53 protein-coding genes, 1 tRNA gene and 4 pseudogenes (2 of these 58 cut by a window edge) are annotated in these 57,671 nt (G+C 41.2%); 22 read left to right on the top strand and 36 right to left on the bottom strand.

The window, feature by feature from the left end; all coding sequences use genetic code 11:
* Together IEY40_RS11565 and IEY40_RS11560 are read right to left on the bottom strand one after the other, a co-directional pair.
* Nucleotides 1-7, bottom strand: the beginning of a protein-coding gene (locus tag IEY40_RS11565) for a hypothetical protein (RefSeq protein ID WP_188956296.1). It extends 569 nt beyond the left edge of the window; only the first 7 of its 576 coding nucleotides appear in the window; its start codon is at nucleotides 5-7; the stop codon falls past the left edge of the window.
* Between the two features lie 10 nt (nucleotides 8-17).
* Nucleotides 18-839, bottom strand: a complete 822-nt coding sequence (locus IEY40_RS11560) for a cytochrome c3 family protein (RefSeq protein ID WP_188956295.1) — start codon at nucleotides 837-839, stop codon at nucleotides 18-20.
* Nucleotides 840-1,298: 459 nt separating this feature from the next.
* Here IEY40_RS11560 and IEY40_RS11555 point away from each other — a divergent pair, with 459 nt between their 5' ends.
* Nucleotides 1,299-2,099, top strand: coding sequence for a winged helix-turn-helix domain-containing protein (locus IEY40_RS11555; protein ID WP_188956293.1), 801 nt, complete (start codon nucleotides 1,299-1,301; stop codon nucleotides 2,097-2,099).
* Entirely contained in the window at nucleotides 2,100-2,618 is a 519-nt protein-coding gene (locus IEY40_RS11550; protein ID WP_188956291.1) for a hypothetical protein, read from the top strand.
* A gap of 117 nt (nucleotides 2,619-2,735) precedes the next feature.
* Here the strand turns inward: IEY40_RS11550 and IEY40_RS11545 are convergent, their stop codons facing one another.
* Nucleotides 2,736-3,377, bottom strand: coding sequence for an acetate uptake transporter (locus IEY40_RS11545; protein WP_188956289.1), 642 nt, complete (start codon nucleotides 3,375-3,377; stop codon nucleotides 2,736-2,738).
* A gap of 561 nt (nucleotides 3,378-3,938) precedes the next feature.
* Here IEY40_RS11545 and IEY40_RS11540 point away from each other — a divergent pair.
* On the top strand, nucleotides 3,939-4,445 hold the full coding sequence (locus tag IEY40_RS11540; RefSeq protein ID WP_188956287.1) for a glycine cleavage system transcriptional repressor: 507 nt from the start codon (nucleotides 3,939-3,941) through the stop codon (nucleotides 4,443-4,445).
* Nucleotides 4,446-4,499: 54 nt separating this feature from the next.
* Here the strand turns inward: IEY40_RS11540 and IEY40_RS11535 are convergent, their stop codons facing one another.
* Entirely contained in the window at nucleotides 4,500-5,651 is a 1,152-nt protein-coding gene (locus IEY40_RS11535) for a GGDEF domain-containing protein (RefSeq protein ID WP_188956284.1), read from the bottom strand.
* Nucleotides 5,652-5,863: 212 nt separating this feature from the next.
* Nucleotides 5,864-6,865 (bottom strand): phosphotransferase, encoded by a 1,002-nt coding sequence (locus tag IEY40_RS11530; RefSeq protein ID WP_188956282.1) that lies wholly within the window; start codon nucleotides 6,863-6,865, stop codon nucleotides 5,864-5,866.
* A gap of 506 nt (nucleotides 6,866-7,371) precedes the next feature.
* Between IEY40_RS11530 and IEY40_RS11525 the strand changes: the two genes are divergently transcribed.
* Nucleotides 7,372-8,907, top strand: a complete 1,536-nt coding sequence (locus tag IEY40_RS11525; RefSeq protein ID WP_229777082.1) for a peptidoglycan-binding domain-containing protein — start codon at nucleotides 7,372-7,374, stop codon at nucleotides 8,905-8,907.
* A 272-nt stretch (nucleotides 8,908-9,179) separates the two neighbouring features.
* Nucleotides 9,180-9,758: a porin family protein gene (locus IEY40_RS11520; protein WP_438811097.1), complete on the top strand. Its 579-nt coding sequence runs from the start codon at nucleotides 9,180-9,182 to the stop codon at nucleotides 9,756-9,758.
* A 69-nt stretch (nucleotides 9,759-9,827) separates the two neighbouring features.
* Here the strand turns inward: IEY40_RS11520 and IEY40_RS11515 are convergent, their stop codons facing one another.
* Complete coding sequence (locus IEY40_RS11515; RefSeq protein ID WP_188956280.1) at nucleotides 9,828-10,457, bottom strand: flavin reductase family protein; 630 nt, start codon at nucleotides 10,455-10,457, stop codon at nucleotides 9,828-9,830.
* Nucleotides 10,458-10,471: 14 nt separating this feature from the next.
* Nucleotides 10,472-11,218, bottom strand: coding sequence for a sulfite exporter TauE/SafE family protein (locus IEY40_RS11510; protein ID WP_188956278.1), 747 nt, complete (start codon nucleotides 11,216-11,218; stop codon nucleotides 10,472-10,474).
* A 607-nt stretch (nucleotides 11,219-11,825) separates the two neighbouring features.
* Here IEY40_RS11510 and IEY40_RS11505 point away from each other — a divergent pair.
* From IEY40_RS11505 to IEY40_RS11495, 3 genes are all read left to right on the top strand, one after another.
* Nucleotides 11,826-12,698, top strand: coding sequence for an alpha/beta fold hydrolase (locus IEY40_RS11505; protein ID WP_188956276.1), 873 nt, complete (start codon nucleotides 11,826-11,828; stop codon nucleotides 12,696-12,698).
* Nucleotides 12,699-12,784: 86 nt separating this feature from the next.
* A complete protein-coding gene (locus tag IEY40_RS11500; protein ID WP_188956274.1) occupies nucleotides 12,785-14,029 on the top strand; it encodes an alkaline phosphatase family protein in 1,245 nt (414 codons plus the stop codon).
* A 152-nt stretch (nucleotides 14,030-14,181) separates the two neighbouring features.
* Entirely contained in the window at nucleotides 14,182-14,778 is a 597-nt protein-coding gene (locus tag IEY40_RS11495) for a 2-hydroxychromene-2-carboxylate isomerase (RefSeq protein ID WP_188956272.1), read from the top strand.
* Between the two features lie 31 nt (nucleotides 14,779-14,809).
* Here IEY40_RS11495 and IEY40_RS11490 read toward each other — a convergent pair whose 3' ends face one another.
* The 3 genes from IEY40_RS11490 to IEY40_RS11480 form a co-directional block, all read right to left on the bottom strand.
* A complete protein-coding gene (locus tag IEY40_RS11490; protein WP_188956270.1) occupies nucleotides 14,810-16,378 on the bottom strand; it encodes a putative bifunctional diguanylate cyclase/phosphodiesterase in 1,569 nt (522 codons plus the stop codon).
* Nucleotides 16,379-16,565: 187 nt separating this feature from the next.
* Nucleotides 16,566-17,024 carry a DUF1499 domain-containing protein gene (locus IEY40_RS11485; RefSeq protein ID WP_188956268.1) on the bottom strand — a complete coding sequence of 153 codons (459 nt, stop codon included), beginning with the start codon at nucleotides 17,022-17,024 and terminating at the stop codon, nucleotides 16,566-16,568.
* 12 nt (nucleotides 17,025-17,036) lie between these two features.
* Complete coding sequence (locus IEY40_RS11480) at nucleotides 17,037-17,495, bottom strand: nuclear transport factor 2 family protein (protein ID WP_188956266.1); 459 nt, start codon at nucleotides 17,493-17,495, stop codon at nucleotides 17,037-17,039.
* 554 nt (nucleotides 17,496-18,049) lie between these two features.
* Between IEY40_RS11480 and IEY40_RS11475 the strand changes: the two genes are divergently transcribed.
* Entirely contained in the window at nucleotides 18,050-19,174 is a 1,125-nt protein-coding gene (locus IEY40_RS11475) for a glycoside hydrolase family 5 protein (RefSeq protein ID WP_188956264.1), read from the top strand.
* Between the two features lie 507 nt (nucleotides 19,175-19,681).
* Here IEY40_RS11475 and IEY40_RS11470 read toward each other — a convergent pair.
* The 11 genes and pseudogenes from IEY40_RS11470 to IEY40_RS11420 form a co-directional block, all read right to left on the bottom strand.
* Nucleotides 19,682-19,978 carry a hypothetical protein gene (locus tag IEY40_RS11470; RefSeq protein WP_188956262.1) on the bottom strand — a complete coding sequence of 99 codons (297 nt, stop codon included), beginning with the start codon at nucleotides 19,976-19,978 and terminating at the stop codon, nucleotides 19,682-19,684.
* 169 nt (nucleotides 19,979-20,147) lie between these two features.
* Nucleotides 20,148-20,360 (bottom strand): hypothetical protein, encoded by a 213-nt coding sequence (locus IEY40_RS11465; protein WP_188956260.1) that lies wholly within the window; start codon nucleotides 20,358-20,360, stop codon nucleotides 20,148-20,150.
* Nucleotides 20,357-20,728 (bottom strand): annotated as a pseudogene (locus IEY40_RS11460) (DDE-type integrase/transposase/recombinase); the annotation flags it as partial. The pseudogene IEY40_RS11460 and the gene IEY40_RS11465, both read right to left, overlap by 4 nt.
* Before the next feature lie 693 nt (nucleotides 20,729-21,421).
* Nucleotides 21,422-21,946 (bottom strand): hypothetical protein, encoded by a 525-nt coding sequence (locus IEY40_RS11455; protein WP_188956256.1) that lies wholly within the window; start codon nucleotides 21,944-21,946, stop codon nucleotides 21,422-21,424.
* Between the two features lie 640 nt (nucleotides 21,947-22,586).
* Nucleotides 22,587-23,252 (bottom strand): hypothetical protein, encoded by a 666-nt coding sequence (locus tag IEY40_RS11450; RefSeq protein ID WP_188956254.1) that lies wholly within the window; start codon nucleotides 23,250-23,252, stop codon nucleotides 22,587-22,589.
* Nucleotides 23,253-23,518: 266 nt separating this feature from the next.
* Nucleotides 23,519-23,761, bottom strand: a pseudogene (locus IEY40_RS11445) (transposase); the annotation flags it as partial.
* 302 nt (nucleotides 23,762-24,063) lie between these two features.
* Nucleotides 24,064-24,339, bottom strand: a complete 276-nt coding sequence (locus IEY40_RS11440; protein WP_188956252.1) for a hypothetical protein — start codon at nucleotides 24,337-24,339, stop codon at nucleotides 24,064-24,066.
* 1,005 nt (nucleotides 24,340-25,344) lie between these two features.
* Nucleotides 25,345-26,256 (bottom strand): 2OG-Fe(II) oxygenase family protein, encoded by a 912-nt coding sequence (locus IEY40_RS11435; protein ID WP_188956251.1) that lies wholly within the window; start codon nucleotides 26,254-26,256, stop codon nucleotides 25,345-25,347.
* 510 nt (nucleotides 26,257-26,766) lie between these two features.
* Nucleotides 26,767-27,069, bottom strand: a complete 303-nt coding sequence (locus IEY40_RS11430; protein ID WP_188956249.1) for a hypothetical protein — start codon at nucleotides 27,067-27,069, stop codon at nucleotides 26,767-26,769.
* Nucleotides 27,070-27,130: 61 nt separating this feature from the next.
* On the bottom strand, nucleotides 27,131-27,832 hold the full coding sequence (locus IEY40_RS11425; RefSeq protein ID WP_229777081.1) for a fibrobacter succinogenes major paralogous domain-containing protein: 702 nt from the start codon (nucleotides 27,830-27,832) through the stop codon (nucleotides 27,131-27,133).
* Nucleotides 27,833-27,926: 94 nt separating this feature from the next.
* Nucleotides 27,927-28,826, bottom strand: a complete 900-nt coding sequence (locus IEY40_RS11420) for an AraC family transcriptional regulator (protein WP_283108005.1) — start codon at nucleotides 28,824-28,826, stop codon at nucleotides 27,927-27,929.
* Nucleotides 28,827-29,001: 175 nt separating this feature from the next.
* Between IEY40_RS11420 and IEY40_RS11415 the strand changes: the two genes are divergently transcribed.
* Nucleotides 29,002-29,955: an SDR family oxidoreductase gene (locus IEY40_RS11415; protein WP_229777080.1), complete on the top strand. Its 954-nt coding sequence runs from the start codon at nucleotides 29,002-29,004 to the stop codon at nucleotides 29,953-29,955.
* Between the two features lie 284 nt (nucleotides 29,956-30,239).
* Here IEY40_RS11415 and IEY40_RS11410 read toward each other — a convergent pair.
* From IEY40_RS11410 to IEY40_RS11390, 5 genes and pseudogenes are all read right to left on the bottom strand, one after another.
* Nucleotides 30,240-30,463: pseudogene (locus IEY40_RS11410) on the bottom strand (transposase); the annotation flags it as partial.
* A gap of 390 nt (nucleotides 30,464-30,853) precedes the next feature.
* Nucleotides 30,854-31,591, bottom strand: coding sequence for a hypothetical protein (locus IEY40_RS11405; protein ID WP_165872441.1), 738 nt, complete (start codon nucleotides 31,589-31,591; stop codon nucleotides 30,854-30,856).
* Between the two features lie 975 nt (nucleotides 31,592-32,566).
* Complete coding sequence (locus IEY40_RS11400) at nucleotides 32,567-33,967, bottom strand: site-specific integrase (RefSeq protein WP_188956245.1); 1,401 nt, start codon at nucleotides 33,965-33,967, stop codon at nucleotides 32,567-32,569.
* Nucleotides 33,968-34,065: 98 nt separating this feature from the next.
* Nucleotides 34,066-34,155, bottom strand: a tRNA-Ser gene (locus IEY40_RS11395).
* A 209-nt stretch (nucleotides 34,156-34,364) separates the two neighbouring features.
* Nucleotides 34,365-36,521 carry a M3 family metallopeptidase gene (locus IEY40_RS11390; RefSeq protein ID WP_188956243.1) on the bottom strand — a complete coding sequence of 719 codons (2,157 nt, stop codon included), beginning with the start codon at nucleotides 36,519-36,521 and terminating at the stop codon, nucleotides 34,365-34,367.
* Nucleotides 36,522-36,807: 286 nt separating this feature from the next.
* Here IEY40_RS11390 and IEY40_RS11385 point away from each other — a divergent pair, with 286 nt between their 5' ends.
* Complete coding sequence (locus IEY40_RS11385; protein WP_188956241.1) at nucleotides 36,808-37,068, top strand: DUF5062 family protein; 261 nt, start codon at nucleotides 36,808-36,810, stop codon at nucleotides 37,066-37,068.
* Nucleotides 37,069-37,248: 180 nt separating this feature from the next.
* Here IEY40_RS11385 and IEY40_RS11380 read toward each other — a convergent pair whose 3' ends face one another.
* Nucleotides 37,249-37,935, bottom strand: coding sequence for a DUF3157 family protein (locus tag IEY40_RS11380; protein ID WP_188956239.1), 687 nt, complete (start codon nucleotides 37,933-37,935; stop codon nucleotides 37,249-37,251).
* Between the two features lie 303 nt (nucleotides 37,936-38,238).
* Between IEY40_RS11380 and hcp the strand changes: the two genes are divergently transcribed.
* Nucleotides 38,239-39,897 (top strand): hydroxylamine reductase, encoded by a 1,659-nt coding sequence (gene hcp / locus IEY40_RS11375; protein WP_188956237.1) that lies wholly within the window; start codon nucleotides 38,239-38,241, stop codon nucleotides 39,895-39,897.
* A 113-nt stretch (nucleotides 39,898-40,010) separates the two neighbouring features.
* Nucleotides 40,011-41,222: an FAD-binding oxidoreductase gene (locus IEY40_RS11370; protein WP_188956235.1), complete on the top strand. Its 1,212-nt coding sequence runs from the start codon at nucleotides 40,011-40,013 to the stop codon at nucleotides 41,220-41,222.
* Between the two features lie 79 nt (nucleotides 41,223-41,301).
* On the opposite strand, the gene IEY40_RS11365 is transcribed toward IEY40_RS11370, so the two are convergent.
* Nucleotides 41,302-41,826, bottom strand: a complete 525-nt coding sequence (locus tag IEY40_RS11365; protein WP_188956233.1) for a GNAT family N-acetyltransferase — start codon at nucleotides 41,824-41,826, stop codon at nucleotides 41,302-41,304.
* A gap of 114 nt (nucleotides 41,827-41,940) precedes the next feature.
* Here IEY40_RS11365 and IEY40_RS11360 point away from each other — a divergent pair, with 114 nt between their 5' ends.
* Both IEY40_RS11360 and IEY40_RS11355 read left to right on the top strand, forming a co-directional pair.
* Entirely contained in the window at nucleotides 41,941-43,287 is a 1,347-nt protein-coding gene (locus IEY40_RS11360) for a M20 metallopeptidase family protein (protein WP_188956231.1), read from the top strand.
* Between the two features lie 186 nt (nucleotides 43,288-43,473).
* Nucleotides 43,474-43,983 (top strand): peptidylprolyl isomerase, encoded by a 510-nt coding sequence (locus IEY40_RS11355; RefSeq protein ID WP_188956230.1) that lies wholly within the window; start codon nucleotides 43,474-43,476, stop codon nucleotides 43,981-43,983.
* 94 nt (nucleotides 43,984-44,077) lie between these two features.
* Here the strand turns inward: IEY40_RS11355 and IEY40_RS11350 are convergent, their stop codons facing one another.
* The gene (locus tag IEY40_RS11350; RefSeq protein WP_188956228.1) at nucleotides 44,078-45,286 is read right to left on the bottom strand and encodes a porin; all 1,209 of its coding nucleotides are present in this window, start codon (nucleotides 45,284-45,286) and stop codon (nucleotides 44,078-44,080) included.
* 365 nt (nucleotides 45,287-45,651) lie between these two features.
* Between IEY40_RS11350 and IEY40_RS11345 the strand changes: the two genes are divergently transcribed.
* The gene (locus IEY40_RS11345; RefSeq protein WP_188956226.1) at nucleotides 45,652-47,115 is read left to right on the top strand and encodes an MBL fold metallo-hydrolase RNA specificity domain-containing protein; all 1,464 of its coding nucleotides are present in this window, start codon (nucleotides 45,652-45,654) and stop codon (nucleotides 47,113-47,115) included.
* A gap of 45 nt (nucleotides 47,116-47,160) precedes the next feature.
* Here IEY40_RS11345 and IEY40_RS11340 read toward each other — a convergent pair whose 3' ends face one another.
* A complete protein-coding gene (locus IEY40_RS11340) occupies nucleotides 47,161-47,496 on the bottom strand; it encodes a winged helix-turn-helix transcriptional regulator (RefSeq protein WP_188956224.1) in 336 nt (111 codons plus the stop codon).
* A 105-nt stretch (nucleotides 47,497-47,601) separates the two neighbouring features.
* On the opposite strand from IEY40_RS11340, the gene IEY40_RS11335 reads away from it, so the two are divergent.
* From IEY40_RS11335 to IEY40_RS11320, 4 genes are all read left to right on the top strand, one after another.
* Nucleotides 47,602-48,369 carry an SDR family NAD(P)-dependent oxidoreductase gene (locus IEY40_RS11335; protein WP_188956222.1) on the top strand — a complete coding sequence of 256 codons (768 nt, stop codon included), beginning with the start codon at nucleotides 47,602-47,604 and terminating at the stop codon, nucleotides 48,367-48,369.
* A gap of 190 nt (nucleotides 48,370-48,559) precedes the next feature.
* Nucleotides 48,560-49,084: a DUF3087 domain-containing protein gene (locus IEY40_RS11330; protein ID WP_188956220.1), complete on the top strand. Its 525-nt coding sequence runs from the start codon at nucleotides 48,560-48,562 to the stop codon at nucleotides 49,082-49,084.
* A gap of 33 nt (nucleotides 49,085-49,117) precedes the next feature.
* Nucleotides 49,118-50,128, top strand: a complete 1,011-nt coding sequence (locus IEY40_RS11325; RefSeq protein ID WP_188956557.1) for an LLM class flavin-dependent oxidoreductase — start codon at nucleotides 49,118-49,120, stop codon at nucleotides 50,126-50,128.
* 136 nt (nucleotides 50,129-50,264) lie between these two features.
* Nucleotides 50,265-51,401 carry a tetratricopeptide repeat protein gene (locus IEY40_RS11320; protein ID WP_188956218.1) on the top strand — a complete coding sequence of 379 codons (1,137 nt, stop codon included), beginning with the start codon at nucleotides 50,265-50,267 and terminating at the stop codon, nucleotides 51,399-51,401.
* A 283-nt stretch (nucleotides 51,402-51,684) separates the two neighbouring features.
* Here IEY40_RS11320 and ohr read toward each other — a convergent pair whose 3' ends face one another.
* Complete coding sequence (gene ohr / locus IEY40_RS11315) at nucleotides 51,685-52,107, bottom strand: organic hydroperoxide reductase Ohr (RefSeq protein WP_188956216.1); 423 nt, start codon at nucleotides 52,105-52,107, stop codon at nucleotides 51,685-51,687.
* A 318-nt stretch (nucleotides 52,108-52,425) separates the two neighbouring features.
* Here ohr and IEY40_RS11310 point away from each other — a divergent pair, with 318 nt between their 5' ends.
* Entirely contained in the window at nucleotides 52,426-54,192 is a 1,767-nt protein-coding gene (locus IEY40_RS11310) for an alkaline phosphatase D family protein (protein WP_188956214.1), read from the top strand.
* 79 nt (nucleotides 54,193-54,271) lie between these two features.
* Here the strand turns inward: IEY40_RS11310 and IEY40_RS11305 are convergent, their stop codons facing one another.
* The 5 genes and pseudogenes from IEY40_RS11305 to arfB form a co-directional block, all read right to left on the bottom strand.
* Nucleotides 54,272-55,279 carry a class I SAM-dependent rRNA methyltransferase gene (locus IEY40_RS11305; protein WP_188956212.1) on the bottom strand — a complete coding sequence of 336 codons (1,008 nt, stop codon included), beginning with the start codon at nucleotides 55,277-55,279 and terminating at the stop codon, nucleotides 54,272-54,274.
* Nucleotides 55,280-55,368: 89 nt separating this feature from the next.
* Nucleotides 55,369-55,509, bottom strand: a pseudogene (locus tag IEY40_RS11300) (DUF3859 domain-containing protein); the annotation flags it as partial.
* A gap of 277 nt (nucleotides 55,510-55,786) precedes the next feature.
* Complete coding sequence (locus IEY40_RS11295) at nucleotides 55,787-56,179, bottom strand: DUF3859 domain-containing protein (RefSeq protein WP_188956210.1); 393 nt, start codon at nucleotides 56,177-56,179, stop codon at nucleotides 55,787-55,789.
* A 3-nt stretch (nucleotides 56,180-56,182) separates the two neighbouring features.
* Nucleotides 56,183-56,635 (bottom strand): type II 3-dehydroquinate dehydratase, encoded by a 453-nt coding sequence (gene aroQ, locus IEY40_RS11290; RefSeq protein ID WP_188956208.1) that lies wholly within the window; start codon nucleotides 56,633-56,635, stop codon nucleotides 56,183-56,185.
* Nucleotides 56,636-56,736: 101 nt separating this feature from the next.
* Complete coding sequence (gene arfB, locus IEY40_RS11285) at nucleotides 56,737-57,153, bottom strand: alternative ribosome rescue aminoacyl-tRNA hydrolase ArfB (protein WP_188956206.1); 417 nt, start codon at nucleotides 57,151-57,153, stop codon at nucleotides 56,737-56,739.
* Between the two features lie 263 nt (nucleotides 57,154-57,416).
* Here arfB and IEY40_RS11280 point away from each other — a divergent pair, with 263 nt between their 5' ends.
* Nucleotides 57,417-57,671, top strand: partial view of a SpoIIAA family protein gene (locus IEY40_RS11280; protein ID WP_188956204.1) — the 5' portion only. The gene runs 111 nt beyond the window's last position; the window shows 255 of its 366 coding nt (coding positions 1-255); it begins with the start codon at nucleotides 57,417-57,419; its stop codon lies off the right edge, out of view.

Here is a 57,671-nt window from a genome sequence, read left to right as displayed (position 1 = left end):
TCTTCATGATGCGCTCCTTAATTGAAATGCCCTGTATGACAAGTAGTACATTCCATATCTGTTTTCACGCTGGCAGCTGTGCCCATCGTTGAACTTACGCCATGGCATGACTGACAAGCCTGTGCTTCTACAGACGGTTTAGCGATGGCTAACGCTGAAATATCTTCTCCGCCGTAAGCACGGTTTAGTAAATCAACAATATAGTAAGCCATGCTGGCAGAGAGGCGTTTGCAGCGTTCGCCTTTTAATGCAAATTCTTTACCTGATGCGGCAGACCAATTACTGATTGATGAATGGCACAATGGGCTATTAGCAATAGAGGTTGCACCTACTTCAAGAGATTTAGCTTCAGTAGAACCAATACCAGCAATAAATTCTGCAGAAGATAATGGCAGATCTGTTGTTTCGTAGTAGCGGAACGAGGCGCCAATAATGGCAGTATTTTGACCGTTAATATCATCGAGAATATTAATTAACATTCCGGCAGCATTCAGGTTGCCACATAAGGTCCCTTGGCCGACAACGCCAGCCCAACCATAGCCTGCTAATGCAGTCGGGATAGTGGCAAATTTAGAGGCATCGGCACTGGCTGATGTCGATAGCATGTTGATAATGGCATGGAACACTTGGTGCATACAGCCGCCGCCTGTTTCATAAGCAAGCTTAGCGGTAGCCATAGCATCAAGTGGTATATATTTTAACTTTTCACCTAATGCTAGGGTGTAGTTACCATCTGCGTCTGTTGCTGCAAAAGCAGAAGTACCTAATAAGGTTGCTCCAGCAGCGGCGGTGCTAATACCAATAATCTGTGTCAATGCTTGACGTCTGTTTATGCTCATAATAATCACCCTTTATTCATTCATCGTTATTTTATTTTTCCCAATCGCTTGTGTTGGGAGTTATAGAGCTGTTAGCAAAATCTGCTTAACAACTTGATGGGGTAACAATAAGGGATGGAGTAATTAATGGTGTGATTCAAAACAGATAAAAGCAGTGGTTTAAAAAATATAAGAAATGTGATCATTGCTGCGGCTAATTGACGCCAAAATTGCATAAAACGAATACAAAACGTGATTCAAGTCACCTTATTTGATGCATTTATGCTTATTTGATGGCAAATCTACTCATTTTAATTCTGTTAAATTTAGTGACATGGCTCACGGATTGATTAGATTGTAAATTTAAACGCTTACTTTTTATAAGGAATAAAGCGCTTAGATATCAGGATCACAGAATTCATCAGATTTTTTGCATACACTGTATTTGTCGACGTTTAAGTCATTATTGAGGCGGTCAAAATGCAATTGGGCCATTGTAGGTTCGATATTGGCAAAGGGGATTTGATTAACCAAGACACAGGTGTGGTGTGGCATCTTCCTCGAGCTGAATTACATGTACTGACATTATTGGTTGAATATCAAGGTAAAGTCGTTGCTAAGCCATTACTAGAGTCTGGGCATGAAGATGACTTGCAGTTAAGTTCTGCATCGGTATCCAGAGCGATTTTTACATTACGCTCTTTTCTTGGCCCACAATATGAAACGCTGATTGAAACGGTAAAAGGGCAGGGCTACCTGCTTCGGCCTCATCGTGCCCGTAAACAATCCGACAAACAATGGTTAAAAGCATTGATAAAACCACTGCAAATTTTGCTGGTGGTAATTGCGCTTGTAAGTGTACTACTCGCGGTATTATGGTGGGCCAATCTAGCTACTGACTCCGATGGCCAGGTGTTACCATTAAGCGTAGAAACGGTCACATTAACCTCAGGCCAGCAAGTCGATGTCATTTTATATTCGCCCTCCAAAACCAATAATGAACTCCTTATAGAACAAAGCCAGCAGTTGATTCAAGGTTTACAGTTATGCCCAGTAACAATATGGACTCGCGTGTTTTTATCGCTATCGCACGACAAGCAGGTGCTTAATATTACTCTTAGGGGAGATCATTATGGCCAATCTCTTATTCGTAATTTAAAAATTAGTGATTTGCGTCAGCCAAAGCAATTTGTGACAGCGCAGTGGTTAGAAACACTGAACATTTGCAGTACTTCAAGTAGTCAAATCGCGCTATCGAGTCGGTCACGAGGAGGCGAGTAAATGACAAGAAAAGGATTATGGGCCATCAATATTGTGGTACTTGTGTGCTTACTCGGTTGCGTAGGAGCAATATACTCACTGACAACTAAGCCTGCTAATTTTATGCTCAGTTGCAGCTCTGAATTATTTAATCATCAAGCAGGCAAGGCCGACAGTGATCACTATTTATTGGTGGATTTAGTCTCTAAAGATGGCTTAGCCCAAATTAACTATCGCTATTATGATTTAGAGGGTAATTCCGCGGGGACTTTATCGATGACAGGTAAGGTGAATAAAGTCGACACTGAACGACAAATGTTTGATATTTCAGTAACCACAAAACAAGAGTACGTGGGAGCAAAAGGTCAGGCGACACCAGAGCATTATGAGTATTTGTCGTATATCAGTGGCATTCATTTAAACAAAAATGGGATGCACTCGTTGAGTGTCCAGGTGCTTGAACGTGATGAAACAAAAGACTATGCGATTGTGCTCTTTCAACCTAGCAATACTGTGTGTGGATGCCGTTTAGTGCACTAAGTCTTTAAATTTTTTAAATGCATTAGTGCATTAAGTCATCAAGATGAAACAACATAAAAAGGCCGATGCAATAATTACATCGGCCTTTTTAACGACTAAAAAACAGGATGATACGCGTTAAGCGTTAACTGAGTGTAATGCGACAGTCTCAGCTACAACAGCTTGTGGCTGGCTGTGATTGTCAGTTGATACTTTAGCTTGAGTTAATTCGCCTACGGGTAAAATAGTACGACCATATTCAGCGTTAAGTACTTGCGCCATAGCAAAGTAAATGGCACTGGCGCCACAAATAATGCCCTCAAACCCTGCAATCGTGCCGATTAATTCATTGCCGGTAAAGTCTCGAATAGCAAGCAAGAAAAACAATACTGTGAGCGATGCAAACACAAACTGCTTGGCGCGCGGGTAACGTAACGATCCGACAAACATAAAGGCAGTAAATGTGCCCCATAGGGTTAAGTACCACCCCATAAAGTGTGCAGGACTGGCCGCAATACCCATATTCGGCATTAATATAAGGCCCACTAATGTTAACCAAAATAAGCCATACGAAGTAAACGCTGTCGTGCCAAAAGTATCACCACGCATAAAGCACATCATACCCACGATAACTTGACCAATACCGCCATAAAAAATCCCCATTGCAAGGATCATCGAATCAATTGGAAAGTAACCCGCATTGTGGATGTTCAGTAGTATGGTGGTCATGCCAAAACCCATTAAACCTAATGGGGCTGGATTCGCAAATTTTGTAGACATCGTGTTCCCTTAATGGAAAGTTCAAGGGCTCATGGAGCCGCTAAAAGTTAATCTTTACCCTTATTGGGCAAGGCGCGCATTTTAGAGAAAGCGTTCTTTAGTAGCAATAACTCGTTATGAGTATTGTTTATAATGTCGAGGCTCACTTAAACCCTTTTAAATCAATGCCTTATGGTGTTTCTGTTTGTGGTGTTTTTGATGGGGTGAATATTGAGTTAATAAGTCTTTTAAATTCAGTTGGATAGCAAACAACACAACTGTTGGGTGATTTACCCCTAGTCGTTTTGATTGATGTGACCATACTCAAAAACAGCAAGTTTAGCGCTGCTTAAGATGTTATTGAATGGGTGTAATCAGGGGGGCTTTTTGTGATGTAAGCAACACTAATACGCTAAGTGTGTGAGTGCATGCAAAATCAATAATTTGTACCAATTAATATAAGGCTGTTAATGCCTCGGCTTGTTTTACTCGAAGGTTTTGTGTGAATTGTGTCCCAGTGCACAGACGAGGTTTAAGCTGGTAGATAATCTGTAGTAAGAGTTATTTCTCAACGGAGACGCTATGCAACATAAGTTTATTACAACAGTATTAGGCACATTAAAACCTAATTTATTGCAATCGTTGGCTCAAGTGAGTCGTGAAATGGGTGCGAGTTGGGAAACCAGTAAAGTCATTAAGCTTGATGGACAATTTGTAGCAATGATGCGAGTTATGATTGATGCCGATAAAGAAGTGGCGTTAAAGCAAGCGTTAGAGCAACAGTTTAGTCAATTGACTTTTGTTTATGCAGAATATGCCCATGAGGCTATTCATTTGTCGACAGAGTGTAAGTTGACTTTAGATTGCAATGATCGCTCGGGCTTAACTCATGACATGAATGAAATTCTCAACGATCTTGAAATCAGCGTGGATCATCAAGAATGTTATCGCGTTCAGGTCACCAGTTTAGGCAAAACGGTTTACAGTGCAAAATTGACATTAAGATTGCCTGAAAACGTCACCATTGCATTACTCATATCTCAACTTGAAACCTTAAGTGACAATATCCGTATTGATGTTGCTAAATAACATAAAAAGCTAAGCTTGATTGATCGTTTATCTGTAAGCTTTACGGTGTTTAGGTTAGCTAAACACCACTTTGTTTCGGCCACTGCTTTTGGCTTGGTATAGTGCTTTATCGGCAAGATTGATTGCTTGCTCTACGCTAACGTCTTGTGAGCTGAGTTCGACGACACCAAAGCTGGCGGTGATACTAATGTGTAGCTCACCATATTGAATCGGTGTGTCATTTATTATGCTTCTTAATCGCTCTGCGACACTTTTAGCGTCGTCATAGCAAGTGCGCCCAATTAAAATAACAAACTCCTCGCCCCCCATTCTGCCTAGCAAATCGTCTTTTTTAATGTGTTGTTTGATCATCTGACTAATACTCACTAACACCTGATCGCCGCCGGCATGACCATATCGATCGTTAATGGCTTTAAATTTATCAATGTCACAATAAATCAAACAAACATGTTGCGCTTGTTTTTGCAGTTCAAGTATTTGTTGTTTGGCATGCACATAAAAACCTCGTCGATTTAAGCAGTTTGTCAGCGAGTCCGTCATGGCCAACAGTTTCATTTCTTCTGCTAAGTCAGATGCCAACATATAAATAACAAACACCGACATGCCAACATAGGCCGCAGGTAAGGCGGTAAAGTTAATAATGGAATACAATTTAATCAGTTCGGCATCAAATTTGTTGCCTTGAGATAATGCAATACTCGCAGCAATAAACAAACATCCCGCAAACAAAAAATGCATGATAGAAGTGCCAATTTCTGCGGGGCGAGATTGTTTACGGTGCCTAATAATGACGATGCTCGTAATCATTAAGAACACGACATCAATGTATAAATACACTGACATGCGTAATCCTAAATGTGGGCTGATAAAAGTAAAATAGTAGGTTAATGCCATTCCTATAATTCCCAGCATTAACAGGGCCGCAGGATGGATTTGCGTGTGAGTTCGTAAACAATGCCCCCAGGTCCCCAATAAAACAGACAACATCGACATGCTACAACCAATCATCCAATACAAATTAGGTGACAAAAACAGGCTTTTAATTAATGCGTTGGCCCAAAGAACGGTTGAGGCTAAAAAAGATAACGAAAACATCAGAGCGTACTTTTGTTTCCCCATCGTTTGCCATGTCATGTAAAAGATAATCGACAGCAAAATACTCGAAAAAAATAAGGTAATCAAAATGTACGTAAATGGACTTTCCATATGCCGTCTTCTTATTTGAGTTGGTATAGGCAAAATATAGCCTAACAAGCGCGAGCGGATTAATTCGGTGGATGCTAAAAATAAGGTGTTAATCAACTGTAGACGGCTATATTGAGCTTTGCCAATGGCAAGTGTGAATTGAGGTTTAGATGGTTAATAAATCAGCAAAACATATTGGGTTATATTGACAATACCAAGCGTAAGGGTTCGGTCTAAGTGAATGTTGTGAGCTGTTTTATGGCTAATGCTGTTAGTGATTCGGTATAAGCATTTATTTTAACGTGTTCAACACTCCAGCCTTTCACAAACCGCTGAAAGTCAGCCCATGCAACAGAGTACAATGGTCGCCAAGCGTGCTGGACATCTTGCGGATTGATGTGCGGATGAAACTTGCTGAGTCCGTTAGCCAGTTCGGTAAAGTAATGTTCCAGATAACCATTAATAATGCTTTCTGGTTCATGGTAGTCCAAGACACTGCTCAACAACATGATGACGTCCTTCATACCGCAGCCCTGGCCAATATATTGAAAGTCGACTGCTGCGGCTTGGTTGTTTTCATTGAAACAAAAGTTAGCTAACTTTGCATCACCATGGACCAGTGTTTGGAATGGGCATTGGCTTAATACGTGGTCAATCATGACAGCCGCTGACTTTAATGCGCTATCAGGTAACGCAGCATATTCATCTGGGCGAGTGTCTAAATGCCAGTAAGTGCCTGTTGGCCAAAGTCCGTTGGGTTTGGCTGACATATATTGCGCATGAAAATAACCTAGCCAGGTTAAGCAGGCACGCACAACTGCGGGAGTTGGATGGGGGTTAACCTGAGTAAATCCAATCGTGTTTAAGTCTTGTAATACGAGTAAGATTTCATCAGTGCGCTGCTCTACATGTATGCAATGAGGCAAAGGGCTCAATGGCTGATGTAAATGCGCATTAGCATAGTATTGATACCAATTTACTTCCACTTGATACGATTGTAATTTTCGTTGGTGCGACAGCGGTGTATTCCAACCTCGCGGGTGTGAACTCGGTTGGGGCAAGCGGATGTATTTTACAATGACAGACGGATAGGGTTTTTCATCAACATACGCTCTGAATAACTGCCCATAATTCCCCCAGAGTGGCTGTATGAGTTCCACATGGCTGATGTGAGTTACACCAATAGCTCGACTAATGCGTTGTAAAACATTTTGGGATATTGGTTTATTTGGCATCGTTAAGCTTGTCTCTGAATTATTGACTAAGACCTATTGTAACAAACTTCAAATATAGGCCTAACTATTCCCCAATGTTCACTTTATCTGCAATGCCTTTAATTTATCCCTTGGTGTTTATGCTCACTTAATGATAATCAATTGAATGAATATAAAAATTAATAATATTTTTCTAATGTATTTTTTATGCGTAGAAATAGTGACTGATAGTGGGGGATATAGGTAAGAGTACTGATGTTTTAATAAGCAACCTAGCAGTTGTTTTAAAACACTTTATTAACATTCTTTTGTTTTATTTTAGAAACAATTGTTTCACTTAAAGTGACGATTAAATGACGAAGTTAAAGGGGGTTTATTGCAAGTTATTGTTTATATTAGCCTTGCTATTTTATGTTCAGCTGTTGAATAGTCAGTAATTTGACGGTATCCTGTGCGCAAAATGTAACAAAGGTTTACATTTTGTTACATTGTATTAGCTAGTTCGCCTAACTGAACCAGGAGTAATCATGGCCACTGCAAGGACAACCATTTTCAAACTGAGCACACTTTCTGCTGCTATTTTATTGAGTGCATGTAGTAACTTGTCACAACCAGCCAATGTATCTGTATACAATGCTGAAGAGTTAGCGCAACGTAATAATGCCTTGCTAGAAAGAGAAAAAGCGGTCGCTAAGCGCGAAGCGCAAGCGCAAGATGCGTTAGCCGTTAAAACGGGCCCAGAAGGCGAATTATTGCCACCTAATGCAAAACCTGGTGAATGTTATGCGCGTGTTTGGGTTGAGCCAACATACGAAAACTACACCGAAACTGTGATGGTAAAAGAAGCCAGTGAAAAAGTTGATATTGTGCCAGCGCAATATCAACAAGTGACCGAAACCATTGAAGTTCAACCCGCTAGTTTCAACATGATTGCAGTACCTGCAACTTACGATGTAGTCACCGAACAGAAGTTAGTTCGTGCAGCAGGCGAGCAATGGTTAGTGGATCTTCGTAAAGGTAGTGCACCAGCCAGTGCCGAATTACTTAAAGCAGCAACCGATCATGGTATTAACTTAAATAATGCTACTGCTGGCATGTGTTTCCATGAGCATTATATGCCTGCTCGCTATGAGCAAAAAGGTGAGTCAGTGCTTGTGGCAGAAGCCTATGAAGTCGTTGAAACTATTCCTGCAGAATTCCGTTGGGTAGAAAAGCGTATTTTAGTTAAAGAAGCCAGTACCCGTATGGAGCAAGTGGCAGCACAATATGAAACAGTGACAGAAGAAGTGGTCGATGTACCTGCTCATACTATTTGGAAAAAAGGCGTAGGCCCTATTCAGAAAATTGATGAAGCCACTGGCGAAATCATGTGTTTAGTTGAAGTGCCAGCAACCTATAAAACGCTCACTAAGCGTGTATTAGTGTCGCCAGCCGCAGCGCGTACGGTTGATATTCCTGCAGAATATAAAACAGTACGTGTAAAAGAGTTAGTAAGCGAAGCAAAAGAGGTTCGCACTCAAGTACCAGCTAAATACAAAGATGTACAAGTAACGCAAAAAGTAGCTGATGTAGAGTTTGTATGGCATGAAGTGCATAACGACGAACACCCTAAAGCGACTCGTACAGGTAATAAGATTTGTTTAACAGCAACGCCAGCTGAGTATGAAACTGTTAGTCGTCGTGTTGTGGTTAGTCCTGCAAGCACTCAGCGTGTAGATATTGAAGCAAAATATGAAACTATGAATGTGACTAAGCTTGTTTCTGAAACTAAAGAGCTTCGTACCGAAATTCCTGCAGAGTTTGAAACCGTATCACTGAGCCGTATTGATAAAGATGGCTTTATGGAATGGCGTCCAATTTTATGTGAAACCAACATGACTCGCTCAACCATTTCAGACCTTCAACAGGCATTAGCATCGAAAGGCTACAATCCTGGGAAAATTGATGGTGTAGTTGGTGTTGATACCATAAAAGCAGTCAATGCGTTCCAGAATGATAATAACTTACCAACCGATAAATACATCAATATCGAAACGGTGAAAGCATTAGGCGTTGATCTTTAATTTAACGTTAAAGGGTTAGCGATCTTTTTGGTGAAATGAAGCCATTAAAGAATCAGTCATCCCAGCTAAAAAAGCCCAAGTGCTAATCTAATTCAGATTATCACTTGGGCTTTTTAGTACCTTAATCACGACACATAAATAGGCTATACAATATTTATATAAGTCCGCGGTATATGACCGGGGATTATTAGTAAAACGTACTGATATTAACTGTTTACGTTAAATTTTTTTGTGATAGTATTCGCCAGTTTTTTCACTATCATTAAAGAACAATGATGTACAAAATCTCTCTTTTAGCCACAGCCTTGTGTGCTGTTTTAGTCTCTCCAGCGTTTGCCAACACCGATACACTCTCATCAACATCAGATAACCGCGGTTTTTATATCGGTGGCGCGGTAAATAAAACAGAGCTTGGTTCTGATGATACCAGTGGCTCTGTCGATGCTACGGGTTTTGGGATATACGGTGGCTATCAATTTAACGATTGGTTTGGCTTGGAAAGTAACTTTTTTGCCGCCGATGTAGGTGATGACTATGAAGATGTTGTCGCTGGCGCACTGACCTTTACTCCTACATTTACTGCACGTTTTAATGAGACATTTTCGGTTTTTGCTAAAGTGGGTGTCGCATCAATGGCGGTTGTTGTTGATGGTTATTATGATGACTTTACCGCTTCGGGTATTGGCTTTACTTACGGCATTGGCCTAAATGCGGCTTTGACCGAAAACCTCAACATTCGTTTAAGTTACGATATGAGCAAAGGTGATCTTGATATCGATGAATATGGCTATGTTGATGATATTGATGCTGAAATCGAGCAACTTGCATTAGGTTTACATTACCAATTCTAATTATCAATTCAATAAATCCTAACAATTAAGGCTACCAATGGTAGCCTTAATTGTTTCATTATAATGGAATTAAAGGCTAGGGCGATGCAAGTCGAAACGATGTTCGTCTGAAATACCGTAATAAGCCGATGGCCCGCCAGCGCGTAACACTGGCTCTGCTAATGCTGTTTGGTAAATGCCTTCAGTACTGAGTAAATGTTTTTCAATGTGTACAGCGACCACTTCACCAAGAACCAACCAGGTATCAATTTTATTGCCTTTTGCATCAGTAAGTTGAATGCATTGAGTTAGTTTACACTCAAAGTTAACTGGACTTTGCGCAACGCGATCAGCGGCGACAATATTACCTGCAATAGGCGTGAGTCCGGCAAATTCAAACTCGTCAATACCGTGAGCTAATGGCGCAGAAGTTTGGTTCATTTGTGCAGCTAGGCTTCGGGTGGTTAAGTTCCACACAAATTCGCCCGTTTCTACAATATTAGCCACGCTGTCTTTCCAACCTGTACTAGCAAAACCAATAATAGGTGGGTCGTAATTGAAGCAGTTAAAAAAGCTGTAAGGGGCTAAGTTGCGTAGTCCCTGTGAATTACGTGTTGAAATCCAACCAATGGGGCGAGGGCCTATAATCGCATTTAATGGGTTATGCGGGAGACCATGACCTTTACTAGGTTCATAAAAAAATCGATTTTCAGTACTCATAACATGTCCTTTCACTACGACGGCGTCAATGCGGTCCACAATAAACGTAAACCTACTACGATCATCAAACTCAGAATGATCTGCTTAAATTGTTTCTCATTAAATTTATCTTGAATGCGTAGTCCTAGTTTTACCCCAATCCAAGCTATGGGGGCAAGCATGGCGGAAATAAGTAAATTGTTCAGATTAATTTGTCCCAGCATGGTATAGGGAATTAATTTCACCGCATTTACAACCGCAAAAAACATTACGGCAGTACCAAGATATTGTGTTTTCTCTAATCTAAGTGGTATCAAGTAGGCGTTTAATGGTGGCCCACCGGCATGGGCGACAAAGCTGGTAAACCCCGCAAGTGTTCCGCATATTCGACCAACTAAAGCTGACGGTTTACGCTGCGACCATTCACCAAGCGTTAACCCATAAACGCCAAAAACTAACGAAATAACCCCTAAAATACCGCGAAGATACTGCTCATTAAGTTGATCAAATAATAAATAAGCCACCACAATACCGATAATGGCAGCGGGTAATAGAATCAATAATTGATGATTACTTTGTTTATTCCACCAAGAGCGGACACTTAAAAAGTCCATGTACACTAGCAGGGGTAACATCACTGCCGCAGCTGCAGCAGGGCTAATCGCGAGTGCTAATAATGGGACGGTTAATCCGCCTGCGCCGCCAGCAAAGCCTGATTTAGATACTCCAGTAATGAGTACGGCCGGTATGGCAACAAGCCAAAATATTGGGTCGGTTAACATTATTGCCTCTGTTGCATCACGTGTTTGACTGAGCTTGTCTTTAAATTCATCAAGGACTTATAGTGCACTGCTCTAATTGAATTGAGCAAGAACATTTATGTATATAGATGTGCGAGGGATAATAAGCTCTAAATAGCCAGTATTAAGAATGAATAGACCGAAATAATACCGTTAGTCTGCATTGGGTAATCTAGACAATTAATGATATCCACATAGCCCAGATATACCATAAAAGTGCAATATCGCTATCCCTAAAAATATAGCTGTAAGTCACTTGCGAGCATTACCATTGATAACATCATCACAAGAAAAGTGATAACTAGGGTATGTTTACAACCGATTTGAGTAATATCGCCCTCAGTTAAATTCTGGCCCGCTCTGCCGATAAGTGCCATTTCTCTAGTTAAACACTGCCGCACCATATGTCTCGTTTAGCCTCGGCATGCTTAATACCCCTGCAACGTAAAAACGAATGATTTTTTGTATTGCCGACTACGGTAGCTTGCAGTAGGTGATTAGTTTTTTACAAAATGAATGTTGTGCTGATGAGTAAACCCCGCCAGTATGAGGTAACAAGAATAGCGATAAGTTAAAGGATGATGTCACCATGATAACCTTGGGTGAATGGCAGCAACATGGACAGTTTGAGCCGATTAATAATCAACAAATTTTCACGCGTACAGGGGGCAAGTCTTCAGCTCCTGCATTATTGCTTATTCATGGTTTTCCTAGCGCAAGCTGGGATTGGGAAGGCATGTGGCCACAACTCGCTGAACATTATTATGTTATCACTTTAGATATGCTTGGCTTTGGTTTGTCTGATAAACCGACAAATTCCGAGTATTTAATTAGTCAACAAGCCGATATTTTTCAGGCATTATTAACCAAATTAGGCGTGAGTGAATATCATATTTTAGCCCATGACTACGGTGATACAGTCGCGCAAGAGTTATTGGCAAGACAAGTTGATGGTGACCGAAAAATACACATTAACAGCGTGTGTTTATTAAATGGCGGCTTATTTCCTGAAACCCACAAACCGGTATTGATTCAAAAGTTATTATTATCACCGCTAGGGGCCTTTGTGGCGAAAAGGATCAGCAAGCCAAAATTTGCTGCCAACTTAAAGCATATATTTGGTCCATCAACCTCGCCAACGCCAGAGGTAGTCGATACGCTTTGGCAATTGTTAACCCATAATAATGGTATTGCAGTGATGCACAAAATCATCACCTATATGACTCAACGTAAACAACATCGTCAACGTTGGGTTGGGGCGCTGGTGAACAGTCCCGTACCAGTAAAGCTGATTGCAGGAGCGCTAGATCCGATTTCGGGTCAACATATGATCGATCGCTATTGTCAATTGATCCCCAATGCCAATGTTACCTCCTTACCAACATTAGGTCATTATCCTCAAGTAGAAGATGCCAGTGCGGTAACTGCCGCTTACCTCAAATTTAGAAATACTATAGGGTAAAGTTGTTGTATCAAGAGCTTATCAATATCAATAAAGCTGTCATATTTTATTGTTATTATAATCACTAAAATCATTGAGATATTGTTATGAAGGTAAAGCGAGTTATCGGGTTGCTATTTAGCGGTCTATGGTTAAATTTTGGGTGTACATCTCCAACAATTAACATGACGCAAGCCGACAAACCCTATGTGCTACTGGTGTCTATTGATGGTTATCGGCATGATTATAACCAATTACATAAACCTAAATATCTTACTCAATTTGCACAAAATGCAGCTCAAGTAACGTATTTTAAACCCTCATTTCCTAGTGTCACTTTTCCCAATCATATTACCCTGGTGACAGGGCTTTATCCTGCGAATCACGGTATTGTTGCCAATCGTTTTTATCATCAACAATTGCAGCAAACCTATGCAATGAATATAAAGCAATCGGTTACCGACGGACGTTTTTATCAAGGCGTACCGTTATGGTCATTGGCGGGCCAACAAGGTATGAAAAGTGCGACGTATTTTTGGCCAGGATCAGAAGCGGAAATTGCCGGTCAGCGCCCAGATTATTGGTTACCCTATAATGACGATGCCCCAAATAATCAGCGGGTTGAACAAGTGTTGCAATGGCTTAATTTACCGCAAGCTCAGCGCCCCCAATTTGTGACATTATACTTCTCCGATGTTGATACGGCAGGGCATCTTTATGGCCCAGCTTCGGATAGCACCCACCAAGCAGTCACCCAAGTAGACCATGCAATAGGTCAGCTTTTGGATGGTATTAATGCATTGCCCTATCAGGTAAACGTAATTATTACTGCCGATCATGGCATGACGAATGTTGAACAATTTCCACGAATGTATACCGACAAACTGTTTGATGAAGCTCCAGCATTAAAAGACAAATTTAGCTTTAATAACGACGCTGCTTTTTCGTTAATCACTGCAATTGGCGATAATAAACAACAAGATTTAGACGCATTAGCCTTGTTAGTTAATAAAGTGCCAGGCTTGCGATTTTATCGCCGTGACGTTGTGCCTGCCAACTTACACTTTAGCGACAATTTATCGATTGGCGATGCAGTACTCATCAGCAACCAACATTACATTACCAGTACCGATGCGCGAGTAGGAGTGACAGGTAAACATGGATACGACGCCGATGTTATCAGTGACATGAATACTGTGTTATATGCAAAAGGGCCAGCATTTAATCAGCAGCAAATACAGTTTGCCGAAAATATTCATCTATACCCACTCATTGCGCATATTTTAGGCTTAACCATTAGCGAACCGATTGACGGCCAATTGACTGAACTTGCGCCCTTACTGGCCCAGTGAGCTATTTTCTGCAGACTCGTGTTCATACAACATTTGCTCACAAAAGATCACTAGACCTTAAAGGGATTTGCAAGTTAACTTCAAACGGTTGTTATTACTTAATGTTTTACGCCATCACGTTCATCACCGTCATAAAATAGGTCATGCTAATTATGAAAACTGCAATTGATTATTACTTTACTAATCTGTCTCCCTACGCCTATTTAGGCCACCAAACCTTTAATGTAATGGCAAATCAACATCAAAAAGCCATTAACTACAAACCGATAAAGCTGGCTAAATTGTTCGCGGTATTGGGTGTATTACCGGTAAAGCAACGCCCACAAGCAAGGCAAGATTATCGTTTGATTGAACTGGCGCGATGGTCTAAAAAACGCCAATTACCCCTTAATCTTCATCCTGCTTTTTTCCCAGCAGATCCAAGTTTGGCCGATAGATGTACCATTGTGTTACAACAAATGGGCAAAGACCCAAGTGAGTTTGTTGCCAATGTAATGGCGGCATGCTGGGCACAAGAGCAAAATATAGCTGATGTAACCGTCATTCAGCAGATCCTGACCTCAATTAACGTTGATGCTGACAATGTGATACAGCAGGCATTATCGAGTGGTATCGATAACATATATGAGGCAAACACCACTGACGCCATCGAAAAAGGATTACTTGGCGTGCCAACTTATATCTATTTAGATGAACCTTTCTGGGGGCAAGATAGACTCGAGTTAATGGCTGATAAGTTTGCTAAGTAAAGTCACTTTTTAGCCATGTTATTGATAATGGTTAGTGATCGATTACCATTTTACGAATGATATGCTCGGGTGTTTGTTCACGACTAATTTGTGGCTTTTGGAATAAATACCCTTGCATATAAATTGGATTAAATTGTTTTAAAAAGGCTCGTTGTTCTAGGGTTTCAATTCCTTCAGCTACAACATTAATATCGAGTTTGTGAGCGATATCTACAATTGCCTCATAAATTTTAGCGCTTTTAGGATCGTGACAAGCATCACTTAAAAACTCCCTATCAATTTTAATCTTGTCTACATTGAGATGTTTGAGTCGACTTAAAGATGAGTAACCGGTACCAAAATCGTCAATCATAACTTTAACATTGAGAGCACTTAACGCATTGATTTTATTTATTGTTTCTTTAAAATCAACAATTAATGAGCTTTCGGTGATCTCAAATTCAATGTTGCAACCAAGATGCTTATCAATTATATGTTTAGTGTTGCTTAGGAAACTAGTATCTAAAAATTGCCTCACTGAAACATTAATAGCGATAAATTGACCATACCCTACAAAAAGTGCTGACTCTTGTAACGCAGTGTTCAATAGCCATTCAAAAAAGTCCTCTGATACACCTATATCTTCAGCAAGCGAAATGATCACCTCTGGATTAATGTGTGTACCATCTAAATTCCAACGAGTAAGGGCTTCATAGCCTTTGATATCTCCAGACACTGAACAAACAATAGGTTGGTAAACTAAATATAAGTTATTACTTTTTATGGCCTGCTTAAGTTGTGAAGACAATCGGTAACGCTCAACAATCTTTTTACCAATCTCATCTGTGTAGTAACAGGCCGAAATTAATTTATTTTTCTTTGCTTCGTACATCGCACTATCAGCAGCAACCATTAACTCATGTACTGAAGTCCCATGTTGAGGTGAAAGTGCTACGCCGATACTAAAACCAACGGAGATACTGATACCATTGATATCAAATGGTTCTTCACGACAGGTTTCTATACGGCTTATTAGCGTCTGTATATTTGCGGAGTTTTTAGGAAACTCAGCAATGATTAAAAATTCATCTCCGCCAAGTCTCGCAACTATTTCATTATTTCTGACTATGGAAGCTAAGCGCTTTCCCACTTTTTTGATTAGCAAGTCACCAGAATCATGACCATATGTATCGTTAACATCTTTAAAGTTGTCTAAATCTAAAAAAATAACACAGATAGTGAGGGATGAACGTTGAGCCGAATACAATGACTTTTCTAATTGGTACTGAGCTAAACTGCGGTTAGGCAGCCCAGTGATAGAGTCGTAATAAGCGTGGAAGGTAATTTCTTTATTAATGGTTCTAATATCAAGCACACGCCTAATACCGTATATGGTAGCTGTTATCGCTATCCATAAAAAACTGAAAATGAGCTCGTCTAACTCCCAGTCTTCATGGTCTCTAGTTAACTGATAAAGCGATTCGACAAACTCAATGTCAAATGCAAAAGACAAGATAATCATAGTAATGATAAAAGACACACCAAGCAGTAAATCAACTTTAGAGCGTCTTTGCATTCTAACGTTTGATTGGTTGTTGCTTGGTAGAGTTTTTAAATTCATTCATTGCCCATGGTTAGAATAACATTTAACAATACGCCACTCGGATAATGATTATATGACAAAATGGGCACAGTTATGCTGTTTATTTAGTATTATAATTGTTTAAAGAGCATTTGATTGGCGCAATTTAAAGAATGAATTAACTGCGCCAAGGGAAGTGTAACTACTGTTTTAATACTGCAGTTTATTACTGTGGTAACGCGTTAAACTCGCTTCTAATCTGTTCAATTCGCTCACGGTTAACTCCAAAGTCTGAGTGGCCAACACGTGAGGCTGATCTTACCTGAATTATGATTTTACCTGACTCAACAGAAGGAAAGTAAAACTCAACATCGTCAACAAAGCGCATAATCTGCGAAGTAAATTCAACCCGAATATAATTATCTTCCACCACTACAATATCAGCTCGCTCAGCCGCTTTTAATACGTGCAATAGGCTCACTTGAGCTTGTTGAGATGTGCCACTAAATTCAATCGGTTCAATGTAATGCTCTTCATCTATAGTTGCTTGCTGGCTATTAACGCAGTTAGGCGAATCTGGGCATGGCGTTAATTTCCCTGCGGTGACACCTAAGGTGGGTACAGTGCCAGAGCAGCCCATTAATAGCATCATGCTGAGTGATATTATGGTTATTTTTTTATACATTATCATCGTCCTTTAGTTATTTTTACGGTGGCCGTAACTTAATACTCGAGTGATTTCCCACTTATTGTCTACTTTACGCCAAATCATGACAAAGTCAGCTTCACCTTCGCATTTGTTGGTTTCATTTTGACAAAATACATGTACGCCTTCAGTAATGGCACCAAAATCTTTAATGGGGTGCACACTAAAAGAGCCGTCAACCAATTTGCGGCTGTAATGCCCACAAGCATTGTTTTGAGTATTGGCGATCATGCTAGCGCGGTCCCAGGTGACACCACCGTTATCATGATAAAACTCAACATCAGCTGCAAAGAAGCTTGCGTGCTTATCTAGCTCTTGCGGTTTTTGGCAATGGTTAAATGAGTCAAACACCGCCGTATCAAGCGCTTTCATCGTCTCTGCCAACTCCATGTCATCAGCAAATGAAGGTATTGAGAAAAAAGCCAATAAAACCAGGTAGATTTTTTTCATCGTTTCAATTCCTAAGGTGTGTGTGTCAGGTCTAGAGGCCCAAGCTACGTATCATGTTAATGAAGCGATAAATCAGACGATAACGTAACATTGAAGCCAAAGAAAGCCTTTAAAAATGATCAATGATGTGATGAATATTTTGTCGTTAAGGGGCTAATGTAATAATAAGTTCACTTAAATTTAAACCATGAAAATCATAAATCGGTCCATAGGGTCTAAAATTAAATGCGTTGCGTCTCAATATTGATATAGTAAGTTGGTGATTAGGCTTTAATCGTCACTACCGTAAAATATTGATAGATTGTGAATTGTTAATTTGGTTTTGAGTTATTATTTATTGGTGATAAACGATGTTTATATTAAAGCGAATAACTAACAGTGTTAAAAGTACAGCCTCTTTCTACAATATTTCGCCTTTACAATATGGAGTAAGTATTTACAACATTGAGGTAATAGGATTCGCGCAAAGGAATATTATTCAATTAGTGCTTAATTGTACTTGCAGAACAGTTAAATCAACATGCTTATTTATAGGTAGATATGTAGAGCCTATAATGTTGCTTTTAATAATGTCAATTTTATTGGGTTGTGGAAACACTAATATCAATAACACTTCAGCGTCTACTCCTGTTGTATTATCTAGTCATTATTATAATGATTTGTATTCTTGGAATATTAGTGGTGGCTTAGCCCAAACACAATTAGGCAGAGGAATAAACGTTGGCAATTACTTAGAAGCGCCTTATGAGGGGAGTTGGACAGGTGGTAAAGTCCTGGTAGAAGATGATTTTAAAATAATAGCCAAAGCAGGTTTTAAAAACGTAAGAATTCCTATCCGCTGGAGCGCTCATGCTGAGCAAGCCTTTCCTTATACGATAGATTCTGCATTTATGAGTCGTATTAAAGAGGTTGTCGGATGGGCTAATAACGCTGGGCTTAAAGCGATTATCAACGTACACCACTATGACGAATTGATGCGTGCTACAGGCGACGAAAGAGTGTCGCATATTTTACGTTTAGAAGGTATTTGGACACAAATTAATGCGCAGTTTCCACTTGCTAAATATTCAAGAACGGATTTAATTTTTGAACTATTAAACGAACCGAAAGACAGTATTCATTACAATGATTGGAACGACATTGTTGAACGTTTATTGACAGTTATTTGGGGCGATTCCACTATCCCATACACATATAATACTCAACGTATCGTTATGGTAGGTACTGCTTATTGGAATGTACCAGATACCTTACCTAAATTGTCATTGCCACACTACGCAAATAAATATAATACCATTATTACAGTGCACAATTATAAACCCTTTCATTTTACGCACCAAGGAGCTAAATGGGTTAATGGTTCAAACAAATGGATCGGAACGACGTGGCTAGGTACAGAAAGCGAAACCGCACCGTTAATCACGTTATTGGATAATATGACTCGTTGGAACTCGAAAGCGAATCGTGGTTTTGAAATTTATTTGGGTGAGTTTGGCGTCTATTCACGCTATTCGGATGCTAAGCAGCAAAAAGCTTGGACAGCTTTTATTGCACGCGAAGCAGAAAAACGGAACATCAGTTGGGCATATTGGGAATACTCATCGAGTTTTGGTGCATATGATAATAATACTAAGCAATGGCGACCACATTTGATAGAAGCCTTAGTCCCAACGCAATAATATTGACAGACCGAGAACGTTTAAGCTAAATGTCTGACCATCAGAAACAAAGAGGCTCTGTTATATTTTCAGTCTTTTGCCTTTGATGTCTAGAAGGGATAAGAATTTTTTATAAATATTAACCCTAGGTTTAGATGTTACAAATACTATAAAGTCTCATCATTTTTCATAAGGCTTTCTCGTTGCTCCTTGTTGAGGGTGTATTGAAAAGCACAGTGCTAATAAAAAAATAAGATGAGTCACCGTTGTTTGAGCTAACAATACTTGCGTTCATTTTTTATGAGATGACTCAATGTGGTACGGATTTCATTAGGGATGCAGCTTTAATGTTAAGTCCACTGCTGTATAAACATCAGGACAGTACCACCGCTTCTAGCGGTAAATGAGCACATCAAAAGCAACGATAAGAGTGAGAATGTTGTATAGAAAACTAAGGCCAAAAAAAACTTCGGTGAGCAGAGTATTATCTTGACTCACCGGGAGCGTCCATATATAGCCTTGTTTACTTTAGAAAAAACCTACCAAACCAAATAAAAATAGTAAAAAAGAAACTACAATAGCCAATAAACATATACTGATAGCTATGTACTCTAAAAGCACATTCTTAGGAGGACTCGCCCTTAAATTTAAATACACATTAAAACCAGCAATGGCTGAGAACAAAATAAATAACACTGAATTGATATTTTGAAATGGTTTTTTATAAATAAAATCCAGAAAAAAAACCCAATATCCAAACAAGAATAATGAATAATGAGATGCAAATTTAAGTGATTGCTCCTCATTGTTACTTTTGTTAAACATCCAATATCCTAAAGTTATAGCTAAGAACACATAATAAAAAAATGAGTAAAGTTCATAGTCAAAAGTAAGTGAGATTATTCCAGCTACAACATACAGGAACGTTACAAATAACCCGCTAGCCAATGAGTTTTTATTTAAGTAGTTTGACAAAATTTTTCGCCCCTCATATTTATTTTGTAGGCAATGCTTTAGTTTTAGGCTTCCAAAACTCTTTGGCGTAAATACTTCTTTGTATCACCCATTCTGCAGAAGTTGACAATTGATTTGGAGTTACTGTAGCTAATCTTGAAGGAGGTGCAGCGATAGTCATAGCAGCATCAAGAAAACCTATAGCAGCCATTTTTTGTACTGTTTTTAGGGCAGCATATTCTGTTCTGGTCAAGTCCAACCGGACACTTTTCTAAAAGAAATTTCAAAATCAATCGGTGACTGATCAGCATTTGCCGAGTGCAGCCGTTCTACATTGTAATATTTCATATATTTCGCCACATCATCACGCATATGTTTTAATAACCAATCGTGTTTCAAACTACCAAAAAATCGCTCCACAACAGTATTGTACCAACACGCTCCGACGTCCCCCATGCTTGCTCGGCAGTCAAATTTGGTTAATAAGCGCCGATAGCCTTTGCTGGTATATTGAGAACCTCTATCGCGATGAAACACTAAGCCCTTTGGTGGTTTTCGCAAGCGGTAAGCCTTCAAAAATGCTTTCTCAACTAATCTTCTCGTCATGCGCTTAGAGATATGTGTTCAGTTAACAAATATGAAAGATATCAAGAATAAAAGTATCAGAAAAATCCTTATCCTCTTAAAGAAAGTCATTTTTTTATATTCTTCGCTGCTGATTAGCCCACTATATTTGTTGCCAGACTTAATTGCTGACTTGACATCTTCAAGTGTTATTTTGCTATCTTGAAGTGCCAATCTAGCATGAATCTGGGATGCGAAAATACCTTCTAAATACATCAAAACTAGAAAGCCAAGCACACAAAATATTGTAAAAATCAAAAGAATCCCCGTCCAATAAGCCATGTATGATTTACAAAAAAATAGGCAGCATAACCGACGTTTAAACCAGTACTAATGCCTGCCCCAGCACCATCAGTAAATGTCAAATCGCCTTTACCGAACAAAAACGAAGCCATATATGGCCATGTTAATTCAGTAAAATAACATATTCACCCTTCGGTGAAGGTGATGTATTAATAACAACCAATGTATTCTCCCTTTGCCGTTTTATCGTTTATACCATCTATATTTACTTTGATGGTATTTGCTTGTCAGTATGTATGATTGAAATGTGTCACTTGTGATAAGAGAAACTCAAGGGTGAAATATCTATTTTTCGTCTCATGAAGCATGGATTTTAATACAATAGCGTTTAAGTCGCTCTGAGTCAGAATTTAATAGTCGCATGATAATGTTAACGAAAACCCTTTTTTATTCGCTCTCGACGCGATACAGCACACCTAACAAATTGCCTGATAAGCTTGTGGGTACAATATTAAATCCAAGGATAAACCAACGTCTGTACAAACGAACATCCCTAAAGTGAAAAGGATGATTGAGCTTTTTGATAAAAATTTTGTTAGCTGACCAAATGTTGCTGTTTCCATGCCAAGATTGATTGCCTTCACGCAGATCATTTATGAGGGTTAACAATGCTAATTTACTAAACTCCATTTCATACCATGTTTTTTGATAAGAAATGATGAAGTTATAAGTTATGGATAGTTGGAACAGAAAGCAGTCCTCAGTTTTTTTTATGATTTTTAAATGTACGCCAGTATCTTCAATATCAATGATAGTAACAGTATCCACTGTACTGATACGTTTAGGTATCGATTGCCTTAGTTTGATCTCAATCTCTAGTTTTTCCGAGCGTTCAGGAAAAGCATCTTTGTCGATATGTTTTCGCACATCTAGAAGCTCTTCAAAGCTGTAGTTTTCGTATTTAGGTTCCATCTAAAGACGCTCTCTAAGAATATATGTCGTTATTCATTATGGGCAGTTAAATTATAGATAATAAGTATCGTGACGTATTCGATCAACAATGGACGATTAAAATGGAGTCACTCATATTCTGAACAATAGTACATCGTTATCCAACCAATGTTTCGTTTTATCTGCAATGCCTGATGATACTTTTTCGTCTTTGTCTTAAATCTTGCGAAGGGATAGCTTGTTTGTAATAAAGAGGAACCCAGACTCTCGAATTAAATAGTTAAAATAGTCGTTTAAATTCATTTACTTGCAGAGATAAAAACCTTCAAAGCCTGCAATTGCTAACTGACATTGACTATATGATTGAAGTTGAAGTAAGTCAATAATTATGGACCTTTAAAAGCGCTAATTTGTGCATCTAAAACTTTAATCATAATGAAGTATAAGTCGAACAGGACTGATTAAACTCAACTAGCCCACAAGCGCCTGCTCGCTTTGGCACCAACCCAAAGGAAGCGAAGCGCAAACCCCAAACGCCAGAAAAAAAGAAAACCAGCTCCCGCTGGTTTTCGTTAGTGTTTGCTTTGCTCCCAAAGAAGCCAAACCTTCGGGCAACTACTGTGGGTGGTTGAAATAAAAAAGTAAATCTGACTTTATTCAGTTAATTACTACGAATCCATTTTATTTTTTTAGGATTAAAATAAATCTTTTTTTTATTCAACGGAAGCAAAGTATTTTCAAAGCTTATTGATAATTTATTAAGTTTTGGGTTATCTAACTCATAAACTAAATTAAAGCAGTCAAACTTATCATCTACTTTTGCTTTGGAAATATTTAAGATCTTATTTTCCATTTTCTCACTATTCGTGCCCCAAGCTTGACCATCATAGTCGAAATCACAAACAACTGATCGTTCAGTTTTAAGAACAGTAATTGGTTGGTATTTCATGCTTGACTTAGCACCATTTAATTCCACCGAAACATTATACGGTGAAAAAGAGTATTCCTGAGTATTTACCCTTCCTCTAACACCCATTTTTATGACAAAAACATTTCCTTTATCTAAGTTAGGGTTGGGTTCTTTGCTTACTTCCAAACCAATGACTTCCGAACCTCTGTAGCTGGTTTGATAGTGGTTCAAATAAACATATAACTCTACTTTACCCATATCTAAAATATGTGAGATTTCCTTGGGGTTATAATTATTTGTATCCACTACTCTTTCCCATTCTGTTGTGGATGGTACTAACCTCTCTTCCACAACAACATGAGCACACGCAGTAACTCCCAAAACAGCTAGAAATAGGAATCGCCTAACCTGAAACATATATTAATAGTTCCTTTCAAAGTTTTTATAGTAATCATAATCAAATCGAAAACTATGCCACCCATTATTTGAACAAGTAACATAACTCGTTTTCATGGCTTTGACGAGGGTTACGCTCGATGTACTCAACTCATCAATTTCAATCGATATAACTAAAATATCATTGTTAAATAAGTGATTTATGGTCATCAAAGAAATTCGGCACAGCAGAAAAATTTGATAGTTATCAAGTGTCAGGTGAATTGTAATTTAAGTGGGATGATGACTTAAGCGCACCGCCAGCGCTGACAATTTGCAGCGCCTTGTCGTCGTTTTTGCTCTAAATGCTCACAATATTCGGTTAATGCGGGTAATGCTCCGACAACACCTTTAAATAATGTGCCAAATTCTGTAGTGATTTTAAGCCAGTTTTCTTCTGGAATGTTGAGTCTATTCAGTATGTCCTGACTGCTAGAGCTAAAAGCACCACGCTTATCTTCTCGAATTATTCGACCGGTATCTTCAACCACAACACTTAAACGTGGCGTCAAGATCCAAGCAGTTGTTGCTTGTGGTATTACAAGTAAAGGCCCTTGGCGTAGCTCGACTCTGGTTTTCAATGGTGACCAGGAACACAGAAAAATATTGAGTAATGCCAAGCTCGAATAAATAGTGATAAAAGCAGGATTATATTCACTAAGAGATGGATGGATCGCAGTTCATTATTGTAATAACTAGCTAACCAGAAAGCTAGTTATGTGTTCTAAATGAACCACCCTGTGCGGAGCCGCATGCAGGGTGGTGTGGGGGCTAGATACCTCCGGCTACCCGATTATGTTTCTTTGCTATCATTACTGATGATCTTTTCGTTGGTTTGTGCGCGCTTAACCGGTTCATCTTCTGCATTTGCGATATCAGCGTGACTTCTACCTGACAATGCTAAAGTACCTAACCAAAATAACACGCCAGAGAATGCTCCAAATGCGAGTGATTCAAATAATATAGCCGAAATACTAGGTTTTAATATTTCTGAACCCGACGTAGCTTGAATAAGATAACCTAGAAAGCCAACCACAAAACCAAGATACAGTCCATTCCTTGCTTTCATTGAATTGAGTCTCCCTTCTAAGGAACATAACGCTTATTGAAGGGCAAATGAAAATTAAAGTTACCCTGTAAGTTATTGATTAATAAAATCCTACATTTACTATCCTGTTGTTGTAAAGCAGTTTTCTTTGACGTCACTTACAAATAAAAGCAGGCTTGCGCGTTAAAAGTGGGCTCTATATTCGCTAGGAAATTATAATTCATTAATTTCAATGCATTAAGAAAATCTCTGTTTGTATTTTGTGCAACTTTAGCTTGATTATTAGCCGATTTGGCTTGAGAAGTTACTAAAAACTATTACAGCTGTTTTTATACACGGTACACACAATATAAAAGTGAGATACTAGCTGCCACTGGATATCTATCGGACATTTGTAAGTCAGTTAAGGTGTAGTTTGAAGCAGGGTTAAGCGCCATGATGTTAGTGGCCGCTGGCCATAAGTACAAAACAACAAAAGCTAACACCTGGATCCCGGCTAAAAAGCATTGCCGGGACGACGATTCAATTAACCTGCGTAAGTTGCAACTTACTGCCTTAATCTGGTGTGGGCTGCGGCCACGAAGCTAGTGGCCGCAGGCCATATTTGAAACACAGTTTGTGTGCATAAATGAGTTACGTATATTGCTTGTAAAAAGCCCAAATTCAACTTTGAACTTGAGGCCGTTGAAGACTTTTTCCAAAAGAATACGTGAGCTGGCCAACGCATGCACCTCACTAAACTATTCTTTAAAACTTGCTGATAAGACAAACATTAACAGCTTCATCATGGTGGTTTGCGAGCCGACAGTCCGACCCATGCACGGGTCGGTCGAGCTACATGGTTGTACTAGTGCGTGTCGGTAAGTGAATGCCATGTTGAAGCCAAATAAAACCTTGCAGTTATATGCTTTGCAATGGGCGAAGCGCCACGACGCTAGTGGCCGCAGGCCATAAAAAAGAGTCCCGGCTCAAAGTAATGCCGGGACAACGTGAGGGGGGTGTATTTAACCTTTTGCCATAAACTAGTTAAAACGGGGCAAAACTATCCAGTGCAGCCGTTGGTGTTGTCCAACGTTCGCTTGCATCTATGGCTGGTCGCTTAGCATCTTGTGGTGGTATTTGGCCTCGGTCGCCATATAGCCACAACACAAAGTTAGTGCGCTCGCCACTTGTTATTGCCTGAGCAGCATGAACCACATTGCCACGGTGGATCATCGCAGAACCTGGTTTAAAGGTTAAGCTATGTTTTTGCCCTGAAGCCAAATCAAAAAAGTCGACTGCAGAACCGGTAAAGGCTTCGTCTGGCAAATTTAAGTTAATGTTTAATGTGACCGCCGATGCATCCGTATGAGGACGAATAGAGCTGTCAGTATTTGGCTGATAATGAATCGAAAAACCAAATGTTTGCGTGTCGTAGCCCATTATTTCAGGAAATAGCATCCGCGCGATTGGGCGCATATAAGTATTTAACATTTCACGATAAAATGCTTGGAAATTTGGTGCGGCAAGGTAGCCTTCTGAGCGGCTGTCGAGCATAGCACCACGGCGATTAAGCACAATGCCATAAGGTGGACGCAATGGAATTTGTGCATCCCATACGCGCTCTAAATATTCACGCAAATCCGCTAGGCGCTCAGGGTCGAAAAACTGCAACTCAAATACGCCAGGAGCCACTTCTTGCAGCAGCTCTTTAACTGCCACTTCTTTACTTGGGTCTTGCCATGCTTGAGTGACCGCATCACGCAAACGTTTATCAAGTAATGAACTGTCGAGTGTAAGTAAGTTATCTTGCTCGGATTGTTGCCACTCGTTCCAGGCATCACTGAACAACGCTTTATGGGTATGCCAAAACTGATGTACTGATGGATCGCGGCGTAACATGGCTTCTCTTGACGGTAATGCAATGGCACGCGCTTGCTGTAATTGATTAAATGACATAATGAGTAACACTCCTATTCTGTGGCTCGGTGATCACTATCACCTTGCGAGGAGCTCAATTTATTACATCTATTTATATGAATAAATAACACGCCCAAGCAAACAGAATTAAGATTTTATTTATAATAGCGTAAATAAAGGCCTTGGTTTTAACTGTTTATCTAGCTCGAACTCCATTACTCGTGAGCTTTCAGGGTGTTACTACTACCTGAGACAATGCGTCAAATGCACGGTGAACAGACTCAAATAACCCAATAATATTGTCGAAATCAGGATTAGCCAGAATTGTGCCTGTAAGTAATTAACCACATCACAGTAAACTTGGGGTATCTATACCCAATCAGGATAAATAGGCGATCAGAGGTTGCGTAGAAAATCGCTAGAATAAGGCAGATATTGCAGCGTGCGAGTTGTTCTACCTTCAACATTTCTAACGACGTTATAAGCGATGTTAACCAGTAAAAATGATCACATTTTTGTGCTGATTATTGATTAGTCTAAATGCGCTTGCTAGCCGGCAGGAGTCAATAGCCTCATCCACTCATCCGCATTCGCTAAAATGAATGTTTTTATCTGGTTATCTGTAAACGTTAACTCAATGGCATCAGTAGAGAGAGGTAAAATCCCAGCACCTTTGGCCATAGATTTTTTAACCTTGATGATGTGAGAGAGTTCAAATGTGTATGGGCCAAGGCCAAGCTGTTTATTGTATGGTTCGAAATTGATATGTGATGTGGTCAGAGTGAGTTTACCATCTGACTTAGCAACCCCAGCTTGTAGTGTTGCTGTAACAGACTTAATTAGATTTTCCATGTCATCCTCCTCAAAGCGCTAAAGCTTGATGTGTTTGCGCTTCTCTTAACGTAAACCCACATTAAATTCTGACACACCTCACCGAAAACATATACTCTTTTGAGCTGGTCGCACGGCGGATTTCAGTTTTATGCGCATTCCACCACGAGTATGCAAGTGTGCGAATAATAGCTTGGTTATCGGTTGCACTGGTTGCGGTCCAAAACTCGGTGTACGCCCCCTGTGTAATGTAAAATCCGTTCCATTTAACGCCTGCAGGTCTTGCAAAAAACTGCTGCTTATTGACTAGCGATGGTTCGAATTTAGTCAATAGCCCATCAGCTTGAGCCTCTTTTAACTGTAAACCAATATGTTGCTCACCGCCGCGCCAACCGTTTTTGTGCAATTCATTTTCAGGCATGCCTAAGGTGCGCTCTAGGACTTTCCAATCTTCATCGGTGGCAACTCGCCAGCCCGCAGGGCAAAGGTTTCGTTCATCTGACACATCATGCCAGTTGTACAAGCGGCCGTATGTTAATAGGTTTGCCGCATCATCATTTAGCACTGCGCCCGAACGCACCGCTGAACCATCTTGAAACTGAGTACTGCGAAGGTTTTCAGCAAGCCAAACTTGATCGCCAATACTCACAGTGAGGTACACATTACCTTCTCTGTCTTGAACAGTATTGTCGAGTTTATATAACTCGCTGTTGATACCGCTGGCCGATGCCGCTGTTGATGCCATGACCATGCATGCTCCTATCGATAAGATGAGTTGTTTCATAATGAGTCCCCTGCATTACCTTTAAGCAAACAACTTTAGCGCTCAAATCAGTATCAAACTAGGCGATATACTGTCTAAAACATGCCTATTTGTATCAATGTGCGATTTTAGCTTCTAACTCGAGTAAGGGGGTTGAATGACTCCATTGCTTAGGCGACTTGCCATACATACGCTTAAATTCTCGACTAAATTGCGACGAGCTGACATAACCTACCTTCATAGCAGCTTCACTGACATTCATACCGGTGGCGATTCTCATGGCGGCATTGTTAAGGCGCATCGATTTCATAAATTGAATAGGCGACATTCTGGTGGCTTGTTTAAATTTACGATGAAAAACCGCCCGGCTCATGCCCACTAACGAGGCTAAATTATCTATGGTGACATTTTTATCCAGGTTAACAGATAAATAATCAATAGAGCGCGCAATCTCATTACCCACACCAAACGCCCGTCTGGCTGAAATCCCTGCGTCCCCTTTTAATACGGCGTAGTACAGCTCTCGCAATCGGCTTTCGCCTAGTATTGAGGCATCCGAGGTGCCATCGAGTTGCAATAGTCTCAGTAACGCATCCGCAAAGGCGTCATCCCAGTTTGCAAGAGAAAGCCCTTGTGGCTGTGTGCTGCTTTTAGGTTGTTTAATGGTACCAATGGTATTTTCCATTTCGATAGCAAGCTCTGTCATTACTTTAGTATTCAGTGAGATGTAAACACCCAGTAGTGGCTCATCGACTGAGGCTTCTGGCGTGCCTGCCTCTACGGGCAAAGAAACGGTGCAACACATGTACTGGCTGTTGTCGTAGATATACCTTTCGCCTTCAAGAATCGCCTCTTTTTTGCCATTCAAAATGACGATGATGGTGGGATCATAAACCGCTGGCGAGCATGGAATGGCCTGAGTGACCCTGAACAAACTCACCCCCTTTATACTGGTTTCAATCATACCCTCACCAGTAATGCGTTTTTCGACTAACTGCTTTATTTTTTGTCTCATCACTTTTACCTAAAAACAAAATTGATACAAATAGGCATATTTTAGACACTAATACACCTATTTTAAGCCAAAATTGAGAGTTATAGTATATTCAAGATAACGATACTACCGCAAAAAGCAACATGCAAATGAATTAACGGTGATATCGCAGGGCATCACAACACAGGTAACGATTATGACAAATATGCTAACAAAACAATTTGGTAAAAAAGGTTGGACCCCAGAGCGTATTGGCTCACTTAAGGGGAAAACCTATGTGATCACTGGCGCTAACAGCGGCGCAGGCTTTGAGGCATCTCGCATTTTGCTGAGTAAAGGTGCCAAGGTTGTGATGATGAACCGAAACCCTGATAAGTCAGCAACGGCCATTGAGGCGCTAAAATTGTCTCTAGGCCAGCACATTGATGTAAGCTTTATTCAGGTCGATTTAGGTGAGCTAGGCTCGGTGCGCACTGCGGCAAACGCGTTACTTAACTTAACGCCGTCAATCGATGCGCTTATCTGTAATGGCGCCATTGCACAGGTCGCAAAACAACAAATAACCGTTGATGGTTTTGAAAACCAACTCGGGGTCAATCACTTTGGTCACTTTTTGCTTTGCGGGCTGTTGTTTGATCGTATCAATGAGTCAAAGGGTCGCATTGTGATGGTGGGTAGCAACGCTTACAAGATGGGCCTTAAGCGCATTAAATTTGAAGACCTCAACTTTGACAACAAATACACCGCTTGGGACTCATACGCACAAAGTAAACTGGCACAAATGATGTTTGGTTACGAACTACAGCGTCGTATAAAAGCAGCAGACAAAAATGTAGAGGTACAAGTGTGTCACCCAGGCGCTTCTCGCACAAACTTGCTAAAAGATACTGCCAGTACTTTTAACAAGATTTTATGGGCGGTGATGTCTCGGGTTATAGCACAATCTGCAGAAAAAGGCGCATGGCCAGAGGTGATGTGTGCAACAGAGCAAGGGCTGCAATCGGCTGCACTTTATGGCCCAACTAAACGCGCCAATACTGTTGGGCCGGTGGATCAAAATAAACTCGATAGCATCGCACTTAATCAAGACATGGCAGCCAAACTGTGGACGCTATCACTTGAAAAAACATCACTAAACTGGTCGCTTTGATCTAGGGTCATCGAGTGAAAAAAGCGCTACTCTTAAAAAGAAAAACGAAGCCACCCATAAAAAGAAAAACGAAGCCACCCATTATTTGAACAAGTAACATAACTCGTTTTCATAGCTTTGGCGAGGGTTACGAACGATGTGATCAACTTATCAATTTTTATCGATATAGCTAAAATATTATCGTTAAATTAGTAAGTTATAGTCATCTAAGAAATTTAGCACAGCAGAAAAACTTGATAACCATCAAGTGTTAAAAGAATTGTAATTTGATTGGAGATTATGACTTAAGCGCACCGCCAGCGCTGACAATTTGCAGCGCCTTGTCGTCGTTTTTGCTCTAAATGCTCACAATATCGGTTAATGCGGGTAATGCTCCGACAACACCTTTAAATAATGCGCCAAATTCAGTAGTGATTTTAAGCCAATTCTCTGCAGGGATGTGTAGTCTATTAAGTATCTCATGGTTGCTTGAGCTAATGGTTCCACGCTTATCTTCTCGAATCAGTTGAAGTGGATGACCATGTTTTAATTTCGAAGACTTTGTTGAATCTTGAGGAGGGATAGCTTGCTTGTAATAAAGAGGAACCCGTGGGTTCAAAGTCCTATCTTTCGCCCAATAAAAAGGCCCGCTATAAATAGCGGGCCTTTTTATTTTAATGTGGCGGAGGGATAGGGATTTGAACCCAAGAAATCAGCCACAAAATAAAATTAAAATTCATTATAATCAATAACTAATCGTAAAATCACATCTCAGATAGTGAACATTCGTAGTTGATATATGACATTTAAATATTTATTGAGTAGGTTGTCAATGATTAACGCCCAAATTTAGCGCGGAAAGCCACGCAGCGGGTTGACGTCGCAGCCAGCGCCTTTTGCTGGTGATAAAATTTTTTTGTTATATTTCAAATCTACGAAGCTTAAACTCAAAATCATCGTCAACCCTGATACGCTTAACCAGATTTGATCTATCAGGCCGATATTTTCTCCAATCCCATTCGCCATCTAAGAGTACAATATTAACTAGTCCAAATTTTTTCATATCAGCTTTAGAGTAATCAAAACCAACAGTTCCTTTACCAAAAAAGCCCAGAGTGGAGTCCAAGAAATTAAATTTAGACTGGCCGTAAGTAGCTAGTAGGTTATCGACTGCGATATCTGCGTAAAAATCAGTTTCCTTTTTACGCATTAAAGTTATATAAGTGTTGAAAGCTTCACGGTGCTCTTGATCGACATGCCAATTGGATTGCCAAGCGCTACCATGCCATATCAGAATCGAGTCTTTTCTTAAGTACTTCGTATTGGCAGCTGGTAATACATAGTTAGCACAAGAAGAAGCGCATACTCTTGTGACCTCAACATCCAAATTATTATCTCTAACCCACTGACCTAAATTCATTCCGGCACCAATCTCACCGCCCTGGCTCGAAATAATCAGTCGGTTTGGCTTGAATTCAGCAGCCCTAAACAATGAAAAAATCACATTATTTGATGTTTCAGTTATTTCACCTTGATAAATCAGGTTTCCATCTTCTATACCAACAAAAACTTCAGGATTATGGCGGCTTTCACTAGCATCTTTTAAACTGGTACAGCCAACAACCAGAAAAGAAAAAACTAAAACTAAATGCTTCACTAATCCTCCTTGAAATATAACGAGACTGTAGAATAACTCTAACAGCCAAATTCAATTAAAAAACGAGCTCCTGAAATCAATCCTAAACCCTTTTAAAACACTAGGTAATGCATTTGGAACCCATAATAAAGGCTGTTTTTCTGTAAAATGAGTAATTCTACAGCCTCAACAGCTTATTAAAGGGCCAAATAAATTTAAAGTCGGCCGTTTAAGTTATTGATTAATATCATCCTACATTTGCTATCTTATTGAAGTAAAGCAATTAATTGTGCCTAACAGACAAAAACAAACCGAGGTTGCGCTTAAAGTAGAGTTTGTGGTCACCGCCAGAAAAATTAAAGGCATTAATATCAGATGATTACGATTTTTCTATTTTTAATACGATACAACTAAAGAACGATTTTAAATCGTTTTTTAGTTGTAAATCGATGAAATCCCATTATAACTGTACATAAAAACAGTGCGTACCATATAAAAGTGTCCCAGCTGATTTTATCTTTCACTCTTTTGACTTTTTCACATGCGCAGCATGTGGCTGTTGGGGTTAAGGGGTTCTCCCCTTGCCCGTAGCTCCTATCCGACCTTTTGGTACAAAAGTGGGATAGGAGCGTACCGGGTTTCGCTGTAGTCCCACTTTTTAAGTGGGCTGCTTTGGCTTCGCACTCACTGAGTGCGAAACGGTTTAAATTGCATTCTTTAAGTGAACAGTTACGTGAAATGAGCGTGAAATTAACGCGGAAAAGGTGAATATTCGATTTCTCAGCAAGATTTATTATCGATTTACGCCCGTAGGATTTGATAAGTGCTGCTGAGAAATGATGCCGCTGGTAGGTTTCATCATTTCTCAGGCTGATTATTGGTTCTGTGAGAGCAAATTTTGGCGTATAAAGTCACTCAGGATATACTGACTGTTGTCATGATTAACCCTCTACGGTTGAGCTTTTCAGCAAAAATCCTCTCATATAATCCCACTTCTTATACTGGTAGAAATAAATTCAATGTGTAACTGACTTTATCCACCACTGGTTTGAGTGTTTTCACATCATATTGCTTGCCGTATCGTCCATAGGTGATGTTGTGATAAACGTGTCCAACGATTTGTGCCACCATCGATTCTTCTATTTGCAGTTGCTTGAGTTCATCAATAAAGGTGTGACGGAATGAATAGGCTGTAGGTCGCTTACCTGCAATAAACTTAAGCTGGTCGAGTAATTTTCCAAACTCTCGGCAAAACTTGTGTGACCAAACGCCATCACTACTAGGTTGGTAATGAAATAACGGGCTGCTTGTTAATTGACTGCTTTTTGATGTTCGGTCAGTAATGGTTTGAACAAAATCAATAAAACCAAGCTCAATGAGTTTTTGATGTAGCGGAACGGTTCGCTTTGACTGTGCGGTCTTGAGTTGTTGGCTCACGCCTTCATTGGTGACGTGAATGACGCTGATACCATCGATTACGGTTATATCATTGCTGTGTAGCTGACAAGCCTCTGAAGGTCGTAAACCGTGATACAGCATCAATAGTGTTATCCATTTAAAGTCCGGGTGCTTATCAATAAAGTCTTGTGATTGCAGTACGTGTTTAAGTTGCTCTGGTTGCCAGCGCTGACGCGCTAAATCATGTCCAGCCTGGTTACTTGGCTTGGACAGTTTCACCTCATCAAACGGGTTAGCGCTGGTGTAGCGCATCAATTTGCACCATTTAAAGAACTGCGACACCGCTGCTAGGTAGTCTTTGTTACTTTTGTGGCTTCTGCCCTCTTCAAGTAAACAATCCTTGTATTCCATCGCCTCAGCGCTGGTTATGTCGAATACATCATCTAGGTGGGTTCTTTCAATAAAGTGGCCTATACGTTGATTAAGCTGCTTTACCGTTAACACTGAGACAGACTGCTTTTGTTTAGACGCAATAAACTTAATTAGTGCATCAGTTAATGTGACGTTAGCAACTGAATTTGTTTGCTTTTTACTACTCGAATTATTTGAGAATGCCAAGTTTGTTAGTGAGGGACAATTGTCATATGTCGCACTATTATGTGCTAATTGCGTTGGCCGAGTGGGAATAAACTGAATGATTTCCCGCACTGGCTTGGCATTTTCATCAAGCGTTTCGGTTACCCCAACAAAGCCTGCACGGGCATCATTAATCAATTGATTCACTTGTGCTTTAAACGCATCTGGCTGTGATTGTGGGGTTAAGTTGCTGATTAATGGTCGTAAGATACCCGCAACCACAAGGTTACGGCCTATCGCGATTGAGCGCTGTTTAGTGAGCAAGGATACTTTGAGGTCGGCAGCAAAGCCTATATCACGCAGATAAGCAGGCAACACCATGCGGGTGTAATAGGTACAATTTGTGGCTCTGAATAGGTACATATGTCTCAGTCATCCGTTTTGGGTCTGAGAATATGATTTTTCAAATGCTAGAAAGCAAAAAAGCCATTGATTATCAATGGCTTTTTCACTTTAGAATGTGGCGGAGGGATAGGGATTTGAACCCTAGAACGGGATAAACCGTTGCCGGTTTTCAAGACCGGTGCATTCGACCACTCTGCCATCCCTCCGAACGCGGTGAATAATAAGGGTATTCTAAAAAATGTAAAGCCTTGATGTGCTCAATGGCACAACAAATGTGCAAAATGACCTTTAAAGAGGCGCGTTTGGACAATATTTACACTTTTAACGCGATTAATTTATTATTAGCTCTGTTGGCGATAGTGAGTCTCTCTCGATAGCTTGTTGCTAACGAGAGAGACAGTAACTTCAGTAACGATTAGTGCACTAAACCACGACGCTTTAATAATGCGTCAGTAGATGGTTTTTTACCGGCAAAGTCGATATAACTTTGCATTAGATCCTGGCTGTTACCTTTTGATAATACGGTGTCGCGGTACTTTTGACCGTTCTCTTGGGTTAATCCGCCGTGCGCCATCATGTGTGCAAACGCATCTGCTGCAAATACTTCGGTCCAAAGGTAAGCGTAGTAACCCGCAGAGTAACCGCCGCCGAAGCTGTGGCTAAAGTAGGTGGTTTTATAACGCGGTGCGATTGGGCTGTAGTCTAAACCGTGTTTTGCTAGTGCTTGTTTTTCAAAGGTAGCAACATCGGCAATTTCAGTGCCAGCAGGAATTGAGTGCCATTCCATATCAAGCAATGCAGCCGCTAGGTATTCAACCGTACCAAACCCTTGGTTAAAGGTGTGCGCTTTTAATACTTTAGCCAGTAATTCTGCAGGGATCGGCTCGCCTGTTTGATAGTGTTTAGCGTAGTTTGCTAGCACGGCAGGGTCGATGCTCCAGTCTTCATTAGCTTGTGATGGAAACTCAACAAAATCACGTGCCGTTTTGGTACCAGCTAAGCTTGGGTAGTTAACTTGTGAGTATAAACCGTGAATAGCATGACCAAACTCGTGGAACAATGTACTTACCTCGTCAAACGTTAACAGGGTAGGTTGACCTTCAGCAGGCTTTGGTACGTTAAGCGCGTTGTACACGACTGGCTTAGTATTTTGCAAGAATGATTGGCTAACAAATTCATCCATCCATGCTCCGCCACGCTTGCCTGGGCGTGCGTACATATCTAGATAGAACAAGCCTAGCGAGCTGCCGTCTTTGTTAAAGATTTCATAAGCGGTAACGTCTTTGTGCCATACAGGTAAGTCGTTACGTGACTTGAAGGTGATACCATAAAGTTTTTCCATAGCGAAAAACAGGCCGTCGGTGAGTACGGTGTTCATTTCAAAGTAGGGTTTAACTTGGCTGTCGTCTAGGTCATATTTTGCCGCACGCACTTTTTCGGCATAGTAAGCCCAGTCCCATGCTTCAAGGGTAAAGTCTTTACCGTCTTTAACGATTTCAGCTTGAATATCTGCCGCTTCAATTTTGGCTTTAACTAATGCTTTAGGCGCTAAGTCATCCAAAATGCCATAAACCGCTTCTGGGTTTTGAGCCATTTGGTCGCCTGTAGAATAAGCTGCCCATGTTGGGTAGCCTAATAGTTTGGCTTTTTCGGCACGCAGTTGGGCTATTTTGATATTAAGCGGGCTGTTTGTGTCCATTGCGCGATAAGCTGACGTTTCCCAAAGCTTTTTACGTAGGTCGCGATTTTTAAGGCTAGACAGAAGCGGTTGGGTTGTGGTGTTAACTAAGGTAATCATGTAACCGGTTTTGCCTGCTGCTTTTGCTGCAGCGGCTAATGATGCGATGTCATTTTCTGACAAGCCGTCGAGCATGGCTTTGTCTTCAACTACAATTACGTCGTCTTTAAATGATTTTAAAACGTTTTGTGAGAAGCTGGTTTCAAGCTTAGCAAGCTCGCCGTTTAGCTCACGCATTTGGGCTTTGTCTTCTGTTGACAATTCAGCTCCTGCGCGCACAAAGCGATCGTAATAAACGTCTACTAAACGTAAATCTTCACCTGTTAATGTGGCTTTGTTTTTGTAAATAGCTTGAATACGAGCAAAAAGCTTTTCATCAAGATAAATGTTGTCCATGTGAGCTGTTAACTTAGGCACAACTTGTTCTTCAACACTAATGAAGTTGTCGTCTGAGATTAAGCCTGTAAGGTTAAAAAACACGCGTTGAGTACGGTCTAATATCGCGCCGGTTTTTTCAAGTGCAACAACGGTGTTGTCGAATGTTGGTGCATCAGCGTTGTTGGTAATGGCTGCGATTTCAGCTTTATGCTCTTTCATACCTTGTTCAAAGGCGGGTAAATAGTCTGCAGCGTTAAATTTGTCGAACTGCGGCGCCATGTATTGTAATGGGCTTGGGACTAACAGCGCGTTTTCGGCGGTTGCAGGTGCTTTGGTCGTTGTTGTAGGTGCTTCTGCTGTGGTTTTGCTTGCCATTGCGGTATCTGCTGTTTGTTCTGAACATGCACTAAGCATCAATGCCGCACTTACGGCAGTGGTAATAAGAGTTTTACGCATTAATATATCCTTGGGCACGGCCCGATTGAAGTGCTTTTATGCCTATTTCAAATGTGGTTATTACCGCAAAATAGTGACCATAAAAACGAAAGTAAATACCCTGATACAATACCAAGCATGTGGCTGTAGGCATAGGGTAATGCGATTAACGAAGAGTAAATTTTGTAACCAAACTTACCAATGGTGATGTTTGTTGGGTTTTAGTGCTGTTTATGATGAATTCTAGTGGCTATTTATGAGTTTTCACGTAGTTTAAAAGATAGAAAAGCTATGATGAGGGCAATAGATGAAAGCTGGTAAGCATGATACACAATTACTCAAGCTCGCGATGGAGATTGGGGTGGGTTACGCACAGAAACGTGGCTTTGATGACTTTGGTAAGGGGATATCACCGAAAGATAAAGTGGAATGTATTTATCGATTATTAGTGCAAGACAAGCTCATTCAACCGCTTGCCGAAGATAAAGACGACGGCCCCAACCGTAAACACAAATTGATACTGTGGATTAGCAAGCAGTTACCTAAAGAACATGAATTATTGAATTAGTGTGACTTGATTTTGATAAAAAAGCCCAAGTGAAATGGTATTTCACTTGGGCTTTTTTAGTTTATATGTTCAAAGATTAAAGATTAAAGATTAAAGATTAAAGATTAAAGATTAAAGATTAAAGATTAAAGATTAAAGATTAAAGATTAAAGCTTAATTTGATTCATCAGAACAACCGCCTTAGCGCGATTCAATTTCAACAATTTTTAAGCTGATTAGCTTTTGCTGCCATTGCTGTTTGTTAATTCCCTCTACCCACAATACTGACGATTGTCGGTGCTGACCTTTTCGTAAATAAGTTTCGGGCATGCGAAATATAGCCTCCCACGCTTCTAAGGTTTCGGTTTTAATTAGGCCACCTTGGTCATTAAAAAAGCTGGCTTCAACATTAACCACTGTGACGTGTTCGTCGTTGGTGCTGTCAAAATTAAATATAAGTCCTAATTTATCACCTTTCCATTGCGTGTTTGCAAGGGTGATTGTAATGCCTTCTTTTGCTGTGCTGCCCAGTAATTCTGGCTGCGCCATTGCACTAGCGGTTAAGCGTGTTGTAGCCATTGGTGCTTCAGTTGCCACAACCGCAGGTTTGGCGTTTGTGGTATCGACAGCCATTTTGGCATCAGCAGTATTCACTGCACTGGTTGTTGGCTCAGCTAGTGCAGTGGCGGCAGCAGTCGCTGTGGGTGTTTGAATGGCCGCAGCAGGTTGCGCCACTGTTTCGGTGATGATGTATTCCCAGGTGAAATCGTCTTTTAGGCGAACATTAGTGCCGTTTTCTAAGGTGATCACCGCAACATCGGCAGCCATTGCCGCAGGGGCTAATAATAAAAAGAAGGCTGATGCAATCGCATTAAGTTTGGTTTTCATCTATTCATCCTGATTTAAAAGTCGTTAATGGGGTAATTCTACGTTTTTTTAAGGGTTAACAGGAAAATATTTTAGACCATTAGTAGATGTTGACTTGCTTTGTTTATTCACTTGCTATGCGAGATTTTTACGGTCTATTTAGGATTAAAAAATCCGAGTGCATTAGCAAATGCTTAAGGTGATTTAGCTCATAAAACGCAACATTGGCCCTAAAAACGGGTTTCGATTTACAGAGTAAAGAGTAAACTCATCCTTAACATGTAAAATTTATACATGAATAAATAATATTTGAGGAGTAGAGTTATGTTTTGTGTGCAATGTGAGCAAACCATTAGAACACCAGAAGGCAATGGCTGTAGTTACTCGCAAGGTATGTGCGGCAAGCTAGCGTCGACGTCTGATATTCAAGATCTATTAATTTATATGCTACAAAGCGTGTCGGCTTATGCTGTTAAAGCGCGTGAGTTTGGCATTGTAGACAACGACATTGACACTTTTGTGCCGAAAGCCTTTTTTGCCACATTAACTAACGTAAACTTCGATGATGAACGGTTAATTGATTATGCCTATCAGGCACAAACATATCGCGACCAATTAAAAGCGGCTTATATTGCAGCTTGTAAAGGCAAGGGCGTTGAGCCTGAAATGGTGAGTGGCCAAGGTGAACTATTACTGGCTACATCTAAACCAGAAATATTAGCTCAAGCACCCGTTGCACTGCTTAACCGCGGTGACGTAAATGAAGACATTTTAGGCTTACGTTTATTATGCCTATATGGCTTAAAAGGCGCAGCGGCGTATATGGAGCATGCTCGCGTATTAGATCAAACTGATGTTGATGTGGCTGCCGAGTTCCATAAAATCATGGCATTTTTAGGCGAAGACTCAGTCGATGCTGACAAGTTGTTTGCTACTGCAATGGAAATTGGCCAATTAAACTACCGCATTATGGCGATGTTAGATTTAGGCGAAACCACCTCTTTTGGCCATCCTGAGCCAACACAAGTGAATACTAAATCTGTTAAAGGTAAAGCGATTTTAGTGTCTGGTCACGACATGAAAGATCTAGAGCTTATTCTTGAGCAAACAGCAGGTAAGGGCATTAATGTCTTTACTCACGGCGAAATGTTACCAGCACTTGCTTATCCCGCCTTTAAGAAATATTCACATTTAGTCGGCAACTATGGCGGCGCTTGGCAAAATCAGCAAAAAGAATTTGCGACTTTCCCTGGTGCTGTAGTAATGACCTCAAACTGTATTATCGACCCTACAGTGGGTGAGTACTCTGACCGTATTTATACACGCAGTATTGTTGGTTGGCCTGGTGTAACTCACGTTGAGGGTGAAGACTTTAGCGAAGTGATTAACAAAGCCCTTGAACTTGAAGGTTTTGCTTATGATGAAATTCCACACATGATCACCATCGGGTTTGCCCGTAACGCCTTAATGGCAGCAGCGCCAACGGTAGTTGAAAATGTTAAGAATGGTTCTATTAAGCACTTCTTCCTCATTGGTGGTTGTGATGGCGACAAGTTAGAGCGTAATTACTTTACCGATTTAGCTAAATCTGTGCCTGACGATTCAATTATTTTGACCTTAGGCTGCGGTAAGTACAAATTCAATAAATTAGACTTTGGTGACATCAATGGCGTACCACGCCTATTAGATGTGGGCCAATGTAACGATGCTTATTCTGCAATTCAGTTAGCGTTAGCATTAAAAGATATTTTTGAGTGCGACCTTAATGATTTACCACTAAGCCTAGTGTTGTCGTGGTTTGAGCAAAAGGCGATTGTGGTGCTATTAACCTTGTTATCGCTTGGTGTGAAAAACATCCGTACAGGGCCTACTGCGCCAGCATTTTTATCTGAAAATCTAATGAATATTTTAGAGCAACAGTTTGGTTTGCGTGGCACAACCGATGTTGAGTCAGACTTAAAAGCCATGATGAAAGTGGCGTAATTAGCCCTAAAAATCGTGCATTTATGTTAGACGTATTTGCACGATAACGATTACAGGCGATATGAGATTTTCATATCGCGCTCTGTGTTTTTTACTGCGTTAAAGGTGTCAAAATGAGTAGTACTCCCTCAATTGGTTTTTCATTTTCACAAGCGCTTTCTGCCCAAGCGGCAAAAAAGGTGACTCCTGTTATCGAGACCCCTGTTTTCAAGAGTACGCCTACGGTGCAACCGCCTGCATTGACAGGCTCAAAGGCTCTTTTGGCTGCTGAAAACTGGCAAAGAGGTGAGGTGCAACTGCGCTGTATTGAAAAATGGAATGAAACCCATGATGTGGTGAGTTTTCGATTTCAAGGACTTAAACCGGTTAAGTTTAATTTTAAACCGGGGCAGTTTATTACCTTTAAACTCGACATTAATGGCGACAAGGTTTACCGCAGTTATACTATTTCATCATCACCTTCACGACCATTTTCGTTAGTGGTTACGGTTAAAAAAATCGCTGGTGGTTTGGTCTCTAATTACTTAACTGAGTCGCTCAATGTTGGCGATGAAGTGACGGTTACTGGCCCTGATGGAATATTTAATTTGATCGACATTGAAGCCGACAAATACTTATTGTTAAGTGCTGGTTGCGGTGTGACACCTATGCATTCTATGTCGCGCTGGCTTTGCGATACCACGACCGACAGCGATATTGCCTTTGTACACAGTGCCAAAACGGTTAATGACATTATGTTTGCCGATTCGATGGCGTCAATGGCATCTCGAAGCCCGAGCTTTAATCTTAATTATGTACTTGAGTCAGACAGTAATAAGCAAGATTTAACCGACAAGCATACCTCCACAGGTTGCGAAGGTGGTCGCTTAAGCTTAGACACTTTAGTCAAATTAGTGCCAGATTATCAACAACGTACTGTATTTGTATGTGGACCAGAACCCTACATGGCTGCGGTAAAATTAATGCTTGAAGCTGCTGAATTTGACATGAGTCAGTTTAATCAAGAAAGCTTTGGCGCAAGTAGCGCTCTGGGTTTAAAAGCGGCGCTAGACAGTAATCCATCAACAGAACGGTTTATGCTGAGTATTGGTGATAAGCAGGTGCAGTTAACTGGCGATCAAAGCCTACTTGATGGCATCGAGTCTGCCAAATTACCGATGATTGCGGCTTGCCGAACGGGTGTATGTGGTGCATGTAAATGTCAGGTTGTTTCAGGCACCACGGTGTCGTCTAGCAAGATGGCATTAACCGCAGAAGAAATCGCTGCGGGTTTTGTGTTGGCATGTTCAACTAAAATGACTTCGAATGTGCAGTTAAAAATGTAACAGACTTCAATCTGAATACTAAAAATCCCTTAGTGGTTAGTCTACTAAGGGATTTTTTATTGGCATCATATGAATGAATTTATAGCGAGTTTGCCTTGAGCGAAATCTCATAACGATTAACATTAAATTCGCCTTCTTGATACTGCGTGTGATAAACCATACCAAGCTTAGTGGCAACGTTAATTGAGCCTGTGTTAGCGTCTACCACATCGGCATAAACTGTGTCTAAATCCATGTGCTTTTTAGCATAATCAATACAAGCTAGGTTGGCTTCGGTTGCCAAACCTTGGCCCCAATAATCGGGGTGTAAGCGATAGCCAATATCAACCGCATTAATGCGAGTCTCATTTTTAAAACCGCAAAAACCAATCACAGTATTAGTGTCTTTGAGTACCATCGCCCAACGCCCAAATCCGTACTGGTTATATTCTACTAACCAAATATTGCGAATGATGTTTTCGGCATCTGTTAATGTGGTGCAAACGCCCGCATCGCCAGTATATCGATTCACTTGCTCCGGGGTATTAAAGTGTAATACCGCGGGGGCATCTTCAAGGGTAAATTCTCGAATAATCAACCTGGGTGTTTCAGTAATAACCTTCATTGGTTCCCTTATTTTTCTTATACATTGGCAAGAATGTCGCTAAAACGCCTTACAACCTAGCGTGAGCTTGTGCTAGGTTAACATACTCAATTCCCGACATTTAAGAATAATAATATGGCTCGCCTACGCATTGCTTATCCCTTATTGGCGCTTGCGCTTACTGCTTCGACATTGTCACTTAATGCTGTGGCTAATCCCACTCTAGATCAATCAGTGATTCAAGCCTTACCTAAGCTTGAAAAGCTTTACCTGCATTTGCACCAACATCCTGAACTGTCATATCAAGAAAAAGCCACCAGCGAACGTATGGCCTCTGAGCTTAAACAGCTTGGCTTTGAGGTGACGTCAAATTTTGGTGGTTATGGGGTGGTGGGCATATTGCAAAATGGCGAAGGGCCGGTGGTGATGATCCGCGCCGACATTGACGGCTTACCGATTATTGAACAAACCGGGAAAAATTATGCCTCAACAGTCACCACAGTCGATGCTAACAATAATACTGTGGGCATTATGCACGGCTGTGGCCACGATATTCATATGACTAGCCTTATTGGTACTGCTGAGCAGTTGGTTAAACATAAAGCAAAGTGGCAAGGCACATTAATGATGGTGGCTCAGCCTGCTGAAGAGGTCGGTGGCGGCGCTAAAGCCATGCTTAAACAAGGCTTGTTTAGTCAGTTCCCTACGCCCGACAGCATCATTGGTTTGCATGTAAGCGCATCAATTCCTGCGGGCAAGGTTGGCACCGTAAGCGGTTATGCACTCGCTAATGTCGACTCGGTTGATATTACTATTAAGGGCAAAGGTGGCCATGGCGCTTATCCGCATGCCACCGTCGACCCTGTGGTGCTTGCTGCGCGCACTGTGCTGGCCTTACAAACCATTGTGAGCCGCGAAGTGTCGCCGTTAGAGCCCAATGTGGTCACGGTTGGCTCTATTCATGGTGGTTCAAAGCACAATATTATTTCAGATGAAGTAAAGCTACAGCTTACCTTGCGCTCATATAACCCTGAAGTACGCGAGCAACAAATAGCGGCGATTAAACGCATCACTGCGGGTATTGCGATGAGTGCTGGTTTACCTGATGACTTGGCGCCAGTGGTATATGTACACGACGATGAAACCATTCCATCAACGTATAATGACCCAATACTCGCCGCAAAAGTTAAAGCCAGCATTGAGGCCGAAATTGGCAGAGAAAATGTGTTAATTGCCCCTCCGGTTATGGCGGGTGAAGACTTTGGTTTGTATGGTCTCACGCCAGAAAAACGCCCGATTACGATATTTTGGCTTGGCGGCGTTGACCCTAAGCAATATCAGGCAAGTGTCGACTCAGGTGAAGCATTGCCATCGTTGCATTCTAGCCAGTTTGCACCTGATTACTCACTCACGATCCGCACGGGTGTTCGGGCGATGACACGCACTGCGATTGATTTATTTAATCAAAAAACAGGGCAATAAATTCGAACGTTTACATTCGAGTCAGTTTGCCCCGGTTATTTATGCCATTAACGATCCGCACGGGCGTGCCATGACTCGCACCTCAATGGATTTATTTAATCAAACAGCGCAATAAACTCAAACGTGATAACACTAATAGCGGCTATAATGGTCGCTATTATTGTTTTAACCTTGTGTGAGCATTTTATGATTATTTTTAGTACCAACCTTGGTGATTTTACCGTAGAACTGGAGATGGAACGCGCGCCAGTGTCGTCAAAAAACTTTTTAAAATACTGTCAGGAAGGTTTTTACGAAGGCACGATTTTTCATCGTGTGATTAAAGGTTTTATGGTGCAGGGCGGTGGCTTAACAGCCAAAATGAAAGAAAAGCCAACCCGCGATCCCATTGCTAACGAAGCCAACAAAGGCCTAAAAAATGAGATAGGTACTTTAGCTATGGCGCGCACCGATGCGCCGCATTCAGCGACTGGGCAGTTCTTTATTAATGTGGCTAACAATGACTTTTTAGACCATACAGGCACCACTAATGCTGGTTGGGGTTATGCTGTATTTGCCAAAGTGACTGCCGGAATGGACGTGATTCAGCAAATGGAGCGGGTAAAAACCACTACTGTGGCAGGCCATGAAGATGTGCCGCGTGAGCCGATTATAGTTGAGAAAGTCACAATTGTTGACGAGAGCTCAGTCGCATAAGTGCTGCACTAATGAGTCATTTGAATGGTACGTAATAAAAAAGGTTCGACAGTGATGTCGAACCTTTTTTTACTAATAATCTAACGCGTGTCGATTAAAGTGAGTAACGAATACCAATAGCGACGCCGTCGTCTTCAGACAGTTCCATTCTAGCTTGTTGGTCTTTGTCGTTGCTAGTGAAGTCACTGTAATCACGGCGAGCTTCTAGATAAACAACCGTTTCAGGGTTAAACACATAGTGTAAACCTACAACCACAAACTGGCGTTTAAATACGTCATCAGGATCTGCATTGTAGTTAGGTTGAATCACATAGTCGTTGCCAGCATCTAGAATGTTATAAGACACGAACGTACGGATATTGTTATCAAACATATACGAGAATAACGACTCAACACCGACGGCCTTATCAATTAAACGGCCAATGTTATCTGTGTCGTGGTTTTCGTTTTTGTTGATGTTTGCCGATGCATAAAAACCGGTTTGATCAAAGTTGCCCCAAGTGGCACTCACACCGTAAATGATATCTTCTGCGGTAGAGGTGTTACCGTTACCAAATGTCACATCAAATTCACCACGGTTAACACCCGCAGCCAGCACTAATTTGTCTGTTGCTTGGTAAGTAACCGAACCACCATAAGTGTAGTTATACTCAACTTTTTGTGCTTCGCTAGCGCCTGAAGTCCATAAGTCTTCACATGCATCTTGAGTGATTTCTTCGAAGTCACAAGTATAAAAAGCGCTGTTTTTCAGCTGTACTTGTACGGCAAAACTTACGTCGCCAAAGCTGTTACGGTACTGCACGGTTTTGTCACCGCGACCCACACCGTTAACAGCACCGTCATCTTTGTTATAAGTGTAAACACCTGCTGTGTTACCGTCCCATACAAAGCCGTAGTTAGTACCATAAACCACGTCATACCAAGCACCCCATTGCTTGCCAATTGTGATGCTACCGTATTCGTCGTGAGACAAACCGGCATAGCCTAAACGGTTATAAAAAAACTCATCTTGAATTGATTCAAAACGGTTGTTGTAAACAATGTCTGTGCTGCCTACAGGGTTTACACCCCATTCTAATTTCGCATAGGCTTTCCAGCCATCTTGTAGCTGGCGAGTAAAGCCAAAATTAATACGTGATGCGCCATTAACGACTTCAGTTTCGCCTTGAGTATTGATGATACGAGCATCAACAAAACCGCCAATTTGAACGGCGTTAACATCGTCTTTAAAAATTTCTGTTGCCGAAACCGAAGGCGCAATCAGAACGCTTGAAATTAATGCAGCAACTAAAGTCTTTTTCATTTTCATCTCTTGTCTTGTTGTTTGAGTCAGCACAGTTTAGTCCATTAACACATCTATCCATTGAGGCGATGGAGAGTAGCAAACACATTAACTTTTCTCAAAGTGAAATATGCTCAAAATAGCGATATTGCTCATAAAATTTAATCATCAATGACTTAGCGCAAAGCTGTGTTAACAAGTGGTTAATGGGTGTGGGCAATTGTTACCCGTCGTCTTGTTATGCAATATATATGATTTTTTATTCGTGTGCAGCTGTGGTCACTTTTTGGATGTTTCTTTGACCTAGATCGCCCTTTTATTTTGAAAATGGCATACGCTTAATTTACGGGGTTTGTTTAAAACGTAAATTGAAAAGGAGTGGCATTATGCAAATGACATTACAATTTTTTGGTGCAACAGAAGAAGTCACTGGTTCGTGCCACTTATTGAATGTAGGTGGCCAGCAAGTGTTACTCGATTGCGGATTAATTCAAGGCGGTAAAGCTGATGAATTACGTAATCATGATCCTTTTCCATTTCAACCGGAGCAGATTCATGCGGTGGTGTTAAGCCATGCTCATATTGATCATTCAGGACGACTTGCCTATTTGGTCAAGCAAGGTTATACCGGCCCCATTTATACCCAACGTGCTACAGCTCAGTTGTGTAATATCATGTTGCGTGACGCGGCTATGCTGCAAGAGCGTGATACAGAAAGGACAAATAAAAAGCGTGCTAAACATGATTTAGAAGAGCTTGAACCATTGTTTACAGAAGAAGATGTCGAGCAAGTGTTAACCCAGTTTGTGGTTTTAGATTACGGTCAGCGGGTAAAAGTGGCAGACGAAATAGAAGTCTGTTTATCTGATGCTGGGCATATTTTAGGCTCTGCAGTGGTTGAATTGTGGTTAGGACAACAGCCTGAACAAAAAAAGCTGGTCTTTAGTGGTGATCTAGGCCGTGCTGGCATGCCTATTTTGGATGATCCAACCTTTATCGACAAAGCCGACTTGGTACTTATGGAAAGCACTTACGGTAATCGTTTGCACCGCAGCTGGCAAGACACTCTAGTTGAGCTTAAATCTATTTTTAAAACGACCATTAGTGAAAGCCGCGGTAATATTTTAATTCCGGCATTTTCAGTCGGCCGAGCGCAAGAGTTACTGTATCTATTTCATCTGTATGCCAAAGAATGGGATTTATCGCGCTGGCGTATCTGCTTAGACAGCCCAATGGCGATTAAAGCCACCGAGGTTTACGTTAACAATTATCCTTTGATGGACGAAGATTTTAAGCGTTTTACGCGCTTGTCTCCCGGCAAACATCCACTACTATCGTGTGCTGAGTTTGTCAGCAGCACAGAGGAGTCGATTGAGCTTAACGACATTCATCAAGGTTTGATTGTGATTGCGGGAAGCGGCATGTGTAATGGTGGACGCATTCGTAACCATTTTGTGCATAATTTATGGCGAAAAGAAGCCGACATTATTATTTGTGGTTTCCAAGCGTTAGGCACACCGGGACGTTTACTGGTTGATGGTGCAGAAGAGCTGACCATTCATGGTCAAAGTGTCAAAGTCGCGGCACGTATTCACACCGTAGGCGGTTTGTCAGCCCATGCAGACCAAGCTGAATTATTGCGATGGTACCACCACTTTGAAGATGCACCTGCCATTATATTGGTACATGGTGAACCTGAAGCACAACAAGTGTTAATTCAAGCGCTTAATCAAGATAAGGCCACTAAGCCCAAAAGCAGTGCGATTGCTAAGCGAGGAGATTGTTTAGATTTAACCGCTTTGCCTAAGTTTGTTTGGCTTAATGCCGCCAGTGACACATCTGAAACTTAATAGGTTAATTAACTTGAACTCAACTAATGGTGCTTAGCCTGGGGGCTAAGCATCAATTTCATTTTGCAGCTTTTCAATGTCGTCTAAAATCCGCATGAATTTTTGACCAAACTCTGTCACCTCATACTCTACCCTTGGCGGAATTTCGGGATAGTTAATTTTATTCAAAATACCAAATTCAATGTTTTTCTTTAAACACTGATTCAGTACTTTAGTGCTGAGTCCATCAACCGATTTAACCATCTCACCGGGACGATTAATATTATTAGCGAGTAACTGATATACCGTTAACGACCATTTGCAGCCGTAAATCGTTTCGACCATTCTGGCTGACTTTTCGGGTGCAGACTTTCGTGCAAATAATTTTTCTTTTGTATTCATCAATATGTACCTAAAAGTACCTATGGAACTAAATTGTACTTACTATTCAATCGGATAGTTTATCAATAAGCTTATCACACTTACTCGTAAATTAGGTGTGAACAAATGACAACTTTAACCCCAAAAACGGCATTAATTATTGGTGGCAGTAGTGGTATTGGTTTTGAAACCGCTAAGCAATTAATTACTCAAGGTGTCGCTACCATTATCGTGGGTAACAATGCTCAAAAGCTCGACGCAGCGGTTGATCAATTGTCAATACTAGGCAAAGTCAGTGGCGTTCAAGCAAACTTATACAATGCGCAAGATCTGCAACGTGTGGTTGAGATGATTGATGCAATGGAGAGCGGTATCGATCATTTAGTCAATGCGGCAGGTTACTTTAATCCTAAGCCATTTCTAGATCATCAATTGAGTGATTACGACATTTACATGGAGCTTAACAAAGCGATTTTTGTGATTTCGCAAGCTGTCGCCAAAAACATGATTAAGCATGGCGGTGGCAGCATTGTTAATATTGGCTCTATGTGGGCTAAGCAAGCAATTAAAGCCACACCATCAAGTGCGTATTCTATGGCAAAAGCCGGTTTACATGCACTGACTCAGCATATGGCAATGGAATTAGCGGAGCATAATATCCGCGTGAATGCCGTGTCACCAGCGGTAGTGCACACCCCAATTTATGAAGCCTTTATTGAGCCAAAAGATGTTGAAAGCGCATTGGCAGGCTTTAATGGATTCCACCCTATCGGTCGCATTGGTAGTCCTGTTGATGTTGCAAACAGCGTAACGTTTTTATTGTCTTCACAAGCGGGCTGGGTGACAGGCGCAATTTGGGATGTTGATGGCGGCGTAATGGCTGGCCGTAATTAAGTTAAACCTTTAATCGGGTTACAAGTCGATTGATAAGCTGATTGTTGTAATTACTGTAAGCCCTTAAATTATTGATGATTTAAGGGCTTGTGTCTTTTTATTCTGATATAAAGCGATTTACTCTTTTGTTCTCCCATTAGGGCGCGTTAAGCTATGCATTCATTTGTTGTGTGTTTTTGCGAGTAGAGTGATGAAGTTAGTTAAAATAGATAAAAGCCAGTACCGTTCGGTTAACAATCAGGTGCAAATAGGTTTAGTGATCACTTTGGCGATTCTGTCGTTGGTGTTTGGTCAGTTAATGATTTATTTTTTTGGCGTTAAGCCGTTACCTGGTGCAGAGTCTACCGGGAATTTTCATCTTAACTTTACCGGTGTCATTTTAGCCTTAATGGTATGCAGCTTATTGATCCGTAACCTGCGTGAAAAACCTAAGTTTTATGAAGTCTATTACGTGTGGCAACTTAAGCAGCTGCAAAACAAAATTTTCCGTAAACTCAAAGCGGTGCAACACGCGGGCAAAGAAAATAATCGTGATGCTTTGGTGATATTGAGTTTTTATTATCAAAGTTTGGCGTTGGTGTATGAGCTAGATAACAACACCTTAACCATGTCTAACGTCAATAATGAACTGGATAAACTACAGCAAGCTATTGAAGCTGCTGGGTTTACAATTGATACCGACGAATTCACCCCCGAGATGCTACAAGCCTTTTAGGCTGATGTTTCATTCCTCAAATAAGGAGCCATGATGTCAATATTGGCAGATATTCCTTTTTCGTTACTTGAACTTGCGCCAATGCGCGAAGACTCGACCATCACCGATACCCTAAAAGGCAGTTTAGCTTATGCTCAATATGCTGAGCGTGTAGGGGTGAATCGGTTTTGGTTAGCCGAACACCACAATATGCCGGGCATTATTTGCTCTGCAACATCGATTTTAATCGGTTATATTGCGGGTGGCACTGAGCGCATTAGAGTGGGCGCGGGTGGCATTATGTTGCCTAATCATGCACCGCTGGTGGTGGCAGAGCAATTTGGCACCCTAGCCAGTTTGTATCCAGGCCGAATTGATTTAGGCCTAGGCCGTGCGCCGGGCAGTGATCCGGTAACCAGCTTAGCGCTTAATCGTGATACCCAGCGGGCGGAGCATTTTCCGAATGAAGTCAGTGAGCTGCAATCATTGCTTGGCCCACGTGAAGCCCGCCAAATAGAGCAAGCTAAAGCGGTAAGGGCTATTCCGGGCGAAAATACCAATGTGCCGATTTGGTTATTAGGCTCAAGTTTATTCAGTGCGCAACTCGCGGCTCAACGTGGTTTGCCGTATGTGTTTGCGGGCCATTTTGCACCACGGTTTTTATCTGAGGCTATTGCGTTATATCGCCGTGAGTTTGTCCCGTCGGCAGTGCTCGGCAAACCTTATGTGATGGTTGGGCTACCGTTAGTGGCAGCGCCTACCGATGCTGAAGCGCAATACCTTAGCACCACATCAAAACAACGCATTTTAGCGCTTATTCGTGGTCAAGAAATGTGGCTAAAACCGCCTGTCGATAGTATGGATGGGTTGTGGAGTGAGCAAGAAAAAAGCTATGTCGATAGTTTATTAAGCTTATCTATTTGCGGCGGCCCTGCGACCATTAAGCATCGTTTAGAGGTGTTTGTTGAACAGCTTGGCGTGGATGAGGTGATGTTCACTAACGATTTATACAGCAATGAACATCGTTTACGCGCGTTAGATATTTTAATGAGCATAAAATCGTAGGGCCGCTTTTATTGGGGCTAAGATAGACAACCTTGCCATAGAGGGATATCTGTTGCATATTCGAACAACGAATCAACTACATGGAATGTTGTTAATGCCCTTATCGAGTCATCTGCTATTCAGTTGGCACAATATCATGTTGTGCCTACTGATGGGTTTATTAAGTGCTTGCTCACTGCATCCTGCCAAAAACCAACAATCAACGGCTTTGCCTTCGTTTAATTATTCACTAGTGTCAGCTGAGCAGGTTAATGACGTACCAGCCATTGCGAGCTTAACGTATTTAACCTTATCGCAGCGGGATGAGTTAGCGGCTTTTGTATTGAGGGACAGCATTAAAGTATTACCAAACCGATTAAAAGTAGCTGAATTTATCAATCATAAAATGATGAATTTTAATTACGAAGGGCAAAATCATACCAGTACAGAATCCTGGGAAAACCAGTCTGGTAATTGTATGGCATTGGCACTATTAACCTATTCGGTAGCAAAAGAGCTTAACGTGCATACGGTGTTTCAAGTAGTGCATGCCGCGCCAATATTGACCAATATTACGTCTGATATTTTAGTGACCTCGGATCATGTTCGTACATTTTTGTACGATGAAAAACCTGATGGGCACTTTTTGAGTGGTAGCGTGGCGACGGTGATTGATTATTTCCCAGATCGCTTTGATAGAACGGGCGCAATCGTATCGGAAAAACAATTTTTAGCGATGTTTTATCGTAATTTAGCGGCAGATGCCATGCTTGAGAAACAATATCAACAAGCGTTTTTACTGCTGAATAAAGGGTTAACGCTGGCCCCAGATTACGAGGCATTAATCAATATGATGGCCATTACTCACCGTCGTTTAGGCGATGAACACACGGCTGAAAAACTGTATCGCTACGCCTTAGCCAATAATACAAATTCGATTAGTGTATTAAGCAATTATCGTTTGTTGTTGGAATTGCAAAATAGAACCGCGGAAGCACAGAACATTAATCAACATTTGTTAGCAATAGAGTCGAGTAATCCATACAGCTATTACAGTTTGGGCATTGAAGCGCTCGAGTTTAAAGATTATAAAACTACCGTGATATTTTTAGAAAAGTTTATCGACAGTGCGCCGTATTTTCATCCTGCATACTATGCACTTGCCCGTGCTCACGTTGGTTTAGGGCAGCATAAAAAAGCACAAGATATTTTACAACAGGCGATAGCGTTAACTGACATGCCCGCCAGTAAGCGCAACTATTTAGCTAAGCTTAGTATGCTTAAAGATAAATAACCTGAGATCGGGATAATAAACGCCTTTCAAACAGTCCTTTGCCCTGCTAACTGCGTTGAATCGACTTGCAATAGGCTAGCTATTGCAAGTCAATTCGCCTTGTTAGCAGAACAAATGACAAGCTTGAAAGTGAGAAGGGTTAACGTGTTGATTTTAAATGATATAAGTTCATTCCTTATCCCAAACTCAGGTTAAATAATCTGAACGATTAGACAACAAAAAACCAAGACAAATGTCTTGGTTTTTTGTTGTCTAATCGTGCCTAATTCATCGTGCTATCACGTTAAATCGCTTGGCCATTTACAGTTAATTTTACATCAATGTTGCCATGTACTGCATTTGAATATGGGCAAACTTGGTGCGCGGTTTTAACCAGCTTTTCTGCTGCTTCCTGGTCTAAATCAAGTTCAACCGCAAGGGCGACTGTTAGTGCAAATCCGCCATTATCGTTAGGGCCAATGCCTACCGTTGCTGTGGTCGGTGCCGCTTTGATAGCCACTTTACCTTGGCTCGCTACGTGCAATATTGCGTTTGAGAAACATGCAGCATAACCTGCGGCAAATAATTGTTCTGGGTTAGTAAACTCGCCGCTGCCACCCATTTCTTTTGGGTAGCTTAATTGTAAGTCGACTTTTTTGTCGTCGGTAGAAACTTGACCATTACGGCCGGCTAATGCTGTTGCTGAAGTGGTGTATAACGTTGACATAATAAACCTCGTGTAAAAGTAAACTATTCTAAGCTGCGCGTATTTAGGTTGTGCACAATCTAATTGTGTTCACTATAACTAAGCGGAAAATAAAATGCAACTACATTGTGTGCAATTTAATTTCGGCTAGTTTGTTTCGCCTAAAAAGGTGTTGCACCAGCAGTCTTGGTTTGAAAATTATTAAGGCTGCAGGTAAGTCGGGTTTGTCATGCTTTTGTCACTGTAATGTCATTCAACGCTCTCACAATAACCGCTCATTAGACCTCATAGGTCATGCTAACCATGGCCACGCGTTAACGATAAAAATAAGGATATGATATGAAAAGGTTTGTCACTCGTCGTGATTTTTTGGCTATGTCAGCAAAAGGCGTTGGTGCTGTTGTAGTGTCTTACGGACTAATGGGTTGCAATAGTAATGACGACGATGAGGTTATATCTGGTCAGTTTTTACAAGGTATTGCCAGTGGCGATCCTGCAGCTGATGCCGTGATCTTATGGACGCGAGTCACCCCAGATACGCCAGGTGATATAACGGTGTCATGGGAAGTCGCCACCGACAGTAACTTTACTGATTTGGTGACTAATGGACAAACCGTAACTAATGATAGTCGTGACTATACCGTTAAAATTGATGCGGTGGGATTAGTCGCAGGCCAGCAATATTTTTATCGTTTTAAAGCAGGTGAAAACGTATCTGAGATTGGCCAAACCCGCACGTTACCTCAGGGTAGTGTCGATTCAGTTAAGCTTGCGGTGATGTCGTGCGCCAATTTCCCTGCGGGTTATTTTAATGTGTACGAAATGGCCGCTCAGCGAGATGATTTAGATGCTGTGGTGCATTTAGGGGATTATCTTTATGAGTATGCTCGTGGTGAATACGCCAGCGAAAATGCAGCCGCATTAGGCCGTGAAGTCTTGCCTGAAGGTGAGCTGTTTCTATTAGCCGATTATCGTACACGTTACAGCCAGTACCGTAGTGACAGTAGTTTGCAAAAACTGCATGCTAAAGTCCCCTTTATAACTGTGTGGGATGACCATGAAGTGGCTAACGATACTTGGAAAGAGGGCGCTGAAAATCATAACGACGGTGAAGGTGACTTTGATCAACGTAAAGAGGCAGCGCTACAAGCTTATTTTGAATGGCTACCCATTAGACCTTGGAGTGAAGGGAACCATGAAGAAATCTACAGAAGCTTTAATTACGGTAACTTGGTTGATTTGCACATGCTCGATACTCGCGTACTGGGTCGCGACAAACAATTAGAATACGGCGACTACATTGACGCAACAACGGGCACCTTTGATAGTGATAACTTTTTGGCGGCTGTCACTGACACCAATCGCACGTTATTAGGGCAAACACAGCTATTGTGGTTACAACAAACTTTGTTGCAGTCTACAGCGAAATGGCAGGTATTAGGCCAGCAGGTGCTAATGGGTAAAATGTTAATGCCAGCCGCGATAGCGACTCAACAAATGAGTATTCCTCAATTTGCGGAGCTCGCAGCAATTGCTCAGTTAGCCGCACGTGCTCAGGCTGGTGACACTACGTTAACCACAGAAGAATTGGCGTACCTACAAGCTAATCAAGACCAATTAACACCACAAGTTATCGCATTATTGCAGTTACCTTCAATTCCATACAATCTCGATGCATGGGATGGTTATGCTTATGAACGTGAAGTGATATACGCCACAGCTAAGTCGTTAAATCACAATTTAGTGGTAATCGCGGGCGATACCCATAATGCGTGGGCGAGTGAATTAACAGACACCAATGGCGATACCGTAGGTGTTGAGTTTGCTACTAGCTCCGTATCATCACCAGGGCTTGAGTATTACTTAGGCTTGTCTGATGCTGAGATGCCAGCAACCGAAGCGGCTATTGTGAGTTTGATCAGCGATCTTAAATACGCGAATTTAAAAGATCGTGGTTATTTACTCCTGACCTTTACCGCCGATGAAGTTCGCAGTGACTGGCAATACGTCGATACCATTTTAGACACAACCTTTGCCAGTTTAGATGCGCGTAATTACAGCGCAACAAGTGCGGCGGGTAATCCACAAGTCGTGGCAATGTCGTAAGTTAGTTTTTTGATTAACTAAAACTATTCAGCCACCTTAAGGGTGGCTGAATGATTATAAATGGTCGATGAAGTGTCGATTAATCTATAGTAAGCACGACAATTTTTAATGGATGATTATCATCAAATGCAGGGAAGTCTTGATGGCATTCTAACCACTGTGTTGCCGTGACTTTACGGCCTTGTTTTTCAACGCAGCGTACTAGGCTGTCATACCATGCCTGGCGATCAACTTTAGCGACATTGTTACAACACACAATTTTACCGCCTGCTTTAGTGGTTAACACTGCAGGTTTAAATAAACCCTGGTAATCATTGACTAAATCGACAATACCAAAAGCACTTTTAGCAAAACGTGGTGGGTCTAAAAACACTAAATCAAATTGCATGGCCCGCAGTTTTGGGTATTTAGGCAGTTTTTGATTACGACGTCCGCCAACCGGTAACCCCGCTAATTGACGCAGCGCCGGAAAGGCATCGCTTTGCACAAACTCACATACATCGGTAACCTTGTTTAACTCAGCATTTTTTTGCCCAGCAGCTAATGCAAAGGATGAAAAATCGATATTCATTACTTTACGCGCGCCGCCCATAGCGGCCGCAATACCAATGCCGCAAGTGTACGAAAATAGGTTTAGCACGGTTTTACCATGGCTGTTGTCGCACACATATTCACGCCCAATACGCATGTCTAGAAACAGCAGTGGGTCTTGACCTTCATGGCGTAGCTTAGAGGTAAACGCGATGCCGTTTTCACGGATAACTTGTTCTGTTTGGGCGTAATCTTGAGCTTCATTCACACTAACATTTGCTACTCGTGAGTGACTGCCTGAGCGATCATTGTAAACAATATGAAAGTCCGCATGAGCGGTCAGCACACCAGAAATCTCTGCTAGTTGTTCGTCTGATAATGTCTGGTGAAAGGTTTGGATTAACCAAGCATCGCCGTAACGGTCAATATTAAGGCCATTTTCACCTTCTACAGTGCCATGAAATACCCGATAACAATCGGTGTTATGTTGCTTAGCGTGCTCAAAAAAAGCAGCGCGTTTCGCTAACGCATCGGTTAAAACAGCTTGAATAGACATGGACACTCGATAATGGCGGGGCAATTTGCGCGGAGTATAGCAAACAATCACCTTGAATGTGGCGGTGAAATTATCGATAAAGCTTCACTTTATTCGGGGAGATACACCTTAAAGGTTTTATCGGCAACAATTTTGCCATTGAGCTCAAGTGTCATTCGCCAATTACCGACTTTGTTACTCACAGGCGCCCAAATGCAATCGCCTAAGTAAAAGCGCCAATCGTTTTCTCGATACCCAATCAGCCTGACGATGCATGTTTCAGAGCTTCACCGTGTTTTCAATACTAGGCGCGTTAATGCGGTAATGTAGGTACCTTATAAATTAGCGCAACAACGCTCTTGTTTTAAAAATCAGGGGAACACGGTGAAGCTCCCAAAGGGCAAGTTTTACACGCGTTTATGCTGCTTTTGTTAATTTAGCTGATTTTGGAAAGGGAATAACCATTACCTGCAATCAATGTGTTGCCTAAAAGCGTGTAAACTCTTGCTGAAATCGAGCGTCTTCACTTTATTCGGGGAGATATACCTTAAAGGTTTTATCGGCAACAATTTTTCCATTGAGCTCAAGCGTCATTCGCCAGTTACCAAGCTTATTACTCACAGGTGCCCAAATGCAATCGCCTAAGTAAAAGCGCCAATCGTTTTCTTTAATGAAAACCTCTCCATCAAACGGTGGGCGCACATTACCTTGGTCGTCTGGAATATCAGGATGATATATGCAATAAGTGAGCACCTGGTTTTTGGCTTTTTTGATTCGAACAATAAAGCCAAACTCAGTATCAATAATCGCTGGAACGTGAACCGTCGCCTCTAAAAAACGTGGCAAGTCATCACTCTGGTTGTCCCACTGGCTGAATATGCCGCTGTAGATAATGCTGACGTCGGCTTTTAGCTTACTCAAACCTTATCCTTTATTGTGCTCTTTTAGGTATTTTATAGCCGCTTGCAGAGCAAAATCATAGCCTTGTGCACCTAAGCCGCAAATAACCCCTTGGGCTTTGTCAGAAAAATACGAATGATGTCTAAAAGGCTCGCGCGCATGCACATTTGATAAATGCACTTCAATAAACGGAATAGCAACGCCGAGTATCGCGTCACGCAGAGCAACACTGGTGTGGGTAAAAGCTGCTGGATTGATAATAATAAACTGGGCATCAGTTGCATGAATAGCATCAATAAGTTGGTATTCAGCGTTTGATTGAATGTGCTCTAAACTGATATCTGCTTGGTTAGCGGCAGCGGTTAAATCGCTCACAATGGTGGCTAAGGTTTGATGGCCATAATGACCCGGCTCGCGACGGCCAAGCAAATTTAGATTTGGGCCATTGATCACTAAAATTTTGGCAGTGCTGCTCATGGGACTTCCTGTATTGTGGACGATTAAGCGATTGATTCCATTCTTACTGAAGATGCGCGCGTGGTAAACCTAAAAATGTTCATCTAATGGCTAAAGATGTATTAATAGCCGGTTTTATTTTGGCGCATGGCTTTGGTGGCGCCACGCTGCTTTTTGGTTTCTATCCGTCTTGTTTGGCTGCCTTTGGTCGCTTTGGTCGGTATACGCTTCTTTTGTACAATGCCGACACTTTTTACCAGCTCAATAAATTGTTCTAACGCGGTTTGGCGATTAAAATCCTGGCTTCTTGATTGTTGGCATTTAATGACGATTTTCCCGCTTTTAGTAATGCGGTGATCGGCTTTAGCTAACAGCTTTTGTTGGTAAAACTCAGGCAAAGACGATGACGCAATATCGAAGCTAAGCTGGGCCGCAGTCGATACTTTATTGACATTTTGACCGCCTGCGCCACTTGAGCGCACAAACTGCCATTCGACTTCGTTGTCTTGCAATATGACTCGTTGAGTAATTTGTATCATTCTGTTGAGGAAGTCCCCTTAAATTTATTCAATATCAGCTCATTATACCGTAATTAACCATGTATTTCAGCGCTGGGTATTTATCCGCCTGGGTGTTAACTTTGAATGGCAGAACTAAAAATCTGACTGTGCTCTGAGTTATTGCATATTTAATGAAATCAATTGCAGAGTTTTGCTATTATGAGCGCCATTATTGCTTTACACGATAGCATCACCGTATAAAGCCTGTTCTATCGCCTGATGATAAGGCTGGAGTTAGCGTTATGTTGTGTCAAATTCCCGATATTACCAAGGGTGTCATTAGTTTATTTGTCAGTGGTCGCTTATCTGCGCCAGATTACCGTACCCGTTTGCAGCCAGCTATTCGTGCCTATCGTAAAGATTGGGGTCAAGTCTGTTTGTATATCGAAGCCGACGTATTGCTTGAAGGCTGGGACTTTGGCTCATTAACGGGCAGTGGCGAAGTGCAATTACCTGCTTTTGACGCACTAGTTTTTGTTGGCGGCCCAGACTGGGTG

Source organism: Shewanella ulleungensis (assembly GCF_014648315.1).
In the GTDB taxonomy this organism is placed as follows: domain Bacteria; phylum Pseudomonadota; class Gammaproteobacteria; order Enterobacterales; family Shewanellaceae; genus Shewanella; species Shewanella ulleungensis.
The sequence above is the reverse complement of the archived record's forward strand: the minus strand, read 5'-3'. Positions and strand labels throughout refer to the sequence as shown.

Coding starts and splice junctions, on each gene's coding strand:
- IEY40_RS11560 (WP_188956295.1), bottom strand. CDS start 839: ATGAGCATAAACAGACGTCAAGCATTGACACAGATTATTGGTATTAGC.
- IEY40_RS11555 (WP_188956293.1), top strand. CDS start 1,299: ATGCAATTGGGCCATTGTAGGTTCGATATTGGCAAAGGGGATTTGATT.
- IEY40_RS11550 (WP_188956291.1), top strand. CDS start 2,100: ATGACAAGAAAAGGATTATGGGCCATCAATATTGTGGTACTTGTGTGC.
- IEY40_RS11545 (WP_188956289.1), bottom strand. CDS start 3,377: ATGTCTACAAAATTTGCGAATCCAGCCCCATTAGGTTTAATGGGTTTT.
- IEY40_RS11540 (WP_188956287.1), top strand. CDS start 3,939: ATGCAACATAAGTTTATTACAACAGTATTAGGCACATTAAAACCTAAT.
- IEY40_RS11535 (WP_188956284.1), bottom strand. CDS start 5,651: ATGGAAAGTCCATTTACGTACATTTTGATTACCTTATTTTTTTCGAGT.
- IEY40_RS11530 (WP_188956282.1), bottom strand. CDS start 6,865: ATGCCAAATAAACCAATATCCCAAAATGTTTTACAACGCATTAGTCGA.
- IEY40_RS11525 (WP_229777082.1), top strand. CDS start 7,372: ATGGCCACTGCAAGGACAACCATTTTCAAACTGAGCACACTTTCTGCT.
- IEY40_RS11520 (WP_438811097.1), top strand. CDS start 9,180: ATGATGTACAAAATCTCTCTTTTAGCCACAGCCTTGTGTGCTGTTTTA.
- IEY40_RS11515 (WP_188956280.1), bottom strand. CDS start 10,457: ATGAGTACTGAAAATCGATTTTTTTATGAACCTAGTAAAGGTCATGGT.
- IEY40_RS11510 (WP_188956278.1), bottom strand. CDS start 11,218: ATGTTAACCGACCCAATATTTTGGCTTGTTGCCATACCGGCCGTACTC.
- IEY40_RS11505 (WP_188956276.1), top strand. CDS start 11,826: ATGATAACCTTGGGTGAATGGCAGCAACATGGACAGTTTGAGCCGATT.
- IEY40_RS11500 (WP_188956274.1), top strand. CDS start 12,785: ATGAAGGTAAAGCGAGTTATCGGGTTGCTATTTAGCGGTCTATGGTTA.
- IEY40_RS11495 (WP_188956272.1), top strand. CDS start 14,182: ATGAAAACTGCAATTGATTATTACTTTACTAATCTGTCTCCCTACGCC.
- IEY40_RS11490 (WP_188956270.1), bottom strand. CDS start 16,378: ATGAATTTAAAAACTCTACCAAGCAACAACCAATCAAACGTTAGAATG.
- IEY40_RS11485 (WP_188956268.1), bottom strand. CDS start 17,024: ATGTATAAAAAAATAACCATAATATCACTCAGCATGATGCTATTAATG.
- IEY40_RS11480 (WP_188956266.1), bottom strand. CDS start 17,495: ATGAAAAAAATCTACCTGGTTTTATTGGCTTTTTTCTCAATACCTTCA.
- IEY40_RS11475 (WP_188956264.1), top strand. CDS start 18,050: ATGTTGCTTTTAATAATGTCAATTTTATTGGGTTGTGGAAACACTAAT.
- IEY40_RS11470 (WP_188956262.1), bottom strand. CDS start 19,978: ATGTTTAACAAAAGTAACAATGAGGAGCAATCACTTAAATTTGCATCT.
- IEY40_RS11455 (WP_188956256.1), bottom strand. CDS start 21,946: ATGGAACCTAAATACGAAAACTACAGCTTTGAAGAGCTTCTAGATGTG.
- IEY40_RS11450 (WP_188956254.1), bottom strand. CDS start 23,252: ATGTTTCAGGTTAGGCGATTCCTATTTCTAGCTGTTTTGGGAGTTACT.
- IEY40_RS11440 (WP_188956252.1), bottom strand. CDS start 24,339: ATGAAAGCAAGGAATGGACTGTATCTTGGTTTTGTGGTTGGCTTTCTA.
- IEY40_RS11435 (WP_188956251.1), bottom strand. CDS start 26,256: ATGTCATTTAATCAATTACAGCAAGCGCGTGCCATTGCATTACCGTCA.
- IEY40_RS11430 (WP_188956249.1), bottom strand. CDS start 27,069: ATGGAAAATCTAATTAAGTCTGTTACAGCAACACTACAAGCTGGGGTT.
- IEY40_RS11425 (WP_229777081.1), bottom strand. CDS start 27,832: ATGAAACAACTCATCTTATCGATAGGAGCATGCATGGTCATGGCATCA.
- IEY40_RS11420 (WP_283108005.1), bottom strand. CDS start 28,826: ATGAGACAAAAAATAAAGCAGTTAGTCGAAAAACGCATTACTGGTGAG.
- IEY40_RS11415 (WP_229777080.1), top strand. CDS start 29,002: ATGACAAATATGCTAACAAAACAATTTGGTAAAAAAGGTTGGACCCCA.
- IEY40_RS11400 (WP_188956245.1), bottom strand. CDS start 33,967: ATGTACCTATTCAGAGCCACAAATTGTACCTATTACACCCGCATGGTG.
- IEY40_RS11390 (WP_188956243.1), bottom strand. CDS start 36,521: ATGCGTAAAACTCTTATTACCACTGCCGTAAGTGCGGCATTGATGCTT.
- IEY40_RS11385 (WP_188956241.1), top strand. CDS start 36,808: ATGAAAGCTGGTAAGCATGATACACAATTACTCAAGCTCGCGATGGAG.
- IEY40_RS11380 (WP_188956239.1), bottom strand. CDS start 37,935: ATGAAAACCAAACTTAATGCGATTGCATCAGCCTTCTTTTTATTATTA.
- hcp (WP_188956237.1), top strand. CDS start 38,239: ATGTTTTGTGTGCAATGTGAGCAAACCATTAGAACACCAGAAGGCAAT.
- IEY40_RS11370 (WP_188956235.1), top strand. CDS start 40,011: ATGAGTAGTACTCCCTCAATTGGTTTTTCATTTTCACAAGCGCTTTCT.
- IEY40_RS11365 (WP_188956233.1), bottom strand. CDS start 41,826: ATGAAGGTTATTACTGAAACACCCAGGTTGATTATTCGAGAATTTACC.
- IEY40_RS11360 (WP_188956231.1), top strand. CDS start 41,941: ATGGCTCGCCTACGCATTGCTTATCCCTTATTGGCGCTTGCGCTTACT.
- IEY40_RS11355 (WP_188956230.1), top strand. CDS start 43,474: ATGATTATTTTTAGTACCAACCTTGGTGATTTTACCGTAGAACTGGAG.
- IEY40_RS11350 (WP_188956228.1), bottom strand. CDS start 45,286: ATGAAAAAGACTTTAGTTGCTGCATTAATTTCAAGCGTTCTGATTGCG.
- IEY40_RS11345 (WP_188956226.1), top strand. CDS start 45,652: ATGCAAATGACATTACAATTTTTTGGTGCAACAGAAGAAGTCACTGGT.
- IEY40_RS11340 (WP_188956224.1), bottom strand. CDS start 47,496: ATGAATACAAAAGAAAAATTATTTGCACGAAAGTCTGCACCCGAAAAG.
- IEY40_RS11335 (WP_188956222.1), top strand. CDS start 47,602: ATGACAACTTTAACCCCAAAAACGGCATTAATTATTGGTGGCAGTAGT.
- IEY40_RS11330 (WP_188956220.1), top strand. CDS start 48,560: ATGAAGTTAGTTAAAATAGATAAAAGCCAGTACCGTTCGGTTAACAAT.
- IEY40_RS11325 (WP_188956557.1), top strand. CDS start 49,118: ATGTCAATATTGGCAGATATTCCTTTTTCGTTACTTGAACTTGCGCCA.
- IEY40_RS11320 (WP_188956218.1), top strand. CDS start 50,265: ATGTTGTGCCTACTGATGGGTTTATTAAGTGCTTGCTCACTGCATCCT.
- ohr (WP_188956216.1), bottom strand. CDS start 52,107: ATGTCAACGTTATACACCACTTCAGCAACAGCATTAGCCGGCCGTAAT.
- IEY40_RS11310 (WP_188956214.1), top strand. CDS start 52,426: ATGAAAAGGTTTGTCACTCGTCGTGATTTTTTGGCTATGTCAGCAAAA.
- IEY40_RS11305 (WP_188956212.1), bottom strand. CDS start 55,279: ATGTCTATTCAAGCTGTTTTAACCGATGCGTTAGCGAAACGCGCTGCT.
- aroQ (WP_188956208.1), bottom strand. CDS start 56,635: ATGAGCAGCACTGCCAAAATTTTAGTGATCAATGGCCCAAATCTAAAT.
- arfB (WP_188956206.1), bottom strand. CDS start 57,153: ATGATACAAATTACTCAACGAGTCATATTGCAAGACAACGAAGTCGAA.